Source organism: Duganella sp. CF458, from assembly GCF_900113115.1.
Classification (GTDB): domain Bacteria; phylum Pseudomonadota; class Gammaproteobacteria; order Burkholderiales; family Burkholderiaceae_D; genus Rugamonas.
Map to the genome: position 1 here is coordinate 56,752 of NZ_FOOF01000015.1, position 57,671 is coordinate 114,422.

General features: G+C 63.7%; 47 protein-coding genes and 1 tRNA gene (2 of these 48 only partly in view). 18 read left to right on the forward strand and 30 right to left on the reverse strand.

The genetic code is table 11. The annotated features are described in order from the left end of the window. On the reverse strand, positions 1–400 hold the 5' portion of the coding sequence (locus BM269_RS21965) for an acyl-CoA dehydrogenase family protein (protein WP_090442149.1). 791 nt of this gene lie to the left of the window's left edge; the window shows 400 of its 1,191 coding nt (coding positions 1–400); its start codon is at positions 398–400; its stop codon lies beyond the left edge, outside the window. 278 nt (positions 401–678) lie between these two features. On the opposite strand from BM269_RS21965, the gene pepA reads away from it, so the two are divergent. Together pepA and BM269_RS21975 are read left to right on the forward strand one after the other, a co-directional pair. Continuing rightward, positions 679–1,593, forward strand: coding sequence for a flocculation-associated PEP-CTERM protein PepA (pepA, locus tag BM269_RS21970; protein ID WP_090442152.1), 915 nt, complete (start codon positions 679–681; stop codon positions 1,591–1,593). Positions 1,594–1,901: 308 nt separating this feature from the next. Continuing rightward, a complete protein-coding gene (locus BM269_RS21975) occupies positions 1,902–2,765 on the forward strand; it encodes a head GIN domain-containing protein (protein WP_090442154.1) in 864 nt (287 codons plus the stop codon). Between the two features lie 88 nt (positions 2,766–2,853). On the opposite strand, the gene BM269_RS21980 is transcribed toward BM269_RS21975, so the two are convergent. Both BM269_RS21980 and BM269_RS21985 read right to left on the reverse strand, forming a co-directional pair. Then, positions 2,854–5,013: an NHL repeat-containing protein gene (locus BM269_RS21980; RefSeq protein ID WP_090442158.1), complete on the reverse strand. Its 2,160-nt coding sequence runs from the start codon at positions 5,011–5,013 to the stop codon at positions 2,854–2,856. A 223-nt stretch (positions 5,014–5,236) separates the two neighbouring features. Then, positions 5,237–7,483: a carboxy terminal-processing peptidase gene (locus tag BM269_RS21985; protein WP_090442161.1), complete on the reverse strand. Its 2,247-nt coding sequence runs from the start codon at positions 7,481–7,483 to the stop codon at positions 5,237–5,239. Positions 7,484–7,733: 250 nt separating this feature from the next. On the opposite strand from BM269_RS21985, the gene BM269_RS21990 reads away from it, so the two are divergent. Continuing rightward, positions 7,734–9,731, forward strand: a complete 1,998-nt coding sequence (locus BM269_RS21990) for a methyl-accepting chemotaxis protein (protein WP_090442164.1) — start codon at positions 7,734–7,736, stop codon at positions 9,729–9,731. On the opposite strand, the gene BM269_RS21995 is transcribed toward BM269_RS21990, so the two are convergent. Then, positions 9,658–10,167, reverse strand: a complete 510-nt coding sequence (locus BM269_RS21995; protein WP_090442167.1) for a hypothetical protein — start codon at positions 10,165–10,167, stop codon at positions 9,658–9,660. The genes BM269_RS21990 and BM269_RS21995 overlap by 74 nt on opposite strands. Continuing rightward, the gene (locus tag BM269_RS22000; protein WP_090442170.1) at positions 10,168–10,719 is read right to left on the reverse strand and encodes a thymidine kinase; all 552 of its coding nucleotides are present in this window, start codon (positions 10,717–10,719) and stop codon (positions 10,168–10,170) included. Positions 10,720–10,858: 139 nt separating this feature from the next. On the opposite strand from BM269_RS22000, the gene BM269_RS22005 reads away from it, so the two are divergent. From BM269_RS22005 to BM269_RS22015, 3 genes are read left to right on the forward strand one after another with little or no spacing between them, the layout of a single operon-like run. Further along, the gene (locus tag BM269_RS22005; RefSeq protein ID WP_090442173.1) at positions 10,859–12,235 is read left to right on the forward strand and encodes a pyridoxal-phosphate dependent enzyme; all 1,377 of its coding nucleotides are present in this window, start codon (positions 10,859–10,861) and stop codon (positions 12,233–12,235) included. After that, positions 12,232–13,410: a trans-sulfuration enzyme family protein gene (locus BM269_RS22010; RefSeq protein ID WP_090442176.1), complete on the forward strand. Its 1,179-nt coding sequence runs from the start codon at positions 12,232–12,234 to the stop codon at positions 13,408–13,410. Before BM269_RS22005 ends, BM269_RS22010 begins: the two co-directional genes overlap by 4 nt. 28 nt (positions 13,411–13,438) lie before the next feature. After that, positions 13,439–14,743 (forward strand): peptidylprolyl isomerase, encoded by a 1,305-nt coding sequence (locus tag BM269_RS22015; protein ID WP_090442179.1) that lies wholly within the window; start codon positions 13,439–13,441, stop codon positions 14,741–14,743. On the opposite strand, the gene BM269_RS22020 is transcribed toward BM269_RS22015, so the two are convergent. From BM269_RS22020 to BM269_RS22030, 3 genes are all read right to left on the reverse strand, one after another. Beyond that, positions 14,740–16,050: a hypothetical protein gene (locus BM269_RS22020; RefSeq protein WP_090442182.1), complete on the reverse strand. Its 1,311-nt coding sequence runs from the start codon at positions 16,048–16,050 to the stop codon at positions 14,740–14,742. The two genes, BM269_RS22015 and BM269_RS22020, sit on opposite strands and share 4 nt — an antisense overlap. Before the next feature lie 83 nt (positions 16,051–16,133). Beyond that, on the reverse strand, positions 16,134–18,335 hold the full coding sequence (locus tag BM269_RS22025; protein ID WP_090442185.1) for a penicillin acylase family protein: 2,202 nt from the start codon (positions 18,333–18,335) through the stop codon (positions 16,134–16,136). A gap of 3 nt (positions 18,336–18,338) precedes the next feature. Beyond that, positions 18,339–19,187: a hypothetical protein gene (locus BM269_RS22030; RefSeq protein WP_090442188.1), complete on the reverse strand. Its 849-nt coding sequence runs from the start codon at positions 19,185–19,187 to the stop codon at positions 18,339–18,341. 124 nt (positions 19,188–19,311) lie between these two features. Here BM269_RS22030 and BM269_RS22035 point away from each other — a divergent pair. Continuing rightward, positions 19,312–19,395 (forward strand) — tRNA-Leu (locus BM269_RS22035). Between the two features lie 8 nt (positions 19,396–19,403). Here BM269_RS22035 and BM269_RS22040 read toward each other — a convergent pair. From BM269_RS22040 to BM269_RS22060, 5 genes are read right to left on the reverse strand one after another with little or no spacing between them, the layout of a single operon-like run. Further along, positions 19,404–20,291: an STM4011 family radical SAM protein gene (locus BM269_RS22040; RefSeq protein ID WP_229204742.1), complete on the reverse strand. Its 888-nt coding sequence runs from the start codon at positions 20,289–20,291 to the stop codon at positions 19,404–19,406. Next, on the reverse strand, positions 20,285–21,664 hold the full coding sequence (locus BM269_RS22045; protein WP_229204743.1) for an STM4012 family radical SAM protein: 1,380 nt from the start codon (positions 21,662–21,664) through the stop codon (positions 20,285–20,287). The genes BM269_RS22040 and BM269_RS22045 overlap by 7 nt, the downstream gene beginning before the upstream one ends. Continuing rightward, positions 21,661–22,497 (reverse strand): STM4013/SEN3800 family hydrolase, encoded by an 837-nt coding sequence (locus BM269_RS22050; protein WP_229204744.1) that lies wholly within the window; start codon positions 22,495–22,497, stop codon positions 21,661–21,663. The genes BM269_RS22045 and BM269_RS22050 overlap by 4 nt, the downstream gene beginning before the upstream one ends. Then, positions 22,494–23,624, reverse strand: coding sequence for an STM4014 family protein (locus tag BM269_RS22055; RefSeq protein WP_139232826.1), 1,131 nt, complete (start codon positions 23,622–23,624; stop codon positions 22,494–22,496). The genes BM269_RS22050 and BM269_RS22055 overlap by 4 nt, the downstream gene beginning before the upstream one ends. After that, positions 23,593–24,507: an STM4015 family protein gene (locus tag BM269_RS22060; protein ID WP_090442200.1), complete on the reverse strand. Its 915-nt coding sequence runs from the start codon at positions 24,505–24,507 to the stop codon at positions 23,593–23,595. The genes BM269_RS22055 and BM269_RS22060 overlap by 32 nt, the downstream gene beginning before the upstream one ends. Before the next feature lie 323 nt (positions 24,508–24,830). On the opposite strand from BM269_RS22060, the gene BM269_RS22065 reads away from it, so the two are divergent. The 4 genes from BM269_RS22065 (at position 24,831) to BM269_RS29685 (ending at position 29,343) form a co-directional block, all read left to right on the forward strand. After that, a complete protein-coding gene (locus BM269_RS22065) occupies positions 24,831–26,522 on the forward strand; it encodes an ABC transporter permease (RefSeq protein ID WP_090442203.1) in 1,692 nt (563 codons plus the stop codon). Continuing rightward, positions 26,519–27,796, forward strand: coding sequence for an ABC transporter ATP-binding protein (locus tag BM269_RS22070; RefSeq protein ID WP_090442207.1), 1,278 nt, complete (start codon positions 26,519–26,521; stop codon positions 27,794–27,796). The genes BM269_RS22065 and BM269_RS22070 overlap by 4 nt, the downstream gene beginning before the upstream one ends. A gap of 38 nt (positions 27,797–27,834) precedes the next feature. Further along, the gene (locus tag BM269_RS22075) at positions 27,835–28,368 is read left to right on the forward strand and encodes a hypothetical protein (RefSeq protein WP_090442210.1); all 534 of its coding nucleotides are present in this window, start codon (positions 27,835–27,837) and stop codon (positions 28,366–28,368) included. A 138-nt stretch (positions 28,369–28,506) separates the two neighbouring features. Continuing rightward, positions 28,507–29,343, forward strand: coding sequence for an NF038132 family protein (locus BM269_RS29685; RefSeq protein WP_211482736.1), 837 nt, complete (start codon positions 28,507–28,509; stop codon positions 29,341–29,343). On the opposite strand, the gene BM269_RS22085 is transcribed toward BM269_RS29685, so the two are convergent. From BM269_RS22085 to BM269_RS22105, 5 genes are all read right to left on the reverse strand, one after another. Continuing rightward, a complete protein-coding gene (locus BM269_RS22085) occupies positions 29,335–30,540 on the reverse strand; it encodes a voltage-gated chloride channel family protein (RefSeq protein ID WP_229204745.1) in 1,206 nt (401 codons plus the stop codon). The genes BM269_RS29685 and BM269_RS22085 overlap by 9 nt on opposite strands. A gap of 4 nt (positions 30,541–30,544) precedes the next feature. Next, positions 30,545–31,933, reverse strand: coding sequence for a multicopper oxidase family protein (locus BM269_RS22090; protein WP_090442215.1), 1,389 nt, complete (start codon positions 31,931–31,933; stop codon positions 30,545–30,547). Further along, positions 31,930–33,285, reverse strand: coding sequence for a TolC family protein (locus BM269_RS22095; protein WP_229204746.1), 1,356 nt, complete (start codon positions 33,283–33,285; stop codon positions 31,930–31,932). Before BM269_RS22095 ends, BM269_RS22090 begins: the two co-directional genes overlap by 4 nt. A gap of 72 nt (positions 33,286–33,357) precedes the next feature. Next, positions 33,358–33,741, reverse strand: coding sequence for a hypothetical protein (locus BM269_RS22100; RefSeq protein ID WP_139232827.1), 384 nt, complete (start codon positions 33,739–33,741; stop codon positions 33,358–33,360). Positions 33,742–33,766: 25 nt separating this feature from the next. Beyond that, positions 33,767–35,692: a TOL_0244 family TonB-dependent receptor gene (locus BM269_RS22105; protein WP_170860454.1), complete on the reverse strand. Its 1,926-nt coding sequence runs from the start codon at positions 35,690–35,692 to the stop codon at positions 33,767–33,769. Positions 35,693–35,860: 168 nt separating this feature from the next. Between BM269_RS22105 and BM269_RS22110 the strand changes: the two genes are divergently transcribed. Next, positions 35,861–36,718: an MBL fold metallo-hydrolase gene (locus BM269_RS22110; RefSeq protein ID WP_090442226.1), complete on the forward strand. Its 858-nt coding sequence runs from the start codon at positions 35,861–35,863 to the stop codon at positions 36,716–36,718. Here the strand turns inward: BM269_RS22110 and BM269_RS22115 are convergent, their stop codons facing one another. After that, on the reverse strand, positions 36,719–38,155 hold the full coding sequence (locus BM269_RS22115) for a M28 family peptidase (RefSeq protein WP_090442229.1): 1,437 nt from the start codon (positions 38,153–38,155) through the stop codon (positions 36,719–36,721). 195 nt (positions 38,156–38,350) lie between these two features. Here BM269_RS22115 and BM269_RS22120 point away from each other — a divergent pair, with 195 nt between their 5' ends. Both BM269_RS22120 and BM269_RS22125 read left to right on the forward strand, forming a co-directional pair. Then, complete coding sequence (locus tag BM269_RS22120; protein WP_090442232.1) at positions 38,351–38,779, forward strand: glycine zipper 2TM domain-containing protein; 429 nt, start codon at positions 38,351–38,353, stop codon at positions 38,777–38,779. Between the two features lie 222 nt (positions 38,780–39,001). Next, positions 39,002–40,483 carry an FHA domain-containing protein gene (locus BM269_RS22125; RefSeq protein ID WP_229204747.1) on the forward strand — a complete coding sequence of 494 codons (1,482 nt, stop codon included), beginning with the start codon at positions 39,002–39,004 and terminating at the stop codon, positions 40,481–40,483. On the opposite strand, the gene BM269_RS22130 is transcribed toward BM269_RS22125, so the two are convergent. From BM269_RS22130 to BM269_RS22145, 4 genes are read right to left on the reverse strand one after another with little or no spacing between them, the layout of a single operon-like run. Next, a complete protein-coding gene (locus BM269_RS22130) occupies positions 40,480–41,364 on the reverse strand; it encodes a pirin family protein (protein ID WP_090442236.1) in 885 nt (294 codons plus the stop codon). The two genes, BM269_RS22125 and BM269_RS22130, sit on opposite strands and share 4 nt — an antisense overlap. A gap of 5 nt (positions 41,365–41,369) precedes the next feature. Next, positions 41,370–41,768, reverse strand: coding sequence for an OsmC family protein (locus tag BM269_RS22135; protein WP_090442239.1), 399 nt, complete (start codon positions 41,766–41,768; stop codon positions 41,370–41,372). Positions 41,769–41,801: 33 nt separating this feature from the next. Continuing rightward, positions 41,802–44,114, reverse strand: a complete 2,313-nt coding sequence (locus BM269_RS22140; protein ID WP_090442241.1) for an SUMF1/EgtB/PvdO family nonheme iron enzyme — start codon at positions 44,112–44,114, stop codon at positions 41,802–41,804. A 12-nt stretch (positions 44,115–44,126) separates the two neighbouring features. Then, positions 44,127–46,316, reverse strand: a complete 2,190-nt coding sequence (locus BM269_RS22145) for a zinc ribbon domain-containing protein (RefSeq protein ID WP_090442244.1) — start codon at positions 46,314–46,316, stop codon at positions 44,127–44,129. Between the two features lie 265 nt (positions 46,317–46,581). Here BM269_RS22145 and BM269_RS22150 point away from each other — a divergent pair, with 265 nt between their 5' ends. After that, a complete protein-coding gene (locus BM269_RS22150; RefSeq protein WP_139232828.1) occupies positions 46,582–46,821 on the forward strand; it encodes a hypothetical protein in 240 nt (79 codons plus the stop codon). A gap of 108 nt (positions 46,822–46,929) precedes the next feature. Further along, positions 46,930–47,484, forward strand: a complete 555-nt coding sequence (locus BM269_RS22155) for a YXWGXW repeat-containing protein (RefSeq protein WP_090442250.1) — start codon at positions 46,930–46,932, stop codon at positions 47,482–47,484. 23 nt (positions 47,485–47,507) lie between these two features. On the opposite strand, the gene BM269_RS22160 is transcribed toward BM269_RS22155, so the two are convergent. The 5 genes from BM269_RS22160 to BM269_RS22180 are packed head-to-tail and all read right to left on the reverse strand — an operon-like array spanning position 47,508 to position 54,883. Then, complete coding sequence (locus tag BM269_RS22160) at positions 47,508–48,656, reverse strand: VWA domain-containing protein (protein ID WP_090442252.1); 1,149 nt, start codon at positions 48,654–48,656, stop codon at positions 47,508–47,510. Then, the gene (locus BM269_RS22165; protein ID WP_090442254.1) at positions 48,653–50,881 is read right to left on the reverse strand and encodes a DUF5682 family protein; all 2,229 of its coding nucleotides are present in this window, start codon (positions 50,879–50,881) and stop codon (positions 48,653–48,655) included. Before BM269_RS22165 ends, BM269_RS22160 begins: the two co-directional genes overlap by 4 nt. Continuing rightward, positions 50,881–51,969 (reverse strand): ATP-binding protein, encoded by a 1,089-nt coding sequence (locus BM269_RS22170; protein ID WP_090442257.1) that lies wholly within the window; start codon positions 51,967–51,969, stop codon positions 50,881–50,883. Before BM269_RS22170 ends, BM269_RS22165 begins: the two co-directional genes overlap by 1 nt. A gap of 2 nt (positions 51,970–51,971) precedes the next feature. Further along, a complete protein-coding gene (locus BM269_RS22175; RefSeq protein ID WP_090442260.1) occupies positions 51,972–53,519 on the reverse strand; it encodes a DUF5691 domain-containing protein in 1,548 nt (515 codons plus the stop codon). Continuing rightward, on the reverse strand, positions 53,519–54,883 hold the full coding sequence (locus tag BM269_RS22180) for an SWIM zinc finger family protein (RefSeq protein ID WP_139232829.1): 1,365 nt from the start codon (positions 54,881–54,883) through the stop codon (positions 53,519–53,521). The genes BM269_RS22175 and BM269_RS22180 overlap by 1 nt, the downstream gene beginning before the upstream one ends. Positions 54,884–54,941: 58 nt before the next feature. Between BM269_RS22180 and BM269_RS22185 the strand changes: the two genes are divergently transcribed. Next, positions 54,942–55,409 (forward strand): ribonuclease HI family protein, encoded by a 468-nt coding sequence (locus BM269_RS22185; RefSeq protein WP_090442266.1) that lies wholly within the window; start codon positions 54,942–54,944, stop codon positions 55,407–55,409. Here the strand turns inward: BM269_RS22185 and BM269_RS22190 are convergent. Together BM269_RS22190 and BM269_RS22195 are read right to left on the reverse strand one after the other, a co-directional pair. Then, the gene (locus tag BM269_RS22190; RefSeq protein ID WP_090442269.1) at positions 55,406–56,953 is read right to left on the reverse strand and encodes a methyl-accepting chemotaxis protein; all 1,548 of its coding nucleotides are present in this window, start codon (positions 56,951–56,953) and stop codon (positions 55,406–55,408) included. The two genes, BM269_RS22185 and BM269_RS22190, sit on opposite strands and share 4 nt — an antisense overlap. Further along, positions 56,950–57,420, reverse strand: a complete 471-nt coding sequence (locus BM269_RS22195) for a chemotaxis protein CheW (RefSeq protein WP_057264964.1) — start codon at positions 57,418–57,420, stop codon at positions 56,950–56,952. Before BM269_RS22195 ends, BM269_RS22190 begins: the two co-directional genes overlap by 4 nt. Positions 57,421–57,566: 146 nt before the next feature. Here BM269_RS22195 and BM269_RS22200 point away from each other — a divergent pair, with 146 nt between their 5' ends. Continuing rightward, positions 57,567–57,671 carry the 5' end (the start) of an HD domain-containing protein gene (locus tag BM269_RS22200; RefSeq protein WP_090442272.1) on the forward strand. Its footprint extends 546 nt past the window's final position, so only the first 105 of its 651 coding nucleotides appear in the window; the start codon lies at positions 57,567–57,569; the stop codon falls past the right edge of the window.

Below are 57,671 nucleotides of genomic sequence, written 5' to 3' on the forward strand. Positions count from 1 at the left end.
CGGCACCAGGCTCGGAATAGCCCTGGCACCACCAGTCGGTGCAATCGAGAATGCGCGGCAGGTAATAGGCTTGTTGTTCGGGGCTGCCGAAGGCCATGATGACCGGCGCCACCATATTGACTCCAAACGGCAGGATGGGCGGAGTGCCGGCAATGGCGCACTCCTCCTCCCAGATGTGGCGTTGGGTGGCATCCCAGCCAGGGCCGCCGAATTCGGTCGGCCAGGCCGGCGCCGCCCAGCCCTGCTTGGCGACGATCTGATGCCAGCGCACATAGTCTTCGCGCTTCAGGCGAAGGTGCTTACGGACTTTGTTTTGCAGGTCGGCCGGCAGGTTCGCCGCCAGAAAAGCACGCACGTCGGCGCGGAAGGCCTCATCCCTGGCAGAGTAATTCAGGTCCATGCTGTCTCCTTGAAATGGTCGCGCCAGCAAAATTAGCACGACCGTTTCAAAGAGTCTACTGCGCTCTGCTATTTAGCCCGGCGGTGAGAAGCAAGGCTGTCGAGATTTCTTACACTTCAATTCGTAAATACGAACTTCATAGTCACCTGCTTACATAAACTATTGTTTTCTAAGGGACTAGAAAGAACTGGCACGGCGATTGCACTTAGGAAGGCAGGCCCGCGGCAGGTCAAATCAGCGGCAATCACTGGCACCATTGCTAATTCAGGAGACATACTATGAAGGTCCTCCGCAAACTGCTTCCGTTGGCTTGCGCAGCCAGCTTATTGTTGGGAGTTACAGGCGCACAGGCTGACGTGATAGCGCCGTTCGACATAAAGGATGGCGCGGGCAACACCTTGGCATCGGAAGTCACTCGCCTTGACTGGTCGTCGAACGGCACTGGCCTGGCGCGTGGCGTTGGCCCGTTTGCTACTCCTTTGACGAACGGGCAGACCTTTGAATTCCTGTACCAGGCGACTATGGTTGGCAAGAATGGCGGTTCGGGGACCTCGAGCCTGGATGGCCGCCTTGACGGTGAATCGAACGGCATCGCGACCGGCGACTTTGAATTCACCATCGCCGCCAGGATGGTGGAACAGGTAACCTTTGCTGCAGGCGGAATCGCGACCTTCGGCCTGGCAGGCACCAATGCCACCAACAAGGTCGCGATCTATTTCGATACGCAACGTAACGCCAACACCTTGACAGGCCAAGGCTTCGACGACGGCATCATGGTCGCATTGCTGACCATCGATTCCAACACGTCGTCGTTTTTCGTATTCAACCCTGGCCCAACCAACCCTAACGGCCAAGGTTCGGCCAAGCTGACGGCAAGTATCATTGAGGCGGTTGACTTCATCAATCCTGACTACTTTGAGGGCGTGATGAGCCTGATCTTTGGGATGGATTTCGAGTCGAGCCTGAACTATCCTGCCGGATCGGCGTCGACACAGGGCTTCCACCGTAATATGTCCAGCAATAATGGCGACCCGTTCTCGACGGTATTGCCAGTGCTGAGCGGCCCCGGCAGCGACATCATGTTCAAGGTTGATGGCGACAGCGGCTTCGTGGCCGAAGTGCCGGAGCCAGGCACGATGCTGCTGATGGGCCTCGGGCTGTTCGGGTTGGCTGGAATGCGCCGCCGCCTCTAGGGTGGACAACTGCTTGTGTTAGGAAGAAGCTCAATTTTTCGTGGGGGTTCATTTCGCCCCCACGAAAGTGCTTTTGACTGCGGCAAACCCCACACGCACTATAAAGAAACGCCGCAGATGGCCTATCCGCGGCGTAAAGAAGGGGTATATAACTAGATTGTTCTCAGCAGCAGCGCTGCCGGGCCGGCAGGTGTGCCGACACTTTCATATTATCAATTTCCACAACTCAGCACTCAATTTCTGCATTTCGTCGCATTTCAGCCATAAGTTTGGGCGATAGCCGATAGGATGTTCTCATCCCATTTAGCATGCACAACAAGGACCTGACCATGCGCGCCAAGCTTCCCCTCGCAGCCCTGCTCTCCCTCAGCCTTGCCGGCTGCGTCGTCGTGCTGAACGACAGCAGCGACTACGTCAAGGGCAATGGAACGACCGCCACTGAAACCCGCTCCATCGCCAGCGCCACTGGTTTGCGCGTTGAAAACCGCCATCGCGTTTCCATGGAGGTCGAAGTGAAGGTGGGCGGCGCACCGTCGCTGGTGATCGAGGGCGACAACAACCTGGTGCCGCTGGTGCATACCGAAGTGCGCGGCGATACGCTGCGTGTGTGGACCGAAGAGCGCATGGACAGCAGCAAGCCGATTCACGTGCGCTACACCGTGCCCCGCCTGGAAAACATCGAATCGAGCGGCTCCGTGCGTACCGACGTCCAAGGACTGGCGGGCGGCCCGCTGACGGTTTCCCACGCTGGCGCCGGGTACCTGGAATTGCGTGGCCAGGTGGACCGTCTGGATATGCGTCATAGCGGATCGGGTCAGTTGTACGCGAACGGTCTCGACAGCAAATCCGCGGTGGTCGACATGGTCGGTTCGGGCCGCGTGAATATTGGCTCGGTGCGCGGTGACTCGTTGCGCGTGTCATCCTCCGGCTCCGGCAGTTTCTACGCCCGTGGCATCGTGCACACGCTTGACGTGCAGATGCAAGGCTCGGGCAGCGCCCAACTGAACGACCTGCGCGCAGACGAAGCAAACATCACCAGCAACGGATCCGGCGGCGTGCAAGCCTGGGTACAGCACAAAGTCGAGGCCCGCTCCAACGGTTCCGGCCGCATCGCCGTCACCGGCAACCCATCCCAGCGCAGCATGTACGGCCGCAACACCTCGATTCAATAATAAAAGTCGGGGTCAGCTCTGGCAACCGGACATTTCGCGCAGCGAAATGTCCGGTTGCCAGAGCTGACCCCGACTTTTAATTTGAACGTCAGTTGATCGTCAGGGCGAGGTCGCGGCCGGCTGCGGCGATGTTTCCGGCATAGTCGGCTGCGTAAATGCGCAGCGTGTAGTCGCCCGGGGCGAGTTGGCTTACTTTCCAACGGCCGGGCGTGACTTCGCCCTGCGATAGTTGGCTTAGCAGCGAGTAAGTGAAGCGGGTGGACTTGCTGCCGTAGACGGTGATGCCGCTATCGGCGGAGTACACGACCTTCACTGCTTCGCGCTGTTTGGGAAGCTGGTCGTAAGTCTGCATGATGCGCGGCTGCTCGTAGCCCGGCACTGGAACGCCGTCAGCCTGCAGCAATTGATAGCCCAGCTCATACAGCCCAAGGCGTCGCCGCGCAAGGTTGCCGTCCATCTTGTCGAAAGCGTCGACCACCACGTTCACTTCCCCCAGTTCGCGCGACACTTCAAGGCGCTTGCCCTTTTTTCCAGGCAGGCGCTTGTCGTTGGCGTCGTACAGGGCGATACCCTGGATGACAGGCGCAATGGTATCGCGCAGGCCGGGGAATGGCAGCGCCAGCGGGTTTACCACGCGGCCACGATCGTACAGGTTAAGGTGGACGTGGGCCATCTGGTTCACCACGCCAAGTTGTTCTCCGACGTAGAAACGCGTGCCTCGGCGCACCCGCACGCGTTCCGGCTTGCCCTTATCGTTCAGCAGGAGCTGGAATCGGTCGTCCAGTGCGCGGTTCTTTTTGTCGCGGCCGACCTTCATGTGGATGTAGCTGGTCGTGCCGAGGTTGATGCCTTCGCCGAGCGAGGCAAATGCCCAGTTGGGGAGCGGATCGCTGACCTTGGCCTTTTCCACCACGTGCACCGAGCTGCCGACGTCGGCCTGCACGTCGAGGCCCGCGTGGAAGTGGTGGCGGCTGTCGCCGTCGTAGCTTCCCCTCACCTCGCCCATCAGGCCCACCACTTCGTGTGGCTGGTTTTGCGGCAGGACGGGCCAGGGCATCGGTCCCTGGTTGCGCTGGGTCATGATGTCGCTTGTCGTCGCCTCCGGCACGGCGGCCGCTGCCTGCTCCGCCGCGCGCGCGGTGCCGATCAAGGGCAAGGTGGCTTGCGTTGCCGGTGCGGCAGGTGCCACAGCCTTGGCCGCGGCTGGGGCCTGGCTTGCGCCGGCATGCATCACGCGGTGCAGGCGTTGCGCCGGTCCGTCGGTGAGGAACAGGGTTCCATTCGGGGCCAGCGCCAGGCTGCGCGGGCCGTAGACCTGGATACTGCCATCGAGGCCAGTGGCGGGGTCGGCGGGACGCTCCGCATCGGGCATTCCGGCCAGGCTGCCATCCGGCGCCAGTTGCAGCAGCCGGCCGCGCGAAGAAGCAGCGATATAGACGAAGCCATCATGGGTTACCGCCAGCGCCATCGGGCGCCGCAACAGCGGTTCTTTTTCCAGTTCGGGCGCCACGGCAATGGTCAGTACCGAGCCATCCGGGTTGATGCGGCGCACGGCATCATTGCTGGTGTCGGCAATGTAGATGCCGTCCTTGCCGACCGCGATGCCGCAGGGCGTATCGAATTGCGCCGCCTCGCCGATGCCGTCCATGAAGCCGGGAAGTCCGCTGCCGGCCAACGTAGTCACGCTGCCATCGGGAGCGATCTTGCGAATCCTGTCATTGTAGGTATCGGCGACATAGACCATACCCGCCTCATCGACTGCCACGCCGACCGGCCCGTTGAATTGCGCCTGCGCGCCCTGCCCGTCCGCAAAGCCGGCCACGCCGCTGCCTGCCAGCGTCGACACCGTACCGTCAGCGCTGATCTTGCGGATCGCATGGTTGCCCGTATCGGCGACGTAGACATTGCCCTGCTTGTCCAACGCTATACCGGAAGGCGTGTTGAAGGCAGCGGCGGAACCGACACCTTCACGATAGCCCTCGAGCCCTCCCGCCAGCACGCGTATCCTGCCATCCAGCCCCAGCACCGACACGGTATTCGTCTCGCCGCCATCGGAGAAGTAGACATTGCCCTGCTTGTCGGCCGCGACGCCATACGGATCGGCCAGCCCGGCATCGAGCAAGGTTTCCAGCCGCGCCGCCCAGGCCCTTTCGGTCGGCGCCGGCCCTCGCTTGATCAGCTCCGGCAAGCGGGCCACGACCTTGGCCGCCGGCGCGGGATAGTAGAAATAGCCACCTGCACCGGCCATTGCCAGTACCGCAGCTCCCAAAACAGTCAATTTGATAGATGTACGCACAGGCAGGATTCTACCGTCCCCCAGCCCTGGCTGCAGGCGAAAAAAAAGCCCGCTCTGGGAGCGGGCTGAAGTCTATTTCCTTGGAGGAGAATAGAGGAGACAGGTGCAAGTATGCTGCGGCGCGGTATATCCGTCTACTTTATTGTAGTAATACTAGATATAACCAAACGCAATATCACTTGTCGTTCACGTAAGGCAGCACACGGCTGGCCAGGCGGGTATCGGTGCGCAGCACGCTCACCTCGTCGGCCAGGATATGCACTGCCTCGTTCAGCAATACGTCCTTGGCATTCTTGGCTGCCTTTTCGGCATCCAGTTCCGCGGACAAGGAACGCTCATCCGCCTGCAGGCCATCGTCGGTGCGGATCGCGCCACGAACCTGGCTGGCCTGGCGCTGGGCGGCGCGCGGGTTGGCAGGTTTGGCGGCAATCGCCTTGTTCAACGCGTCTTTCGGGTCCGCCACCAGGATAGGATCGTCCGGCGATGGGCCGGCGGCCATGCGCTGTTCACGCAGTTTGGCACGCGCTTCCTGTTGGTCGCGCTCCTTGCGGCGCACCGTTTCGTTCAACGAGACCACGTTGTCCGCGCGCTGCTTCTTGACGTAGTTGATGTCGTCGAGCAGGTACTGGTAGTCCTTGTCCTTGGCCACGCGTGCGTCGTGCTTCTTGTCCAGGATCGGCACGATCTCCTTCAACTCGCCGGCCGGGATGTACACCGCAGGCTTGATCTGGGTGTATGGCAGCGCGTTGTCGTAGCTCGACTCGCCGAAGTTCTCGGCATCGCTGGTGGAAGCCAGCTTGATGTCCGGCGTCACGCCGCGCAGCTGGGTAGTACCGCCGTTGATGCGGAAGAACTGGGCAATGGTCATCTTCAGTTCACCGAAGCGCGATTTGTCGCTCTGGCCGAAGCGGTCCAGGTTGACCAGGGTCTGCACGGTGCCCTTGCCGAAGCTAGGCTCGCCGATCACCAGGCCGCGGCCGTAATCCTGGATTGCCGCTGCAAAGATCTCGGAAGCCGATGCCGAACCGCGGTTGATCAACACGCCAACCGGGCCGTCCCACGACAGGCCGGGCACGTTGTCCGCTTCCACTTCCACTCGGCCTTCGGCATTACGCTGCTGCACCACAGGACCACGATCGATGAACAGGCCGGTCAGCTCCACCGCCTCGGTCAGCGAACCGCCGCCGTTGTTGCGCAGGTCGATCAGCACGTTGTCGACCTTCTCTTTCTTCAGCTCGCCCAGCAGGCGGGCCACGTCGCGCGTGGCGCTCTTGTAGTCCTTGTCGCCCTTGCGGCGCGCATCCCAATCCTGGTAGAAGGTCGGCAGCGAAATCACGCCGATGCGGCGCTTCACGGCGCCATCCTTGACTTCCAGGATCGAGCGCTTGGCCGACTGCTCTTCCATGCTGATTTTCTTGCGTACCAGGGACAGCACGTACGGTTTGCCGTCCGGACCGGCATCGGCGCCCAGCACCTGCAGCTTGACGGTCGAATCCTTCGGACCGCGGATCAACTGCACCACGTCGTCGATGCGCCAGCCCAGCACGTCGGTGTACTTGTCAGTTTCACCCTGTGCCACGCCAACAATGCGGTCGCCCACTTTCAGCTTGTTGGACAGGCCGGCCGGGCTGCCAGGCACGATTTCGCGGATCACGGTGTATTCGTCGCGGTTCTGCAGCACGGCACCAATGCCTTCCAGCGACAGGCGCATGGAAATGTCGAAGTTCTCGGAGGCGCGCGGGCCCAGGTAGTTGGTATGCGGCTCGATCGACATGGCATACGCGTTCATGAAGATCTGGAACACGTCTTCGCTGTTCAGCTTGCGCGAGCGGCTCACGTAGTTCTCGTAGCGCTTGTCCAGCGTTTCGCGGATCGATTTGTCGTCCTTGCCGGCCAGCTTCAGGCGCAGCCAGTCGTTCTTCACGCGTTTGCGCCACAGGTCTTTCACCTCGGCGTCCGACTTCGGCCAATCGGCCTTTTCACGGTCAAACTGGTAGCTCTCGTCCTGCGAGAAATCGAACTTGGTCTTCAGCAGCTCGCGGGCATACGCCATGCGGTCCGCGAAACGCTGCTGGTACAGGTTGTAAATGGTGAACGGCGTTTGCAGGTTTTCGCTGGTGATCGCGTCGTCCAGGCGCGACTTTTCCTTGTTGAAGGAATCGATATCGGCCTGGGTAAAGAACAGCTTCTCGCCGTCGAGCGATTTGAAGTAGCGGTCGAAGATCTTCTCCGACATCGCGTCGTCCAGCGGCATGGCCTTGTAATGGTAGCGCGACAGCACGCGGGACGCCCACAAGGCGGCCTGGGTTTGCTGTGCTGCAGGCTTGACAGGTACATCTGTCGCCTTGTCTGCCTGGGCCGCGCTTGCATAAGCGGTCATCAGTGCCAGGGACATGGTGGCCAACAGGGTGTGCTTCTTCATCGGCTTGCTCCGAACGTAGGTGATTCTATAAGAATAGTGCTAATCCCATTCTACAGGATAGGACACTCTCGAGGAGAGAGCGATGACGGCCAGTGTGCTGCGCTTCACTTAAGCCAGGCTGAAGGCTGAGCTTCCTGCCAAGATTTACGCTAAGTCATTGAATATACTGAGAAACATTTTGTAACAGGCGATATTTCCGCACGACAACGAGATATCATATCGGCCCTTCCCCAAAAATAATCAAGAATCCATGTCCACTCTTACGCCCCCTGCGCGTAGCTGGAGCGTCGGCAGCAAGATCGCCGCCTTCACCTTCGTGCTTGTCAGCGCACTGTTAGCGCTACTTATTACCTTCATCAACTGGAACAGCACCGCCATGCTGGAGCAGCGTGCGCATGACCAGGTCGCAGCCGACCTGAATGGCGTGGCAAACATGCTGGACGTGTTCAATGCGGCCATGGTGAACGATGCCGGCAGCTACGCCCGCCAGTTTGCGGCGTACGTGCCAGGCCCATTCGAGCTCGATGGCGGCCAATTGTCCGCCAACGGCAAGGCCGTCAACAACGACTTCGGCATTCCCGACAGCTTCACCGCCCAAACCGGCGCCATTGCCACTATCTTCGCCGCCGACGGCACCGATTTCGTAAGGGTGACCACCTCGGTCAAAAAGGAAGACGGCCAACGCGCAGTCGGCACCAGGCTTGATCACAACAACCCAAGCTATGCCATGCTGCGCGAAGGTCGCTCCTATACCGGCCTGGCGCAGTTGTTCGGCAAGCCGTACATCACACAGTACGACCCGGTCAAGGATGCCTCCGGCAAAGTGGTTGGCGTGCTGTTCATCGGCCTGGACATCAGCAAGAACATTGCGGCCCTGAAGGACAAGATCAAGGGCATCCGCATCGGCGAAACCGGCTATGTTTATGTGCTGAGCGGTGCCGCCGGCAAGGACTACGGCACGCTGCTGGTCCATCCGGCCAAGGAAGGCGCATCGATGCTCGACACGAAGGACAGCAACGGCAAGGCCTTCATCCAGGAGATGCTGGAGAAGAAGACCGGCGAGATCCGCTACATGTGGGCGGATGCCGACAGCAAAGCATCCCCTCAGGAAAAGCTGCTGGTGTACCGCTATTTCGACGACTGGAAGTGGATTGTCGCCGGCGGCACCTACGTCCATGAGATCACCAAGGACGCCGTCACTGCGCGCAACCGTTATGCGGTATGCGGCATCGTCGCCCTGCTCGCCTTCGCCGCCAGCCTGTTGCTGCTGGTGCGCGCCATCGTGACCCGCCCGCTGGTACAAGTGCAGGATGCGGCCGGCCGTATCGCAGGCGGCGACCTCACCGTGCGCCTCGACGTCACCACCGGCGACGAAATCGGCAAGGTGCTGGGCGCCATGAACGGCATCAGCGAGCGCCTGGCCAATGTGGTTGGCGGCGTGCGTGAAGGGGCCGACCAGATCGCCACCGCGTCGTCTGAGATCGCAGCCGGCAACCAGGACCTGTCGGCCCGCACCGAACAGCAAGCTTCCAGCCTCGAAGAAACGGCAGCATCGATGGAAGAACTGACCTCCACCGTGCGCCAGAACGCCGACAACGCGCGCCAGGCCAATGCGCTGGCACGCGAAGCGTCGGACGTAGCCTCGCGCGGCGGCCAGCAGGTCGCGCTGGTGGTCGAGAAGATGGGCGCCATCAACGAAGCGTCGCGCAAGATCGAAGACATTATCTCGGTGATCGACAGTATCGCTTTCCAGACCAATATCCTGGCCCTGAATGCGGCAGTGGAAGCGGCACGCGCCGGTGAACAGGGCCGCGGCTTCGCCGTGGTGGCCACCGAAGTGCGCAACCTGGCCCAGCGCAGCGCCGCCGCGGCGCAGGAGATCAAGGGACTGATCGCCAACTCCACGGGCGAAGTCGAAGCCGGCGCCAAACTGGTCGAACTGGCCGGCGCAACGATGGATGAAGTGGTCAACAGCGTGGGCCGCGTGACCGACATCATGGGCGAAATCAGCGCCGCCAGCGAAGAACAGCGCGCGGGCATCGACCAGGTCAACCAGGCCATCGGCCAGATGGACCAGGTCACGCAGCAGAATGCCGCCCTGGTCGAGGAAGCCGCCGCGGCGGCAGCAGCCATGCAGGATCAGGCCGAAGCGCTGGCACGCGAAGTGCGCGCCTTCAAGCTGCCGGCCAAGTCCATGAATGCAGCCAAGGGTAATGCGTCCAAACGTAGCCTCCTGCGCCTGCAATAATCAGCAATGGCCATGAACGCATGGCCAGCTTCCAGTCCGCCGCAGAGGGCCAGCAGGCCAGGAACTGCGGCGCAATCAAAAAGGCCAGGCCGGCGTCCAGGGGCGTGAAATGCCAGGCGCCGCGCGTGCGCAGCACGGCAATCCACCAGGGAATCAGCACCAGCAGCACCGGTGCCAAAGCGGTCGGCGCGGAGTTGTACCAACTCGCGTTGGCGAGCTTGACTTCGCCCAATCGGTAGCCATTTCCCTCGCGGCGCGGAATGATCGACAGTGAAACCGGCCGCGCAAACGTGAGCAGCCCGGCCAGGAAATGCGCCAGCTCATGGCACAGGGTGCCGGGAAGCTGCAGCAGCGTGAACACCACATAGCGCCGCGACAGCACCCAGATTGCCAGCGCCAGGCATAGCGACGGCGTGAGGTAAAGCAGCCTATCCAATCAGGCCGTGTAGAAACAGCGGCCGCAAGCCTGGCGATAGGCCTCGTTGCCGCCAATGCTGATCTGCTCGCCTTCGCGAATGCGCTCGCCCTTCTCGTCCACGCGGATATTCATCGTGGCTTTTTTGCCGCAGGTGCAGATATTCTTGATTTCTTCGATATCGTCGGCCAGTGCGAGCAGGTAGGACGAACCCGGGAACGGTTCGCCGCGAAAATCGCTGCGCAACCCGTAGCAGATCACCGGCACGCCCTTGGCTTGGGCCAGTTGGTGCAGCTGCTTGACCTGTTCCGGCGCCAAGAACTGCGCCTCGTCGACCAGCACGCAGGCCACCTTCTGCATATCCTGCAGGAAGTTGGTCTCGGACGAGAACAGCTCGACTTCGCGCTGCGGTCCCAGGCGGGAGGTCACCTTGCCCACGCCGTAGCGGTTGTCGATGGCGGCGGTGAAAAGGCGCACGATCAGGCCCTGCTCTTCGTAGTTATGGGCGACCTGCAGCATGGAGGTCGATTTACCTGCGTTCATCGCAGAATAGCGGAAATAGAGTTTTGCCACGGTAGAAATTATTTTAAAAGTCGCTGCGGGATTATACGCGAGCCGCCAACCATCAAAAAAGGTATAAGCTAGCGCAAAGATATTCCTTCTTGGTTCAATCGGATCGCCACACAATGCGCGTTTTTCGCAAGGAGAGAAAATGCAGAATACCCGTCCTGCAGCTTTGTTCAGCCTGATCGGCAATACACCGCTTGCCGAAGTAACCCGTCTTGACACCGGCCCATGCCGGCTGTTCCTCAAGCTCGAATCCCAGAACCCCGGCGGCTCCATCAAGGACCGCATCGGCCTGTCCATTATCGAAGCGGCCGAGCGCGATGGCCGGCTCAAGCCAGGCGGCACCATCGTCGAAGCCACGGCCGGCAATACCGGCCTGGGGCTGGCCCTGGTCGGCGCCATCAAGGGCTACAAGGTGCTGCTGGTGGTACCGGACAAGATGGCGACCGAGAAGATCCTGCACCTGAAGGCGCTCGGCGCCGACGTGCGCATCACCCGTTCGGACGTCGGCAAAGGCCATCCCGAGTACTACCAGGATTACGCGGCACGCCTGGCCAGCGAGCTTCCGGGGGCCTTCTTCGCCGACCAGTTCAACAACCAGGCCAATCCGCTGGCCCACGAAACCACCACCGGTCCCGAAATCTGGGAGCAGATGGCACGCGAAATCGACGCCATCGTGGTGGGCGTCGGCTCCTCCGGCACCCTGACCGGCCTGGCACGCTACTTCCGCAAGGTGGCGCCGCACGTCAAGTTCATCCTGGCCGACCCCAAGGGCTCGATCCTGAAGGAATACGTGGACACCGGCAAAGTGGCCGACACCAGCGGTTCCTGGGCGGTGGAAGGCATCGGCGAAGACTTCATCCCCGCCATTGCGAACATGGACGCGATCGCGCAGGCCTACACCATCACCGACCAGGAAAGCTTCGACAGCGCGCGCGCCCTGCTGCGGGCCGAAGGCATCCTGGCCGGCTCCTCCACCGGCACCCTGCTTGCCGCCGCCCTGAAATACTGCCGCGAACAGACCAAGCCGCAACGCGTGGTGACCTTTGTCTGCGACACCGGCACCCGCTACCTGTCCAAGGTCTACAACGACAGCTGGATGTTCGACCAAGGCCTGCTGCAACGCCAGAAGCTGGGCGACCTGCGCGACCTGATCGGCCGCCTGTTCGAAAACGGCGACGTGGTCAGCGTGGCCCCAAGCGACACCCTGCTGATCGCCTTCAATCGCATGCGTGCAGCCGACCTGGCACAGTTGCCTGTGATCGAGAACGGCAAGCTGGCAGGCATCATCGACGAGTCGGACATCCTGCTCAAGGTCGAAAATGACGCTGCCCAGTTCAAGAGCGAGGTCGGCGCCACCATGACCAGCCGCGTCGAGACATTGGCGCCATCCGCCGGCACGCCCGCCCTCCGTGATACCCTGGACCGTGGCTTGACCGCCGTGATCGCAGAAGGCGGCAAGTTCTATGGCCTGATCACCCGCTACGACCTACTTAACCATTTGCGCAGGACCTTATCTTGACCGATAAAAAAACCAAAGCCCACCTGGCCACGCGCGTCATCCACGCCGGCCAGCACCCGGATCCATCGACCGGCGCCATCATGCCGCCGATCTATGCTACTTCCACCTTCGTCCAGCAAAGCCCGGGCGTGCACAAAGGCCTGGATTACGGCCGCTCGCACAATCCCACTCGCTGGGCGCTGGAGCGCTGCGTGGCCGACCTGGAAGGCGGCGCGCAAGCGTTCGCCTTCGCCTCCGGCCTGGCCGCCATTTCGACCGTGCTGGAACTGCTTGACGCGGGCTCGCACATCGTGGCCGGCGACGATATGTACGGCGGCACCTTCCGCCTGTTCGAACGCGTGCGCCGCCGCAGCGCCGGGCACGAGTTCACCTATGCCGACCTGACCAACCCGGAAAACCTGCTGGCCGCCCTGCGCCCGGAAACCAGGATGGTGTGGGTCGAGACCCCGACCAACCCGATGCTCAAGCTGGCCGACCTGGCCGCCATTGCCCGCATCTGCCGCGAGCGCGGCATCCTGGCGGTGGCCGACAACACCTTTGCCAGCCCGATCGTGCAGCGGCCTTTGGAGCTGGGCTTCGACATCGTGGTGCACTCCGCAACCAAGTACCTGAACGGCCACTCGGACATCATCGGCGGCATCGCGGTTGTCGGCGACGAGGAGCGCCAGTCGGCCTGGCGCGAACAACTGGCTTTCCTGCAGAATTCTGTCGGCGCCATTGCCGGCCCGTTCGACGCCTTCCTGGCGCTGCGCGGCGTCAAAACACTGGCAATCCGCATGGAGCGTCATTGCAAGAGCGCCCTGGAACTGGCGCGCTGGCTGGAACGCGAGCCCAAGGTCAGGAAGGTGTTCTACCCGGGCCTGGAATCGCATCCCCAGCACACGCTGGCCAAGGCGCAGATGGATGGTTTCGGCGGCATCATCTCGATCGACCTCGATACCGACCTGGCCGGTGCCCGCCGCTTCCTCGAACGCTGCGAAGTGTTCGCGCTGGCCGAAAGCCTGGGCGGCGTGGAGTCGCTGATCGAGCACCCTGCCCTGATGACCCATGCATCGATTCCCGCGGTGCAGCGTGCCGTGCTGGGCATCGGCGACGGCCTGATCCGGCTCTCCGTCGGCATCGAAGATATCGAGGACTTGCGCCAAGACCTGCGCAATGCACTCGACGCCATCTGAACGTCCCTGCAGCAACTGCAAGCGCCCGATGCGGGTGCTTGACTTGTCCGGCCACTACCAGCGGCGGGTGGAGATCGACACCTGTCCCCACTGCTGCCTGGTGTGGTTCGACGATACCGAATCGGTGCGGCTGGCGGGTGCCGGCATCACCGGATTCTTGCGCCAAATCCATGCCGCCATGCAGGCCGGCGGCGATCATGCCCACGCAGTTTCCCTGGCAAGGGTGCAGTCCTGTCCCGTTTGCGGCGCCGCGCTGAAACCCGTCTTCAACATGACGCGCTTCGGGCGTACCAGCCAGCTGGATTGTCCGCACGGGCATGGCTATTACCAGACCTATATCCTGTACCTGGCCGAAAAGGGCTTCGTGCGCCCATTGGCGTGGGCGGACATCCGCTCGTTGCTTGCCGCCGGCAAGGAGCTGTTTTGCGCCGATTGCGGCTTCCCCTTGCCCAACCGGCCGGTCGAGGCGTGCCCTGCCTGCCAGTCGGCGGTGGGCGTGATCGATCCGGCGCGGCTGGCCATCGCAACCTACGCGGCAGACGGCGGTGCGATCGTCAGGAATGTCGCGACCGGGCTCAATCAGCACAAGTGCCATGCCTGCGGCGGCGCCGTCGACCTGACGCACGACATCAAGTGTCCGCACTGCCATGCGCCTGCGCTAAGTCATGACGTCCCTGAAACGGCTGCTGCAGCCGTGACCGAAGCGCCCGTCGTGCCGACTGCCGACCAACGCCGTCAAGCGGCGGCCGGGCGATCGGCATTGTCGGCGGCGCAGCTGGCGATGGTCGACTTCAGCGGGGAGCGGTCAACACAACGGCAAATAAACCGTGCCTTCCGTATCGCCATTGGCATGCTGGTGGCGGCGATCGCGTTTGGGGTCATCGCCTGGAACTGGCACATGGGCCAGCCCGTCAACGGCGTTCTGCAGGTCGCTCCCGTCATTTCATACAGCCCTCGCTTCAGGGACGATCGAATCGAGTGCGACCTGCATTCAGCGGTACGCCGTGAAGTGCGGGTGCGCCAGTTGATCGTGACGCCCGGCACACCCGGACCCGGCCAGGCCATCGCGACTTATGGCGCCACGCGCATGGCCTACCAGCGTGCCATCACCGTGCGCAACGATTGGAAGAACGGCATCGACTTCGAACTGCTGGAGCCACAGTTCAGCAATCCGTATGCAACCCCGCGCAGCATGCCGCCGGGCTTCTTCCGTCGGGGTGAAGCGCTGGCCGCAGTGGAGCGCGTGGCGTTCTGCCTGCCGGTTCGTGAAATCAGTCCGCCCGTGCTGGCGGAAGACGGCTTTCACCTTATCGAGGTGCTGGAAGTGCGCTAATCGTCGGGCCGCCGCACCGGGTCATCGATTCTGAATATTCGCCGCACCAGGCCTTCCAGGGCCACGAATACCCCCTCCACACCGAAGCCGGCGATGAAGGAAATCGCCGACATTCCGAGCGCCTGATTGCCCAGGAGTCCGCTCTCGCAGCCCGTCGACTGGGAGGAAGGATTGACGAACAAGGCGATGCAGGCGCCGATGGTGGCGCCAAGCGCCAGTTGCATCAGGGCCAGCGTAAATTCGCGTGGCGACAACAGGCTATCGCGCATCTTGGCCCATAAGCTACGCACCACGGCGGCGCCGGCGCCCAACACGCCGTAGCACAAGGGCAGCACGGCAGTTCCCACCACCAGCGTAACCACGCGCGCCTGCTCCTCCAGCGCACGTTGCAGGCGGCCTTCTTTTTCGGTGGGCGCGGCAATCGCCTGCAACGCGCCGCCAGGCGGCATGCGTCCAAACGGGCGCGCCAGAGTGTCATAGCAGGCCTGCCAGGGCAGCAGCCAATCGCGCAGGTTCATGCCGATCGCGGCCGCCTGTTGCGCCAAATGCTGGCGCCGGGTGCAGAGCTGGTACTCGACCATGCTGCGATCGTGGGGCAAACCTGCCATATCGGATTCGGTACAGAACTGCATAGGCGGCGCGGTGCCGCTGGCGGCATGCTTGAGCTCGGCTTCCCCGATTTCCTTGGACAAGGCCGCTTGTGCGGCTTGCACCGCGTCCAGGTGTTGCAGGATCGCGTTGCCGCCGGCGACGTGCCAGGACATAAGGCAGGTCAACACTAGTCCCACCAGCAGCAGGTAGACCACCAGCTTCATGCGCAGGTTGAACCTTGACGCCACCCTGACCAGGCCGGGAAACGCATTGCGGGCCAGGGTCAGGCGCGTCGGTTTGTCCCATTGCGCACTGTTTTCCGAGCCGGTCCCGCTGGAGCCTTTGCCGAACATCCTGTCGCGCAACCAGTTACGCCAATCCCGCCGGTTGTCCTCACCCACCACCAGCAAGGTGAAGGCGATGGTCAGGCCCGTCGCCGGGCGTGCTGCGGCATTCAGCCTATCCTTGGCGCATAGCACTTTGACCGCCTGCGCCACACGCTGCTGGTCGTTTTCGGGCGGCGTCAGGCCGATTGCGCACAGCTCATCGATGTGCGGTTCGCCGTCGTCCTTGTTATCGAGTTTGTGGAGGCTCTTGTCCCAGCGCCCGGAGATGTGGTCAAGCAGCAGGAAGACTTCATTCAGTTCGCGAATGAAGATGAATTGCTCGATCCGCTGGCGGGCAGTGCCGCCATTCTCGTCAGAGTCGGAAGACATCGGCGCCTCCCCGTTGGCAGTTTGTCACTTCATTGTGCGCCTGCCAGTCAGGGGAGGACTTTGCGCTATCTCAAACGTGAACCTTATTCACCCGGGCGGTACTTGCGTTCCAGGTTCTTTTCGATGTCTTCCTTGTAGAACAACACGTCCTTGAACTCGCCACGCGCATACATCTCGGCCTGGTCGCTGAAGTGCGGCGATGCCGGATCGCCGCTCTGGCCGCCGGCCAGGATGCTCTTCGCCTTGACCTTGGGGCCGAATTCCACGGCCGCCACAAAGCTATTGCCGCGCTCGCCATACATGCGTTTGGTGCGCAGTTGCGACGTCATGCCGTAGGCGGCCAGCGCGCCGTAATTGCCGGACGCGTAAGGCACCGGGATGCTTGGCTTGTTGTCGTCAAACGGTTGCACGATGTCGCCGGTCAGGCGCTGGAAGCGGTTGATCTCGCCCCAGGGGGTCTTCCAGCTGCCAAAGTCCGCCGCCAGCTTGTTCGACGCGCGCACCAGTGCTTCCAGGCGCTGCTTCGACGTGAGCTGGGTTTCCAGGTAATCGAGCATCGGGATGCCCTTCTCTTTCGCGGCCCGGCCGTACTGTTTTACCTGGTCCTGCAACCAATAGATGGCCACGGAAGTCGGCACCGATGTCAGCGAATAGCGCAGATCCCAATCGCGCAGCAGCGTAACCTGTTCGATCACCGCAGCCTTGGACAGGTCGCTGGCCGGTGCTTCGTCATAAGCGCGCACCAGTAACGGCAGCAGCGGTTCGAAGGCCGTCAACTGGCTGTCGTAAGCTGCCGCGATCAGGCTGTCGATGGTGAAGTCCGTCTTCCCTTGCAGCACGCGCACCGCATGAATGCCGCGCGCGTTCTCGGGGTTGACCGACATATAAGCCGGATAGTTTTCAGGGCGCGGGCTGAAGGCGCCGGCCGCCGAGAATGGCCAGTTGTTGGTGTTCTGGATCCAGCCGTTCCGTGGATTGAAAAGCTGGATGGTTTCGCGCACCTGGTGCAAGCCTTTCCAATCGGTCGCCGGTTCGGCGCCGTCGACCGGTTTGGTGTAGTCGAAACGCGGGTCGCGCACCGGCATGAAATTGCCGTGGAAGTAGGCGATATTGCCATCCGCGTCGGCGTACACGGTGTTGTTGGAGGAATTGGTGCGCAGCTCCATAGACTTGTAAAAGGCCGGATAGTTGCGCGCCTTGGTACGGATGAACGATTGCGTCAGCGCCTTCAGCGGCTCATTCATCATGGCCACGGACACCCATTTGCCGTTCTGCTCCCGCACCACCGGACCGCGGTGCGTGAAATACGCTGTCACGGTCTTCTCCGCCTTGCTGCCGTCGGCGGACTTGTAAGGCAGGCGCACATGCTCGACGAGGAATGGACGCAGCTCCTTGCCGTACTGGTAGAAGAACTTGCCGTTCTTCTCGACTACCGTTTCCAGGTATTCGTCGATCACGTCCCCACCGCCGGAGGTGTGCATCCAGCCGATGCGGTCGTTGAATCCCTGATAGACGAAGAACTGGCCCCAGGTCACCGCGCCATAGGCATTCAGGCCTTCCTGGCTGTTCACATGAATCTCGGGCCGGAAGTAGAACGAAGTGTGCGGATTGATCATCAACAGCGCATGCCCGGATCTGCTCAGTGCCGGGGCTATGGCAAAGCCGTTCGAACCGCGCGGTTCGTTATCGAGGTCGCTGCCGGCCGCCGCCAGCGCAGGCGCCGGATGCTTGCTGTAGAACGCCTTCAACTGTTCGATGTTGACGGTTTCGATGTCGCCGCCGATGCTGCCTTCGCTGAAACTGAGTGCCATCCAGGGCTCGAAGCGCGCCAGCAGGCGCGGCTGCACCTTCGGGTGGGTGTGCAGGTAGAAGTTCAAGCCGTCGGCCCAGGCCACCATCAGTTTCTTCAGCCAATCCGGGCTCGCCTTGTACTGCGCCTTCAACTGCTCGGGCGTGATGAAGAGCTTCATGCGCAGGTCCTGGTACAGGGCCTTCTCGCCTTCCACTTCGGCCAGGCGGCCCATGGCGTTGATGAAATTCAGTTCAATGCGCTTGAAATCATCTTCCGACTGCGCATACATCATGCCGAATACCGCGTCGGCGTCGGTCTTGCCATAAACATGCGGAATGCCCCATTTGTCGCGCAGGATGGTGACACGCTTGGCAATCGCTTGCAGGCGCAGCACTTCGGCGGGACTCAATGCACCCGCCGCCTGAGGGGCGGCCGGCGCGGCAATCGCAGGAATGGCACAGAACGCGACCAGCGCGGTACTCAGCTTAAGCATGCTTTATTGCTCCACCAGTTGTGCAATGCGTTCGCGCAGTTCGGCGTTTTCCGCCCGCAGCGCGGCATTCTTCTCCTTCAGTTGCGAGATTTCGAGGCGCAGTACTTCCACCTCGGTCAGCGGCGCCGGACGTTCCGACGCTTCGTAATGCCCTTCACCTGCATCCTCTTTCGGCGCTTTCGCGGGGCGGTTGGCGGCGCGCTGTTCGCGGATCTCGCGGGCAGCCTGCTGCAGGAACTTCCGGCCACCGGCGACAGCCGACTTCTGGTCATCTTCCGACAGCGAGGCCACGGTGGCGGCGGCATTGATCGAGATCGTACCGGAACGCACGGCTTCCACCAGCTCCGGCGTAGCGCTGCGGGTGATTTTTTCGATCTGGCCCAGGGTATTGGCGCTCAAGCGCGCGGCACGGGCAATATCTTCGCGTTTGGCTTTCGGCTTTGGCGGTGGCGCCGCTTCTTCGGCTTCCGGGTCGGGCGGCGCAATGGCGGCATCTTCCGCCTTGGCCTGCTCTTTCACAAGCTGTTCACGCTTGGCGATGATTTCCTGCTGGCGCAGCGCCAGCACACCACGCTGGAAGTCCGACACGCTGCGGCGGCCCAGGTGGTTGTCGATCATCCACAGCATCACGTCTTCAATATCCTTGAAGCTCGTGTTCTGGGTGACTTTGTAGGGAATGCCATGCTGCTGGCAGATCGAGTAGCGGTTGTGGCCATCGACCAGAACATCGTTCCACAGCACCAGCGCATCGCGGCAACCTTCGGCCAGCAGGCTGCGTTCCAGCGCGGTCCGCTCGGCCTCGGTCAACGGTTCGATATAGTCCCGCAGGACGTCGTTAATCTTGATTTGCATGTGGTCTTTCCAGGGATTCTGCGACCAGCATGCTACAACATTCCGTGACGATTTCAAGCGTTGTCGGAATTGCCACTACTGGAAGTTAACCAACAGACATGTCATAATAGCGGGCTTCAAGCATGCCCCGGTGGTGAAATTGGTAGACACACCGGACTTAAAATCCGTTGGCCGCAAGGCCGTGCCGGTTCGATTCCGGCCCGGGGCACTCTCCTGTCAGGCTTCCAGTACCTGAAAACGCAAGGGAATACGCGCCAGCGTTCCGGTGCCGAAATCCCGCCCGAATGGCAAATCCCGCCGATGCGCATATCCAATGAAGCAATCGCATTTCAAGCGGCTGCATGGACGTTCGCCCACCATCGAGTCCAGCGAATCGCGGTACAAATTTCCCAGCCGCTGGGGGATGAAATGGCAACGTTGCACCTCCCCATCGCCATCGACGGCAATCACTTCCTGGCCTGCGGCGCAGGGGCTGCCGCGTGACGGTGCCGGGCGCCGGTTATAAACGAACCAGGGATCGATCGCATCCAGCCATGCCAGGTCGTCCGCCGTGTAGTAGCCTGGCCCGCGCCGGTCGTAGGCGTTCAGCCAGAGATACTGGCCCGGCGGCAGCGCCGACCGCAGTTCGCGGATGGCGCTGAAATGCTCGCGCATTGCGACCACGCCAACGGAAAAGCGTATCCCCATCTTGTCGAGACGCGCGCAACGCTCGATGAACCGTTGTTGCGAAGTCTGTCCAGGGTGATAGGTGCACCACAGCATCACCTTGGCCAGATCGACGTGCTCCAGCCAGGACAGCGGTGCTGCCAGATTGGTCTGCACGGATACTTGCTGGACATGCGGCATCGCCGCCAGCGCCTGCACCGCCTCGCGGTAATGGCGCCGCACCAGTGCCTCGCCCCACGGGGTGAACTGGATGCGCAGATGGCGCTCCTGCTGCCCCGCCCACGCTACGAAGCGCGCGACTTCCGCGGCATCCTTTGCCAGCCTGGCGCGGCTATCCTTGCGCTTGGCGAAGGGGCAGTAGCCGCAATCGTAGTTGCAGCTCTCCAGGGTACCGCGGTACAGCAGCGAAAGCGTCGCCTGGGCTCCGGCGTTCAGCACGACGCGCCGCCATTGGACATCAGCTCCTGTACGCGCCCGGATGCCAGCCATGGGCCAATGGTGTCGGCATAGGCGTAGCCCAGGTCGTTCAGGCGAAGGATGGCGCCGGATCGCTCGGCCAGGCCGAGTGCGTCCAGCTCCCTCAGATCCGGCAAATCCTCCAGGCATGTGCTGCCGAAACGCGCCGCATAGGCCTGCAAATCGAGGCCGGGATCCGTCAGCAGCGACTGGATCACATAGCGACGCCGCTGTTCGTCCAATCCAAGCTGGAAGCCATGGCGCGCTTCCATGAAATCCCCCTCTTCGTAAGCGAGATAGCCCTTGATAATGTCCATCGTGCCAGCGCGCCCCACTGCGTAATCGGTTGAATAATGCAGCCCGCGCGTATAGGAACGGGCGCCGGTGCCAAAACCCACCATGCCGTCGTTCTGGCAGCAGTAGGAAGGACCCGCCTGGTCGGGAGCATGGGGCGCACGGAACATGCGCATCGAAACCTGCACATACCCCCGCGCGCGGAGGTGGTCGCGCGCCGCGATATACAGTTGCAGGCGGCTGTCGCCATCGGGAGCCAGCGGGATCGTGTCGAAGCTTCCCGCCGCCCGCCGCTGCGCCAGTTTGCCCAATCCGGTGTGCTGGCGCACGTAGAGCGGATACAGGTACAGTTCTTCCGGCATGAACTCCAGCGCACTGTCGATCGAGGCCAGCAGGCTGGCAATCGATTGCCCGGCGATACCGTAGATCAGGTCCAGGTTGAGGGTCGGGAAACCGGCTTCGCGAATGCGCGCAATGGCGCTGCGCACCGCGTCATTTTGCTGCGGCCTCGCCAATGCGCGCATTTCAGGGGCAGAGAAGCTCTGGATGCCGAGGCTGACGCGGTCGATGCCCATCGAGCGGCACACCGCCAGTTTGTCCGCGGTCGCGGTTTCCGGCGAAGCCTCGATGCCGGCGGGAGTGTCCTGCAAACGAATACCAAGAATGTCCTCGGCGGTCCGCAGCAAGGTCTCAAGCTGGCGTGGCTGCAGGAAGGTTGGCGTGCCGCCGCCCAGTGCGAAGCGGGCAAACCGCCGCTCTCCCAGCACATCGGTCAGCACCCGCATCTGGCGTACTACCTGGGATACGTAGCGTTCCACCAGCTCGTCGCCGGGATTGGCCATCGCGAACAGGTTGCAAAAGCCGCAGCGCATCTCACAGAACGGGACGTGGATGTAGCCGAACAAGGCCGAGCGGTCTTCGCCCGCCCACAATGGTTGCAGCGGCATGGGCTGCTCCAGGGTCCGGTACGCGGACTTGTGCGGATAGGAGTAGGAATACGCCTGGTACGGCGTTTGCCGCATGCGTTGCGCCAGTGTGCTGGCGGGGACGGGGTGGTTCAAGATCGCGTCGCTCCGGGCGAGTTAAGGAAAAAATGCGCGTAAGGGACGTTCCACACGGTTTCATGCGCCAGGCGATGCCCCTGGAAGCCGGCTTCCCCATATGCGCTGCCGTGATCGGAACAGATGATGACAAAGGTCGGTGCGCGCGCCGCACAGGCGGCCAGCAGCGGTTCCAGCTCGCGGTCGACATAGCGCAGCGCGGCGGCATGGCTGTCCAGGCTGTCGGCTTTGCAGCCACGCAGGTAGACCCGGTTTGGCTTGTGGATCGCCGCCACGTTCAGGAACAGCAGCACGCGCCGCTCACCTGCAGCCTGCAGGCGTTGCTGCGCCAGCGCCGCCTGGTTCGCGGTGGAAGCGGGGGCGTCAACTCCCATCGAGTGCGACCAGTGGCTTTCGGCGAACATCGACGGCAGGACGCATCCCAACGCGGTCTGTTTGTTGAAAAAACCAACGCCGCCGATGCAGACGGTATGGTAGCCCGCCGCTGCCAGGCCGGAGGGAATACTCTCCTGTTCGAACACGCAGGTATGCGCGGAAGTCGTCTCGCTGCCGCGAAATGCCGTGGCAAACAGGCGTGGATGCGGGCCGGGACTGTCCGGCGTCGGCAGGAATCCGGCAAAGAAGGCATGGTGCGCGGCATAGGTGAAACTGGCCGGCGTATGGCGTCGCTCCCAGCCGCCCGGCGGGAGATGGCGCCCGAGCACGGGCAGTTCACCTGCCTCGTACAATTGCTGCGCGACGTCGTAGCGCAGCGTATCGAGCGTGATGAACAGGATGTCGTGGCTGCCCACCACCTGGTTCATATCGGGAATGCTGTGTGCCGGCAGAGTCATTGCGTGAAGCTTTTCCATTGTGCCGTGTAGGTATCCTGCCCCTGCCAGAGCAAGCCGGGAAGGAGGTCGCCGAAAGCATTCGCTTCCAGCACATGCGCCTGGCCGCGCTGCGCCACCAGGTCCAGCCCGATGATGTGGCTGGCGGGGAAGGCCTGCGCCGCCTGTCGTGCGACGTTCTCCAGCGCCAGCAACGACGCGGGGTCGAGCAGGCTTTCGGTTTCGGCACGGCGGCTATCCAGGTGCAGGTTGGTCATCATGCGCGTGCCGATGCGGGCCACCCGGTGCGCCGGCTGGCCCGCCAGCGTGAGTACGCGGATGTCGTAGTGGCCATTGCCTGCGCGCGGCTTGGGCAGCCACCCTTCCGCGTAGGCCTGCTGTTTCGCGAGAAGGTCGAGCAAGGTTCGAATGTCGGCGGCCTGGTGATAGCGGCTCATGCGCTTCGCGTTGTACAGCCGCGCGCCGCCGGTGCCGTCCACCAGTTGCGCCGAAGTGGTGGCCTGTTCGTCGCCACGCCGGTTGCGGCGGTAGGCAACCACGCCGGATGCACTGGAGCCGTAGCGGGTCTTGATGAAGGCCCGGTCCAGGCCGTGCTGATCGAGCAAGGAGCGGAAATGATCGTAGCCTTGCACCGTGCCCAGCAACGGCGCAATGGGCACATGATGCCCTGCGAGATGCTGCTGGCAAGCCAGCTTGTCCGTCATCAGCAAGGCTTCGCCCGGGGAGTTCATGACACGCACATGTGGCATGCCTGCCAGTTGCTGCTCCAGGCGCTGCAAGGCACCCTCCAGGCCTTTGAACCAGGCGCCGCAGACCGCGATCTCGCCGTGCTCCAGCGGGCCTGGCATAGCGACGCCATCGACCATGCAGCCGTCGGCCAACAACCGTGCCTGGGCGGCCGGATCGTCGCCGGGAGGTTCCATCTTGAATACACAGGGCCGCTCCAGCATGCCGCTCAACTTCCCTGGCGCTGCCAGCCAATCGCGCCATTCAAGCACTTCGGCCGGCGGCAAGCCGGCCGAAGTGCGGGCCTGTTGCGTCAGCCGGATGCGTTTTCCACCGGCTGCGCCCAATAGAACCAGGCGGCTTGGCAATGTCTTACTCTCCAACGGCGACGTAGCGGTCGCCATCGTCGTCTTCCTGTGCGTCATCGAGTACCACTTCCAGCGGCAAGGCCTTCAAATTCTCCTGCACCTCCGGGGAGATGTAGTGATGCGACAGGTCGAGGCGGCGCAGTGCACGCACGTGAGGGCTGTCCAGCAAAGCGCGCGCCCCTTCATCGCCCAGCGTGCCCAGCGACAGGTCCAGCGTGTGCAGTCGGCCGACAATTTCTTCGCCAGCCAGCCACTCGGCCAACTCGTCGGAGATCTCGGAGTCGCGCAGGCCAAGGTAGCGCAGCGACGGGCCGGCCAGTGCACCCAGCAAGCGGCGGTACAATTCAACGTCGCCGTCGAAGCCATAATCCTCGGAGCCCAGCCACACTTCAAGATGCTCCAGGGCCGGCAGCGAAGAGCCGATCAGCGCTTCCACCACTTCAGACGGCAGGCCACCCGATTCGATGGTCAGCTTGCGCAGAGCCGTATGCGTCACCGGCTCCAGCGCCAGGTCCTGTGCACCGCGAATGCGCAATTCTTCCAGCTTTGGAAACGCCTTCAGCAAAGGCGTGTAGTCGCCCTGCACGATCCACGAAATCTCGCATTCTTCAAACGTCATGTCGCCAATGAACAATGCGCGCAGCGCAGGCAGTTCCGGCGCGTGGGCAACCAGGGCCGCGATGACGTCGTCGGCGCTTTCCTCGTAAGGTTCGCCCCACATGCCGAACACCAGCGCGTCAAGCTTCGACTTGTCGGCGCTTTGCAGGAATTGATCGAGCAGGTCCGGCATCTTGCGTTCGTCGTCATATTCGAGCGCCAGACGGTAGACTTTGTCGCCGGACAGGTCGACCGGCAACGCCGGGTCAAAAGCGGTGACGGTTTTATTGAAGAAGGTTTCAGTGCTTTCGGAGATGGTCACAGTGCGCTTCCTGAAAAAGACCCTGGCGCCTTTCGCCTGGGAAATGTTGAAATTTTAACAGGCGCGCGGCTTAACGTCCGCTTAAATTAGGTGATTCCCTAAGTTGACTCTGGCGATCCCATCCGCCTACACTGCGCCCCGTTATCATATTTTGGAGCCCCCTTTCATGGGCACTTGTTCGAGTCATAGTTGGCACCGAATTCACTTCGGCATCGCATAACGGCACGATCACGTCCTGGGCTCCTGTCCCTCCGTCATCTGCCATCAGCGGATGATGATTCAAGCGCGCACGATCGCGGGCCCGCATCCTTGCGGAGAGCCTGATGTTCGCATCTATCACTACACGTCCCAATCGCTGGGACTGGGCATTGCTGCCGCTCGTGCTGGCGGTGCTGCTCGCTGTTGCCTATGGCGCCATGCAGATGGCGCGCCCCTTCGTGCTGGGACAACCGATGGCCGTCAGCCTCGATCCGGCCGCGCTGCCGTATTACCTGTTGCGCACCATCCTGCGCATGTTTGCCGCGTTGGGCGTCTCGCTGCTGTTCGCCTTCGTGTTCGCGGCGGTGGCGGCCAAATACCGGCTGGCTGAAAAAGTCCTGGTGCCGCTGCTGGACGTGCTGCAGTCGGTGCCGGTGCTGGGGTTCCAGGCGATCGCCATCGCGCCGTTCATCGCCCTGTTCCCTGGCAGGCAGCTGGGGGTCGAGTGCGCGGCCATTTTCGCGATCTTCACCTCGCAAGCCTGGAACATGGCATTCAGCCTGTACCAGTCGATGCGCGCCGTGCCGGCCGAATTGCGCGAGGCGAGCCGCATGTTCCGCCTCTCCGCCTGGCAGCGCTTCTGGCGCCTGGAACTGCCGTTCGCCATGCCCGGCCTGCTGTGGAACATGATGATGTCGATGTCGGGCGGCTGGTTCTTCCTGGTGGCTGCGGAGGCGATCTCCGTCGCCGGGCAGGACGTCAAGCTGCCGGGCATCGGCGCCTACATCGCGGTGGCGATCGAGGCGGAAAATGGCCGCGCCATCGCCTGGGCCATCGGCGCCATGTTTGTCGGCATCGTCATGTACGACCAGCTTTTCTTCCGTCCGCTGCTGGTGTGGGCGGACAAGTTCCGCTTCGAAGAACTGGATGGCGAAGCGGGCCGGCGTTCCTGGCTGCTGGACTGGGTGCGCCGCAGCCGCATCACCAGCGGCCTGGCCGACCGGGCCTGGAAGCTGATGCGCGCCACCCTGCGCTGGTTCCCTGCCCGTCCGGTCGACGCGGCCGGCGCAGGCAAGGCCGCGCGCCGCTGGCGCCTGCCGTCGCGTGCCGCCGATGCGCTGCTGCTGGTGCTCGCGGTGTGGGCCAGCTATCGCGTGGCTGCCTTCATCCACACCGAAGTCGGATGGCGCGAAGCGGCCAACGTGTTCGGGCTCGGCCTGGCGACACTGGCCCGCGTGGCGGTGCTGATTACGCTGGCTTCCCTGTTCTGGGTGCCGGTGGCGGTGTGGATCGGCTTGCGCCCGCGTTATGCGCAGAAAATCCAGGCAGTGGCGCAGTTCCTGGCCGCGTTCCCGGTCAACCTGCTGTTCCCGGTGGTGGTGTACGCGGTGCTGCACCTGGGCCTCAATCCGGACATCTGGCTCAGCCCCCTGATGGTGTTCGGCACCCAGTGGTACATCCTGTTCAATGTTGTCGCGGGGGCGTCCACCCTGTCCACCGACCTGCGGCTGGCAACGGCGAACCTGGGCCTGAAAGGCTGGCTGAAATGGCGGCGCGTCTACCTGTCGGGGGTATTCCCCAGCTATGTCACCGGCGCCGTCACCGCCAGCGGCGGCTCGTGGAACGCCAGCATCGTAGCCGAATACGTCACCTGGGGCAAAACCACGCTGGTGGCCCATGGCCTGGGCAGCTATGTGAAGCAGATGACCGATGCCGGCGACTTCCCCCGCATTGTGCTTGGCATCGGCGTGATGTGTGTATTTGTAATGGCAATCAACCGCTTCGTTTGGAGCCGTTTGTATCAGGAGCAGGCATGAAAAAAGAAACCCTGGTCGACCTGCAAGGCGTCGGCAAATCCTTCCGCACTGGCGATGGCGCCAGCCGCACCGTACTCGATGGCGTCGACTTTGCACTGGAGTCGGGCGAGATCGTCGCTCTGCTTGGCAAATCGGGCTCCGGCAAATCGACCCTGCTGCGCATTATCGCCGGCCTGGTGCAGGCCGATGCCGGCGCGGCCAGGTATCGCGGCGCGCCGCTGGCCGAGCCGGTGCCGGGCATCGCCATGGTGTTCCAGTCGTTCGCCCTCTTCCCCTGGCTGACCGTGCAGCAGAATGTGGAACTGGGCCTGGAGGCGCAAGGCCTCGCGCCTGCCGAGCGGGCAGCCCGCAGCGGGGCCATGCTGGACTTGATGGGCCTGTCGGGCTTCGAAGGCGCCTTGCCGCGCGAGCTGTCCGGCGGCATGCGCCAGCGCGTGGGCATCGCGCGCGCCCTGGTGACGAATCCGGACGTGCTCTTGATGGACGAAGCGTTTTCCGCGCTCGACGTGCTGACCGGCGAAACCCTGCGCAACGACATCCTCGAGCTGTGGGACCACGGCCGCATTCCCACGCGCGGCATCCTGGTGGTTTCGCACAATATCGAGGAGGCGGTGATGATGTCGGACCGGATCATCATGCTCTCCAGCGATCCAGGCCGCATCCGCACCGAGATCCGCATCGACCTGCCGCGCCCGCGCAATCCGGACAGCCCGGCCGTGCGCCAACTGGTGGACGAAGTGTATGGCCTGATGACCATGCGCGCACCCGCCGCCAGCCCGGTACGCGAAGCAGGCCCCGATTACCGTCTGCCCGATGCCGACATCGAGCTGATCGAAGCGGTATTGTCCCTGCTGGCATCCGAACCCTTCGAAGGCCGCGCCGACCTGCCGCGCCTGTCCGACGAAAGCGAACTGCCGGACGAAGCCCTGTTCCCGGCCTGCGAAGCGCTGTCCCAGCTCGGACTGGCGACGGTGGAAGGCGGCGACATCACCATGACGGCGCTTGGCCGCCGCTACGAGGCGGCCGACCATGCGGGGCGCCAGGCTATTTTCGGCCGCCAATTGCTGGCGCACGTCGCACTGCCGCAACGCATATACAGCATGCTGCGTGCTGCCGCAGACGGCGCGCTGCCGGAAGAACAGGTGCTGGCGCAACTACTCGAATCCAACGACCCCGAACAAGCGCGCCGCATCATGCGCACCGCTGTCGAATGGGGCCGTTATGGAGAGATTTATGAGTTCGATTTCCACACCCGCCGCCTGGGTCTGGCCTGAAATCGTTGAGGCACTGGCGGGATTGCTATACTAAAGGGATGAAAACCCTGCTTCCCGTCGCGGCACTGGCTGCGCTCCTCACTGGCTGCGCCGGCATTGGCGCACAGAGCTTTTACGCCAACCCATCGGCGGCTAGCGCGTTCGAGATGTGCAAGACACTTGCCACGGGCTCGCCCGACATGCATTTTTCCAATGCCCTGCGCATGGAGCTGGGCCGTCGCGGCGTGGCCGAGGCATCTTGTCCGGAAGTTATCAAAGAGCGCGAAACCTGGGTGACGGTTGGGGTAGCGGCCGGTGTGGTCGCGCTGGCCGTCGCTGCCAGCAAGCATAACGACGTCAGCATCGGCGTCGGCGGCACGATCGGCCTGTACGGCGACGACTGGTATTCCGAACCGAGCTACGCGCCGCATACCGACCGTGAATGGGCCTGGGACCGTTACACCGGCGAGAACGGCAGCCAGATCTGGGCCTGCCGCGGCGTCCAGACCGGCGCCATGGTCGACCCATCGCAGTGCCAGGGCCGCCCATTGGCCGACACGGTCTGGCCCGGCCCAGCTGCGCCGTTCAGGTAGACCGTTTACCGCGGCGCACTTCAAGCCCAAGTCCTATACTGCCTGGCTATTGTCCCCTTCCGCACGATAGCGACAGTCTTTCGGCAGATCCACCCTACACGAGGAGAATGATGGCGTTCTCTTCGATGGGGCTGCGAAATGAAGACAAGAAACTTTTTGATGCTCGCCACCTGCGCGGCATTCTCGGCACTGGCCGCGCCTGCCCTCGCCGGCACCTTCGACGACGGCCTTCCAGCACCATGGCGCTGCACCGGCCAATGCGGCACTTTGGGGGGCAATGGAGTTGTCGGTCGCGCACCGGGCGGCGGAAGCGCCTATGGCTGGATCTCCAGCTACAACTCCAACAGCGAAGTCGCGCTGCCCGGCGTCGGTGGCCTGGGCGAGGCAACGAACGGCTCGATCCTGCGTTCGGTCTCGTTCATGGCCGACGCGAATGCGACGCTCGATTTCCGCTTCAACTACGTGACGACCGATGGCGCAGGTTATGCGGACTACGCCTGGGCGCGCCTGCTCGACGCCGACAACCAGCAAGTTGCGTTGCTGTTCACCGCCCGCACCAACGAGAATGGCAATGCCATCCCCGGCTTCGACATGCCGGCGCCCGTGGCGACGCTGACGCCCTTCCCGGTCGCCATCGCTCCGGGCCAGACCAATTGGGCGCCCCTGGGGCCCGATTCGGACGAGTGCTATGACGTCGGATGTGGCGCCACCGGCTGGGTGCGGGCGCAATATGCCATCGCCAGCGCAGGCAAATACCGCATCGAATTCGGCGTGACAAACTGGGACGACCAGGACTTCGATTCCGGACTGGCCTTCGATGCCATCGCCGTTGGCGGCGCGCCCTTGCCCATCCCCGAGCCCGGGCAGTACGTCATGCTGCTGGCGGGCCTGGCCATGCTCGGTACGTGGAGGCTGCGGGTCAAGGCACATGCGCCTTTTGGCGCGCGGAGCCTGGAGCAGCGCTTATCAGGCTGATGGTCGCCGCTGGGCGCGGTAAATCCCCGATTGGCCGGAAAACATGAAGGCAACCGCACAGGCCAGCGCTGCATACGGGCCGATTGCAGGCCCGAACAACTCCATCGCCATCACCGTGCAGGCCAGCGGCGTATTGGCCGCACCGGCAAACACCGCAACGAAGCCTATTGCCGCCAATAGCGGGAACGGCAGGTGCAGGACCGGCGCGAGCACGTTGCCAAGCGTAGCGCCGATGTTGAATAGCGGCGTCACCTCGCCGCCTTTGAACCCGGAGCCCAACGACGTCACGGTGAAAACAAGCTTGCCGAGCCAATCCCACCACTCGAGCGGCACGCGGAAGGCCTCAACCATCGGCCCGATGCCCAGGCCAAGATAACGGTGCAAGTCGACTCCCGCCGCAGTGCCGGCGCCGACCACCAGTGCAATCACCGCTCCGCCAATCAACGGCCGCAGCGGGGCATAAGCAAAACGCGCCTTGAACCACGCCGACAAGCCATGCGTGGCTGCCGCAAAGGCTCGCCCAACCAGGCCGAACACCACGCCCGCTGCAACGATGCCGGCAAGCGCCAGCAGCAGCGGGCCATCGGGCGCGCCCAGCGTACCGGCCGGGTAATGCGTGTGCCCCACGCCCCAGGCGCGCGTGACCTGGTCGGCCAGCACCGCCGCCAGCATGCAGGGGTATATCGCGGTAAAGCGCATGCGTCCCACCACCAGCACTTCCAGTCCGAAGATCGCACCGGCCAGTGGCGTGCCGAACACCGAAGCGAAACCGGCACTGATGCCGGCCATCAGCACCGCGCTGCGATCCTCGCGCGGCAGGCGGAATACATGGGTGAGCTGGTCGGCCAGGGCCCCGCCCATCTGCACCGCCGTGCCTTCACGCCCGACGGAAGCGCCGAACAGATGCGACACCACGGTGCTGCACAGGATCAGCGGCGCAAGCCGCAGCGGCACCACATTCTTCGGATCGTGGATCTCGTCGATCAGTAGGTTATTGCCCGCTTCGACGCGGCTACCCACGTGCAGGTAGATCCAGCCGACGGCAAAACCGGCCAGCGGCAGCAGCCACACCACCCAGCGATAGGCTTCACGCCAGGCGGTGGCTACGTCCAGCGCCACCAGGAAGAATGCGGAAGCGCTGCCCGCCAGCACCGCGACGATGCCGGCCAGCAGGCTCCACTTCCCCAGGTAGCGCAATTGCTTAGTGATGGTCGTGCCCCTTCTTGTCGCGGGTCACTTCCATCGGCTTGACACCGGCGGGCGGCGCCGAGTTGGGGGCGGAAACCGGTGGCGGCAGTTCGCCGGTCCACTCGTAAGCCGTGGTGCCTTTCGGCGCCCTGTACCAGCCAGGATCGGTGTAATCGCCCTTCTTCTGGTCCGGACGGACTTTCATCAGCGTGAACATGCCGCCCATCTCGATGTCGCCATACGGGCCGGTACCGGTCATCATCGGCAACGTGTTCTCGGGAATTTCCATCTCCATGCCACCCATCGAACCGCCTTTGTCGCCCATCACCATATAGCCGGGCACCAGCTTGTTGATCTTCTCGGCCACGCCCTTGTGGTCCACCCCGATCAGGGTTGGCACGTTGTGGCCCATGGCGTTCATGGTGTGGTGCGATTTATGGCAGTGAAAGGCCCAGTCGCCAGGGTTGTCGGCGATGAACTCGATGGCGCGCATTTGCCCTACCGCGACATCGGTGGTGACCTCCGGCCAGCGCGCGGTCGGCGGCACCCAGCCGCCGTCGGTGCCGGTCACTTCGAAGCGGTGGCCGTGGATGTGGACCGGGTGGTTGGTCATGGTCAGGTTGCCGGCGCGGATGCGCACGCGATCGCCCTGCCGCACGACCAGCGGGTCGATGGCGGGGAAGACGCGGCTATTGAATGTCCAGATATTAAAGTCCGTCATCGTATTGACCTTGGGGACCATGCTCCCGGGTTCGATATCGTAGGCGCTGAGCAGGAATACGAAATCGCGGTCCACCGCATGCTGGCGCGGATCTTTCGGGTGGGTCACCCAGAAGCCCATCATGCCCATCGCCATCTGCACCATCTCGTCAGCATGAGGATGGTACATGAAAGTACCGGCATGCCTGGCGACGAACTCATAGACGAAGGTCTTGCCCGGCTGGATCGCCGGCTGGCTGACGCCTGACACGCCATCCATTCCGCTTGGCAGGATCTGGCCGTGCCAGTGCACGCTGGTATGCTCCGGCAGCTTGTTGGTGACGAAGATGCGCACCCGGTCGCCCTCCACCACTTCGATGGTCGGCCCAGGGCTCTGGCCGTTGTAGCCCCACATCTTGGCATACATGCCGGGCGCAATCTCACGCACCACCGGCTCGGCGACCAGGTGGAATTCCTTCACGCCATCCTTCATGCGCCACGGCAGGCTCCAGCCGTTCAAGGTCACCACCGGATTGTATGGACGGCCGTTGGGCGGCATCAGCGGCGGCGCTGTCGAAGCATTCGATTGAACCGCTGCCTCCGGCAAGCCGGCAGCGCCGGCACGGCTCACCAGGCCCGCTCCAATCAGGGCGGTGGCGCCGTTGACGAGGAAAGAGCGGCGCTTGTTGACAGGACTATTCATTGCTGCACTCCTTTACCGCCAATCGCGGCATCCAGATTGGCGTCCGCGATCCAGTATTCCTTCAGCGCGGTGATGGTGTTATTGACGGCGCTAGCCTGTTCGCGGGCGTCTGCCAGCAGTTCGAACACGGACAGCAGCATGCCGTTGTAGCGCAACAGGGTCTCTTCGGATATCTTCTGCCGTAAAGGAATCACCACGTCGCGGTAATGCTTGGCCAGCGCGTAGGAAGCCTGGTAGTCCTGATAGCTTTCGCGCGCCTCGCTACGGGCATTGGTCGCCGCCGCGGCCAACAGGTTGATCGACTGCATATAGGTCGCCTCGGCATGCGCCACGCGGGCGCCGCCCCAGTCGAACAGCGGCACCTCCAATGAAATTTCGTAGCCATGCGAACGGCGCTCGCCATCGCGCTCGCTGATGCCGCCCAATTCCAGCACGTTGATGAAGCGCGTGGTCCTGGTCAGGCCCAGCGAACTGGCCGTGTGCCCTGCGGACAGTCGGGCGGCCTGTAAGTCCAGGCGGTCGCGCATGGCGGCAGCTTCGGCATCGTCTACCTTGCGCGGACTTGCCGGGAGCTCAGGCAAGCGCTCCGGCAAGCGGTATGCCGTGGCTTCGGCACCGGACAAGCCGAGGATGCGGGTCAGTTTCTCGCGGCTGGCGCTGGCGGCTTTGCGGGCACGCGCCACGTCCGCCATGGCATCGGCGTGGAAGGCCTCCTCCTTGGCCGCATCGTATTTGCTCCAGTTGCCGGCTGCCTGCATGCGGCGCGCCAGTTCACCGCCGGCATCTGCCGCATCGCTGATCTGCTGGGCATACGCAACACCCTGCTGCGCCGCGACGGCTTCGATCCAGGCCAGGCGGGCCTGGTGCGCCATCGCGACAGCTTCGCCGGCCAGTTCCAGCTTTACCTGCTCGAAACGTTGCGATTCGATGCGGCTGGCCAGCGGCAGCGTGAGCAACTGGATGAAGTTCATGCTGAGGGTGCGTTCGATGCCGACTTCGCCACCGCCATGCGTGCGCTTGAAACTGAAACCTGGGTTGGCCAGTCGGCCCGCCTGCACCAGTTCCGCTTCGGCGATGCCGAGGTCCCAGTAGCGCGCCTGCAGGCCGCGGTTGTTCAAAAGTGCGATCCGGACTGCCGTGTCGGCGCCGAGCGGCTCGACCAGCAGCTTTGTCAGCTGATCGTCCAGCGCGCGCCGGTCGTTGTCGTTGCGCAGCAGGCGCGTCTCGGCGCCGCTGCGGCTCTTGGTGGCTTGCGCCACTGCGCCGAAGCCGCCATCGTTCGAGAACGTGGCGCAACCGGAGAGCAGCGCAGCCACGACGGCCATCGCCGCCGGCTTGAATGCTTGGTTCATGTTTGTCTTTCCAATGCTTGGTCGTCCTGTGCGGGGGCGCAGGATGGGGCCAGCCGCCACGGCTGGCATGGATCAGGCAAGGATCGCCCGCGGCGGGCGTTTGGGAAGGGCAAGGTCGACCGGCAGCGGTGGCACGGGTTCGGGCGGCAGCAGGCGTTCGGCAAGCTGCGGGTGGGAGACGGGTTGCGGCAGGCCGTAGGCCAGCGCTGCGCCGACGCAGCAATCGCCCATGGCGCTGCCGTGCGCGCTGCCGGCGCAATCGGCGCCGCTGTCGCCGGCCTGCTGGGCAGAGGCCAGCATGGCCGCATGATCGTGCTCGCCGCCCGGCACCGCCTGGGCGACCGGCTTGGCAGGACTGTCCGCCGCGCACAGCAGCATGCTGGCCGAGGCGAAGCCCTGGAAGGGCAAAGCCACCAGCATCAGCCACAGCGCAATGACACTGATCATGGATTTCATGGGCAGCGATATTACCATGCCCACATTAGAAGCGGCTTATGACCCTGACATAGGCGCCGCGCCCCAGGGCCAGCCGCGTGGCGCCGCTGAATTCCTCGTGTTCCCGGCCCAGGGCATTGCTGGCGCCCAGCGCCAGTTCCAGGCCCGGCTTGAGCTGCCAGTTGAAGTTCACGTCCAGCGCGGTGTAGCCGTCGACAGCCGTAAAGCGCAGCGGACCGACGTAGCGCAAGGTCAGGTCCAGGTCGCGCCCTTCGCCCAGCGTGTAGGACGAGCGCAGCTTCGCCACGCGGCGCGGGTCCCAGTTCCCTGTTACCGAGCGGTTGCCGAAATCGCGCTCGCCCGGCTTGAGCGAAAATTCTTCATGCATCAGGGTCAGGCCCGCACTGAGACGCCAATCCTGCGTGGCCTGGTAGCTGCCCCATCCCTCCAGGCCGCGCGTTTCGCCCTCCATGCCGTTGCCGATCTCAAACACCAGCGGCGCCACGGGCTTGATGGTGCGCAGCTTGTCATACAAGGCACGATAGACGGTGAGCGAATAGCTGGCGCGGTTGCCGAACTGTTGGCGCAAGCCGATCTCAATCACCCGCGCCGTCTCGGACTGGAAAGCAGGACCGCCGGTCAACGTGCCCAGCGGACCGGCATTGATATAGATTTCGCGGTCAACGCGCGATGGCGCCCGCACAGTGCGCGACACGGCGGCCCACCAGGAAGTCGACGGCGTGGCCCTCCACGCCAGGCGCAGGTTGGGAAGGAACTCGGTGCCGGTGTACATATTGCGCTCGATGCGCAGGCCGGCCGTCAGGTTCAACTGCTCGCCGAGGGCGATGGTGTCCTGCCCGAACAGGCTGGCCCAATGCATGGAGGCGCGCTCAGGACGGAAGGCAGTACCACTGGTGACCGCCACCCGGTCGTGTGCGAACCGGTATTCGGCGCCCGCTGCCAGCGTGTGCCGGCCGAGCGGTGCGAAGTTATAAAGCGCCTGCAGGTCGGCGACGTCCAGGTTCTCCTTATAGGCGCCGGTCTGGTCGCGCTCCGTTCGATCGTAGTAAGCCAGCAGGGACAAGCTGGCGCCGCCATCAAGCTGGCGGGTCCAATGCCCCATCAGGTTGGCGCCGCGCATCGATGCAGCGGGCAAAGGAACGGCAGGCGGCGTCGCGACCTGCCCGGCGCCGATGCGGTACACGTCGCCCTGCACCGTCAGCGCATCGCTGCCGCGCAGCCAATCGGCGCGAAATCCCGCCTGCGCATTGTGCCAGGCATCGCCCAGCGTCTTGCCGGCCAGCGTTGCACCGTGCGGCATGGCGTAATCCAAGCCATAAGCGCGCCAGGCCCCGTCCTCCATCGCAGCGCCGTAACGGAAAGCGGCGCCGGATTGATCCTGCCCCCAGCGCAGGTCGGCCATCGCGCCGATCGTCGACGCGGCAGGCTTGGTGATCACGTTGATCACGCCGTTGACGGCGTTGGTGCCCCATAGTGTGCCGCCCGGCCCGCTGACCACTTCGATGCGCTCGATGGCGTCCATCGGAACCTGCTGTACGTCCCACGACACGCCGGAAAGAAGCGGCGTATAGACCGAGCGGCCGTCGATCATCACCAGCTGCTTGTTGGCGCTATTGCCGGCGAAGCCGCGTGCGGTGATGGTGTAATTGCCGGCAGGTGTCTGCGCCACATGCAGGTTGGGTGCCATGCGCAGCGCTTCGGCCAGGCTGCGCGCGCCGCTGCGCCGGATGTCGTCCGAAGCGATCACAAAGACCGAAGCCGGGGCATCGCCCAGCCGCTCTTCGCGTTTTGAAACGGACACCACGCGCACGTCGCTCAATTCTTCGAGCGACAGGTTGGCAAAGTTTTCCGGCGCAGCCGCGCCGCCGGCGGCAGCGACTGCCGATAGCGACTGGCTGCAGATACAGCCAGCGAGCAGTCCCCACTTCAGTGAATCGCCTGCTTTGGGCATGTCGGCCTCTCTTTCAGGAAGCACTGTCGAAAATCTTATCACGGAGATAGTTTTTGCCGCCACACCGATGGCTTGCATCGTAAAACGAATAAGCCTCGCCCGCTATATCAGGATTCTTTATAATAGTCGGGCTTGAATCATCCTACTATCCTGATACGAAGCCTGAGAATGAAGCCTGAAATTCAGGGGTTCTTCGACCCCGCCACATCCACCGTCAGCTATGTCATTTACGAGGCAGACGGCGGCGAATGCGCCATCGTCGATTCAGTCCTTGATTACGATCCAAAGGCCGGCCGCACCGCGACGACAGCCGCCGACAAGATCATCGCCTTCGTACGCGAACATCGCCTGAAGGTGAGCTGGCTGCTGGAGACCCATGCCCACGCCGACCACCTGTCGGCCGCCCCGTACCTGCAGGAGAAGCTGGGCGGGCGCATCGGCATTGGCGCCGGCATCTGCAAGGTGCAGCATGCCTTCTCGGCAATCTTCAACCGCAAGGGCGAAAAGGAAGACGGTTCACAGTTCGGCCACCTGTTCGAGGCCGACGAAGAATTCATGATCGGCAAGCTGAAGGCGCGCGCAATGCACGTACCGGGCCATACGCCGGCCGACATGGCGTACCAGGTGGGCGATGCGGTATTTGTCGGCGACACGATGTTCATGCCGGACGTGGGCAGTGCGCGCTGCGACTTCCCGGGTGGCTGCGCCGGCGATCTGTACAAATCGGTGCACCGCCTGCTGTCGCTGCCGCCGGAAACCCGCCTGTTCATGTGCCACGACTATCCGCCTGCCGGCCGCGAACCGCGCTGGGAAGTCACGGTGGCCGAGCAGCGCGCCGCGAACATCCATATCCGCGACGGCGTCAGTGAAGAAGAATTCGTGGCCATGCGCACCAAGCGCGATGCCACGCTGCAGATGCCGGTACTGATCCTGCCTGCCATCCAGGTCAATCTCAGTGCCGGCCACCTGCCGGAGGCGGAGGATAACGGCGTGCGTTACCTCAAGATCCCCCTCAACGCCCTGTAATTACTTCAGCGGCTCAGGCGCGCGGCCGATCGGATCGTCGGTGTTGGCCAGGTACCAGGCCAGCGCGGACATCACGGCGACGTGCTTCTTCATATTCACCGGATCCACCTTGTCGAAAGTATCGGCCGGCGTGTGGTGGTAGTGGAAGTAGGCACTGGTGTCGACGTAAGGCATGAAGGAAGGCACACCGCCCGCCTCCAGCTGGTGCACGTCCGAACCGGATGCAGAGTCGCGGCGGTTGAACACGCCGGCGCCGATCGGCAGCAGCGCATTGCTCACCGGTGCGAAATACTTCTCCGCTTCGCGGCGCACGCTGCCCATGATGCCGAAGGTACGGCCCACGCCGCCGTCGGTCTCGATCGCGGCGAACTGCTTTTCCAGCTTGCCCTTGTTCGCTTCGTAGTAGGTATTGCCGCCCTTCAGGCCATTCTCTTCATTCGCCCAGGCCACCATGCGGATGGTGCGGCGCGGCTGAAGGCCCAGCTTCCTGATGGTTTCCAGCACACCCATCGAGGTGGTCACGCCGGTAGCGTCGTCATGCGCGCCGGTCGCCAGGTCCCAGGAATCCAGGTGGCCGGAAACGATGACGACTTCGTCGGCCTTATCCGTTCCCGGCAGGTCGGCGATCACGTTGAAGGTGTCGGCATCGGGCAGGACTTGCGGGGTCAGGGTCAGCTTCATCTTGACCGGGCCGCGCTTCATCAGGCGGCCGATCAGCATCGCATCTTCCGCCGTGACGGCAGCGGCGGGGATGCGCTGGTCGTCTTTCAGGTTGGTGGCGCCGGTATGCGGCAGGCGATAATCGGCGCCGCCGACGGAACGCACCAGGGCAGCAGCTGCACCCAGTTCGGCCGCCATGCGCGGACCGTTGCCGCGGTAGCGCGCAGCCTGGCCATAGGCGTTGCCGGCCAGGCCGCGGTCCGCCATGCCCTGGTCGAACACCACGTCGAACAGCACGATGGCGCCCTTCACTTCCGCCGCACGGGCTTTCAGTTCATCGAAATCGTGCACCACCACGATTGGCGCGGTCAGGCCGGTGGCCGGAGTGGCGCCGGAGCCGCCGAGCGCCGTCAGCACCACGCGCTGGGTGACGTTGGCCGGACGGCCCTTGTAATCCACCAGTTCGGCCTTTTCCTCACCGCGCACCCAATGCGGTACCTTGACCGGTTGCAGGGTGACTTTGGCGCCCAGTGCGCGCATGGCCGCGGCCACTTGCTCCACCGCCGCCGCGCCGCCCACCGAACCGGACAGGCGCGGGCCCACCAGGTCGGTCAGGTCTTCCAGGCGCTGGTAGGAGTAATCGCTCTGCATCGCGGCATCGCGGATCTTGCCGAGGGTAGCGGCGTCGTTCGGGTTGGCGGCACTGGCGATGCCGGAGAAACCTGCGCCCAGCAGGCAGACAAACAGGGCGGAAAGGGCGGGCTTGCGGAGGTTCATGCGTTTCCTGTGAGAAGGTTCAGTTTCGCTCGGAACTTCATACAATAGCGTATTTGCCAAGATTGTGCTGGGAGGGCAACTTAAGGATACAAATCTCTCTCCACTGTGGAGTTTGTAAGAATGTGTATATGCACTGGCGCAAGTTTTCGCGGCTCGCTAATCTACACTCCAACAGAGAATGAAAGGGGACTTACCATGTTCAACAAACGATTTGCCGGGCTGATGCTGATGGGCGCAGCCCTGACCGTTTCCTCCGCCGCATTTGCCGCGGGCGACCGTGACTTCAACACCGCCGCGGGTGCCGTGATCGGCGCCGCCATCGGCAACCACAACGGTGGTACCGGCGGTGCGGTAGTGGGCGGCCTGGTAGGCGCCGCGGTTGGTAACTCCCTGTCCGGCGGCGGCCGCCACAACCGCGGCTACGTCGAGACCCGCGTCTACTCGCAGCCGGCCCCGGTCTACTACGAGCCGGCCCCGGTGTACTACAACCCGCCGCCACGCGTGTACTACCAACCAGCACCGCGCGTGTACTACCAGCCAGCGCCGGTCTACGTTGAGCCGCGCCCGGTGTACTACTACCGCGGCCACGGACATGGCCACGGCCACCGCCACGGCCGCTGGTAATCAAGCACTTATAAATTGGGGACGTACCCCATTTTCTGCCGCGGCGGAAAATGGGGTACGTCCCCATTTTTTTTGCAAGTAGATGTCATGGCGACAATAAACTGTTGCGCTTTTGGCGCGCGGGGAATACAGGGGTAAAAAGGCCCTTTATCGAAGGAAAGGCGTGTTGCCAAGCAATGGGGTAAACGCGTAAAGTTGCGGTATCCCTACGAACGTCTTTCCATGAACAAGTGCTGTCACCCAGACCATCCGCATTGCACCTACTGGGTCATGCCAGGGGAAGGCACTTGCGCCGGCGGCCACGCGCAGCCGGCAATAGTAGCGGAAGGCGGCAGCTTTGACTTGCTGAACACCATGCGCAACGTCCGCGGCGGGCCGCCGGCCGCCCCGCTGGCAGGCTATTCGGCGCCGGCACGCGTCTACCCGCAATTGCATATCAGCGGCTTTGACCCGCGCGCTGCCGGCGGCCGCCAGTCGCTCAAGATGGAATTGCGCGGCATGCCCCTGGATTGCGCACCGCACTTGTCGATCTGTCTACGCTCGGAGCTGATTCCGCACGGCTCCTTGCAGCAGCAATTCATCCGCTCGGTGCACGGCGACTGGCGTCCGGTGTTCGTGGAATTCTCCTCGCGCGGCAAAGAGCATGGCCAGTACCAGATCCACGCCGAAATCGTCAGCAAGGACGAGCAGGCGCAGCGCCAATGGGAATGCACCTTTGTCATCCTGGTGCCGCGCGTCGATGCCAGCCTGGGCGAAATCCACCGCACCTTCCTCAGCACCCACAAGAACGTGCGTGTGATGGCCGACGATGCCGCGATTGCGCGCGTTTCCGCCCAGGGCGGCAATACGATGGACATCGACGTCACCGCGCGCAACGCCGGTATCGCCCACCTCGACCTTGGCGCGCCGGCGGGCAAGGTGGATGTCGGCTATTCGACCATCGCCTGGGATGAGGACCTGATCGAGATCGAGCAGCCGCGCAGTGGTCCTTCGCATCCCCACCCTACCCTGGCCGCAAGCTTCATCAACGCCGCTCCGGAAAATGGCGCCTGCCGCCACATCCGCCTGTTCGCGATGGAGGAAGTATCGTTCGGCCGCTTCGAGCTGGCCGATCCTGAAGCGGACGTGCTGTTGCACCACTTCAGCGCCGAAGGTCCTGATTCGGCCGGCCTGACGCGCCGCCTGTCCGGCCGCCACGCCGTCATCCGGCGCACCCGCAACGGTTTCGAAATCGAGGATGTATCGCGTTACGGCCTGCTGCTGGACGGCGTCTGGCCGGGCAAGAACAAACCGGTGCCGCTGCGCACCGGGATGAAGATTGAAATGTGCGCCAGCATCAAAGGCATCGTGCTGCTGGAAGTGAGCGCGGTGATGCCGCATGGCGTGATCCTGCATCGCATCGACGAAGGTGCGCGGGCCGAGTGCTTCGTGCTGCTGGCGGCGAACACCCATCCTGGCTATCCGCTGCCACGCCATCACGCTCTGCCGAAAGCATCGAGCCTGCCGCTGCTGATGCACCACCAGGGCGGCTTCTGGCACATCGACCAGCTCACCGGCAAGGAAACCGCGCTGGCACCTACACCGAAGCAGGAAAAATTGAGCCGCGTCCCGGCCCATACACGCTTCGCCAGCGATCCTTATCCGGAACACTGGATCGTGCGCAGCGCTGCCGCGCACTTGCCGCCAGCCGAAGCGACCACCTAAGTCGCGGCTGAAGGCCGTTTGGGCAGCGGGATGAATTCGGTCTCCCCGGGAACCTTGTCGAAACGCTGCGCTTCCCAATCGTCGGCCGCCTTGAGCAGGCGCTCCTTGCTCGACGAAACGAAATTCCAGAACAGGAAACGCTGGCCATCGAGCGGCTCGCCGCCGATGATGACGAACTGCGCATCCGTATTGGCCGATACGCGCCGCGAACTCGATGTATCGAGCAAGGCCATGCTGTTCTGCGGCACCGGCGCGCCGTCAATATCGAGCGAGCCGCTGACGGGATAGATGGCAGCTTCCGGCGGCAAGCCGTTCAGGGCCAGCTGCTGGCCTGCCTTCAGGCTTACGTCCAGATACAGCGTTTGACTGAAGGTCTTTACCGGCGAGGTGTGGCCGAAAGCCGAACCAATCAGGACGCGAACCTTGGCACCGTCGATCTCCATTTCAGGAATCGCCGCCGCCGGGGTATGGGCGAATGACGGCTCCACTTCCTCATGCGCCTTCGGCAAGGCAGCCCACAGCTGCAGGCCGTGGGTACGGTGCGGTACGCCGACCAGGTCTTTCGGAGTGCGCTCCGAATGCACGATGCCGCGGCCGGCCGTCATCCAGTTGATGGCGCCCGGTTCGATGCGCTGCAGCGTGCCCAGGCTGTCGCGGTGTTCCATCGCTCCTTCGAACAGGTAGGTGACGGTAGCCAGGCCGATATGCGGGTGCGGCCGCACGTCATGGTCGGCATCGGCCGGCACGTCGACCGGACCGAAATGATCGAAGAAAATGAATGGGCCTACCGCCTGCTTGACTGCCGCCGGCAAATACCGGCGCACGACGAAACCGCCGCCCAGGTCCTTCTCATGGCCTTTCAGGAGGTGCGCGATATTCATGGCATTTACCCCAGTTTGGTGGAGATTTCGGTGGTCACGGCCGTCATCAGCTTGTGCACCGGGCACTTCTGCGAGATGGCCAGCAACTCTTCCCGCTGTTCTTCGGTCAGCTCGCCGCCCAGGTGCAAGGTGGCTGCCAGGCGGTACACGCCCTTGCGCTCTTCGCTCGCATCGCGCTCGGTGGTGACCTGCACGTCGTCGACGGGAATGCCCTTGCGGCGGGCGTACCAGATCACAGTCAGGGCCTTGCAGGCGCTGACGGCGGCGTCGTACAGGTCGTGCGGCGAAGGACCGGCGTCGTTGCCGCCTTCCTCGATCGTGCCGTCGACGGAGACGATATGGTTGCGCACGTGCAGGATGCTGCGCATTGGGAGCGATGGGTCGCGGGCTACTTTAACGGTCATGGTGGTTTCCTGCTTGTTGGTTTATCCGGCAATTTACACCAACTTGCGTGCTACGCGGAAGCCCACCACGTCATTCGCCAGCAGCGCCGAATAACCATTGCGCAGGGCCGAGCGCAGATAGCGCGGCTGATACAGCCAGGCGCCACCGCGCAGGATGCGGCGCGCCTTGTCGCCGCCCTGCTCCCATGCGCTGCCGTCGATGGGCGCGCCGAGGTAATTGTCATGCACCGTATCCTGGGTCCACTCCCAGACGTTGCCATGCATGTCGAACAGGCCCCAGGGGTTGGGCTGGTAGCTGCCGACGCGCGTGGTGCCGCCATGGCTGCTGCCTTTCGGGCTGTCGTTGTAAGTGAAATGGCCGTCGTAGTTGGCGTGTTCCGGCGTGATCTCGTCGCCGAAGCTGAATGCCGTGTGGCTGCCGGCGCGGCAGGCGTATTCCCATTCCGCCTCGCTCGGCAGGCGGTACTCCTGGCCGGTCTTCTCGCCCAGCCATTGCAGGTAAAGCTGGGCGTCATGCCAACTGACACACACCACCGGGTGCCGGTCATCCTGCGCGAAACCGGGCTGCTGCCAGTCCACGTCCATCTTCGATTGCCACCCAGTCGCCTTCACGAAAGCGCGCCACTCGCCCACGGTCACCGGGTAGCGCCCCAGCGCGAACGACTGCTCGATGCCGACCCAGTGCGCCGGCAACTCCTTGTCCAGCCAGGTTTTCTGGGCGCCGGCCTTGATGGCGATCTTGTGCTCATATTCGGATGAACCCATCTGGAAGCGGCCGGTCGGGATCAGCACCAGATCCGGCCCCGCGCCGCTGCCGTCGGTGAAGCGGTCGCGCAGCACGCCTTCCGCATCGGCTACCGGGCTGCTGGCGCTGGGCAGCAGCGCCGCCAGTTCGGCCGCCTTGCGCGCGGCCTGCTCCTTGCGATGGCGCTCCTGCTCGGCGCGATAGGCCGCTTCCGCCTTCAGTTGCGCCATCTTGCGCTGGTATTCTTCCTCGGCCTGGCGCGCCTTCAAGGCATCGGCATCGCGCCGCGCAATCAATTGCTGGCGCAGGCTTTCCTTGCGTTCTTTCGCTTCCTTCTCGGCCTGCGCCTTGCGCTGCTTTTCCTGTTCGCGGCGCAGCTGCTCCTGGCGCGCTTTTTCCTGCGCCGCGGCCAACGCCTCGGCCTTGCGTCGCGCGGCCAGCTCCACTTCCTTCTGGCGCCGTTCTTCCTCCTCCTCGGCGCGGGCGATGGCATCGGCACGGGCCCGTTGTTCGCGCGCGGCACGTGCCGCGCGCTCGTGCTGCTCCGCCGTGGCCATGTCGGCCTTGCGCGCGGCTTCACGCCGGGAAGCTTCTTCGGCACTCGGTTCGGCGGCCTGCTTCAGTGCGTCCAGCAATCCGGCGACCGATTCCGGCCGCTCGCCGGCCCGGTTGGCGAAGCCGCGCTTCAGCACCTCCCATTGCTGCGCGTTGAGCGCCGCCGGCCTGGCCGGCTCGAGCAAAGCGGTGTGCTGGTCGAACGGCAGCCGTCCCTCCAAGAGCTGGTAGATCATGACCGCCACGGCATAGACATCCAGCTGCGGACGGGGTGCGCCCTGGCCGGTGCCCGCCTCGGGAGCACGGTAGCCTGCGGTGCCGGCATTCGGGATCGCCAAGCCAAGGTCGGTACCGGTCGAACGCGCGCGCGAGGCGATGCCGAAATCGAGCAGCTTGATTTCGCCGGCCTTGGTCAGGAACACGTTGCCCGGCTTGAGGTCGCGGTGCACCAGGCGATGCTTGTTCCAGGCATATTGCAGCGCAGCGGCCACCGGCCGCAGCATCTGCTCGACTTGTCCCGGAGTCGCCTTGCCATGTTCCTCCAGCCAGGCCTCCAGGTCCTGGCCTTCCAGGCATTCCATGATGATGAAATAGCTGGAAGTGGCCGGGTCCTGTGCCCATTCATAGACGCGCACGATATTGTCATGCGCCAGGCGGCGCGCCTGGGTCGCTTCCTCGATCAGCAACTTGGCGTGGGCCGGGCTTTGCGTCAGTTGCGGCGGCAGGATCTTCAGCGCGACCACGGCGCTGTGGCCCAATTCAGCGTGGGTGGCCAGGTCGGTGGCTTGCCATACCTGGCCCATGCCGCCCATGCCGATCAGGCGCTCCAGCCGGTAGCGCCGGTTGTGCGGGCCGATCTCCTGGCCTGCCATCAGGCCAAGCTCGGTCCCATGGCGCAGGATGGTGATGGGCGCCGCCGCCCCTCCCGGAGGCGCGTATTCGGCGTCCAGGATGGCATTCTTGCGTCGGTCGAACTCTTGCAGGCTTAACAGGCCATCGTCGTGCAGGGCACGCAGTTCGCGAATCTTGTCTCGGGCTGTCTGCATTTCTCTCGTGCTTTACCTCGCTAGCGGCGCCCCGCATTCTGGACAGAATTTCGCATCTACGCAATCGGTCGGCACCATATGGCCGTTGCGGCAGCGGCGCGCGGCAACGGCACCCACGCTGGCTTGCGCCCGCAGCAGGTCCAGCTGGTGCTGGCGTTCCTTGTCGCCCGCCGTATCGCGATACGAACGTTCATCGCGGACGTCTTCGCGCGCCAGCCGCAGCGCTTCGGCGGGGGTGATGCTGTTCTCTGCCGCCACCACGCCCGCCAGCGCCTGCAACTGCTCGGGCGACATCGCGGCCTGCGCCTGCTGGCGCATCAGGCGCGACAACGCTTCGGCATTCGGTGTCGCCGCCAGCGCGATCTTGGCCGTATCGCTCATGCGCCCGATGGCTTCCAGCCGGTCGATGTCGATACGGGCCAGGTCGGCGGCATGCTGCTGCTGCGCCACCATGCTGTCATAGTCGACTTTCCAGCGGTTGAAGCGCTCGTCGCGCTCCACTTCCATCTTCTTCAGCGACTGCTGCCACTGCGCCTCCTGGTCGCGCAGCTTCAGTTCCAGGCGCTGTTCTTCCACCGCCACCTGGTCAAGCATGGCCTGGCGCGCCAGGTTTTGTCCCTGGCGTTGCTGCACGCCGTCGGCCTCGATGGTGCGCAGCAGCTTTTCATACTGGGCCAGCGATTCGGCGGCGGCGCCGCTGCGCTTCAGTTCTTCCAGCTTGGCGCTGATTTCCGCCACCTGGACGTTCGCACCGGCATCCTTGGCCTCCTCGCCGCGCGCCAGTTCCCGCTTGCGGGCCAGGTGCTGTTCTTCTTCCCACTCGGCGATGCGTTCGGCCTCGCGATGACGGGCCGCGTTGGCCAGGGCCAGGCCCTGGAATTTCGCCCGGTGATGTTCCGCTTCGATTTCCTGCTCGCGCTGCTGGGCATCGATCTCGGCCTTGCGCAAGAGCTGCAGCTGGTTGCGGCGGTGTTCCTCGTCCTCGATGGCCAGCGCCTGCTGGATGCGGTGTTGCAGCTGTTGCTGGTACAACTGGTGCGAGAAGCGCTGCCTGGCCAATGCCCTTTCTTCCAGGCCGGCCTGCTGCGCCAGTTCCATCTCGGTGCGCATCTTGATTTGCGCCAGGCGGCGCACCTGGTCCCACTGGGCCGCCTCGCCGGCATGCAGGGTTTTGTGGCGCGCCAGTTCATGTTCCAGGTCGGCCAGCGCGACGCCGGCGCCGTGCTCGAAGGCTTGCTTGCGGGTCTTGGCTTCGACAATGCGGCCGTACAGGTCGATCTCGCGGGCGCGGATGGCCTGCATCTGCTCTTCGGCATCCGCTTTCAACTCGGCCCGGCGGAAATCGCTGCGCATTTTCTGCTCCTGGCGGCTGATCGCCTGCCATTCTTCCTCGTTGTAGAGCTGGTCGAGCTGCTTGACGTGCTCCAGTTGGCGCTGGCGTTCGTCGGCCACCAGGAACAGGCTGCCTTCGCGCTCACGGTTGTCGTCATATTTATCATGACGAAGTGACAAAGTTTCCACCTGCACAGCAGCCAGGCCGAATTCGGCCAGGCGCTGGCCCAGCGCACTGTGCAAGCGTTCGTTGAGCTGCTCGCGCAGCACGTTGGAGTTCGCCATGTCGCGCACCGAGCGGCTGCCCAGGAACTCCGCCGCCAGCTGACGCATGGATGGCGCCAGCAGGTCATGCAAGTGGAGCGTGGTGACGGTACCGGGCGCGGTCATGAAATGCCGGGCAAAGGCTGGCACATCGTTCATCAGCAGGCCAACGGTGAAGCGGGCCGCCAGCTTCAGGAATTCCGCGCTGTGCAAATCGGTGAAATTGAATTCGACCGCCAGCGGCGCAGTGCGGGTGATCAGGATTTCACCCTGCTCGTCGCGCAGCAGCTTGCCCATCCGGGCAAAAAAGCCTTCCAGTTCATATTCGCCCTGCGGCACGTCGGACACCTGTTCGCCCTGCAAGATGAAAGCGCGGGTCGCTGCGGGCACGTGCAGGGTCTTGGTAAAGATGCCGGCAAGCTGGCGCACGCCGAAGAACACCGCCAGCTCATCGTTGGCCGGGATCCAGCGGTTATCGCGCAACACGGGTTCATTGCGCGGCGCGCCCAGCGACAGGCCGCAATGGCTGCAGTAGTCGGAGCTGTCGCCGTTGCGGTGCTCGCATCGCGGGCACTTCACGCCGCCAAAACCAAACATCTTGAACATGTCCCACTCCTTGTCTGACCCTGCGCCTGTCGATTGTAACAGGGGCATCATGCGCCCAATACACACCTCCCTATCTTGGCACAGGGGCAGCCCGTCCATTCGTTCCGTATGAAGGGGGATTTCCCTTCTGTTTGCAATTCAGCCGCAAAAGCCACGTTTTTTTGCGTTTCGCACCACGTTCTGGACAGCTTGTCGCATGGCGATGGCAAGCGCCTGGCTGCGCGGATACAGTGTGCACATGGATAGTCCTCAACCGGAGAACATCATGAAAGCCCTGCGTAATTTCGAAGCCCTGTTCGTCGCCATTATCGGCCTGGCCTGCGCCGCCAACTTCATGTACGAAAACCATGCCGTGGACAGCAAGGCGCCCGCCAACTACGCCAGCGCAGCCCTGGCGGCGCCTGCGGTGCCGGTGGTGGTGGTGGCCGCCAAGCGCATGAGCGAAGCGGAAAAACAGGCCTCGCTGGCGGAGGAACGCAAGGCGGCCCAGGGCGGCAATATCTGAGCAATTGTTACTTGTCTGCTGGATTTGTAAAAAACTGAATCAGGCTTTTCTCCCCGGCGATGCGCTTGGTATATTGAACTCAGCGCATCACCAAACAGGAGAAAAGCCATGTTCAAATCCAAACTCATCGCTGCAGCCGCCCTGGCACTTGGCACGGTTGCATTAGCACCGACCGCCGCGCTGGCGCAGGTTGATTTCAGCGTTGTGATCGGCAACGCTCCTCCACCACTGCGGTTTGAAAGCGTGCCGCCGGCGCGTTACGGCTACGTCTGGGCGCCTGGCGTATGGCGCTGGGACGGACGCCGCCACGTCTGGATGGCGGGCCACTGGCTGCAGGAACGCCCGGGCTACCGCTACGCCCCGTCGCAATGGGTACGCGTCGATAACGGTTGGGGTTGGCGTGAAGGCGGCTGGGCCGTCTACGATAGCCGCCCGAACTACGTCCAGGGTCCGGGCTACGGTTACCGCGATTCCCACCGCGACAACTACTACCGCGACCACCATCGCGACCGCCGCCACGACCGCGATCACGACGGGATTCCGGACCGCCACGACCGCGACCGCGACAACGACGGCGTGCCAAACCGCTATGACCGCGACCGCGATGGCGACGGCGTGCCTAACCGCTACGACCACCGCCCCGACAACCCTCGCCGCCGCTGACGGCAGGCCGGTGTAATGGCCGCCTAGCCCGCAACCGCAATATCGTGTTGCGCGGCCCAGGCGGCCATATCCTGCTTGCGGATGGCAGCAGCCATCAAGTCCGGGAACTTGTCCGGCGTGCAGGCAAAGCAAGGAATCCCCATCGCAGCAAATTGCGCCGCATGGTGCCGGTCGAAGCTTGGCGCACCGTTATCGTCCAGTGCAAGCAGGCAGATCATCTGCATGCCGCTGGCCGCCATGGCGCGTGCGCGCGCCAGCATTTGCGCCGCATGCCCGCCCTCGTACAAATCGCTGATCAGGACGAAAATCGTCTCCTGCGGACGGTGCACCAGGGTCTCGCAATACGCCAAGGCGCGGTTGATGTCCGTGCCGCCGCCAAGCTGGGTACCGAACAGCACTTCGACCGGATCGCTGAGCAGGTCCGTCAAGTCCACGATGGCGGTATCGAATACCACCACCTGCGTGCTGACCGCCTTGATGGTCGCCAGCACGGCGGCAAAGATGCTTGCATAGACGACGGACGGCGCCATCGATCCGCTCTGGTCGACGCACAGCACGATGTCGCGCAAGGCTTGCGTCTTGCGGGCGAAGCCGACCCGCTGTTCCGGTACGATGGTCTGGTACTCGGCCTGGTAATGGCGCAGGTTGGCCTTGATGGTACGCAGCCAGTCGATTTCGTTGTGGCGCGGCCGGTGGTTGCGCGCGGCGCGATTCAGGCTGGCGCTGACCGCCTGGCGCATCGGATTGGAGAGCTTGCGTTCAAGTTCCTGCACCACTTGCCTGACCACCTGGCGCGCCGTTTCCTTGGTCTTGCTCGGCATCAAACGATTCAGCGACAGCATGGTGGCAACCAGGTGCACGTCCGGCTGCACGCTGCGCAGCATTTCCGGCTCCAGCAACATCTGGTGCAGGCCAAGGCGTTCCATGGCGTCTTTCTGCATCAACTGCACCACGCTGCTCGGGAAGTATTCGCGGATATCGCCCAGCCAGCGCGCCACGCCCGGTGCCGAGCCTTGCAGGCCGCCGCGCCGCTCGCCCGGCTCGTACAGGACGGCCAGGGTGCGGTCCAGCGCCGAATCGTGCGGCTGCAACGGCAGGTTGTCCGCCTCGCTGCCCAGCATCAGGCGCCAGCGCCGTTCCAGTTCTTCTTGTGAACACTGCTTCGCGCTCATGCTGTCACCTCGCTAGTTTCGATCGGGCCGAGCAAGGCCGCCAGTACCGGCAGCACCAGGCTGGCCCGCGCTGCATCCGTGCCGGCACTGCTCACTGGCTGCGCCAACGCCACCGTGCCGGTGGCAACGCGCTGCCCCAGCTGGCGCCGTTCCGCCGCCTCGAAAGTGGCGAAAGTGCGGCGCAGCAGCGGCAGCAATTCCATGAACGTTTCGCCGGGCAGGCCGGCAATCCAGGACTGCAGGATCTGCCACAGCTGCTCGTTCATCACCAGCAGCAGGCCGCTGCCCTGCAGGAAGCCTTCCAGCCATTCGGCGCTGGACAAAGGCTGGATCGGATTGGTACAAGCCAGCGACAACGCTTGCGCAACCTGCTCCACCTGCCAGTGCTGCCGCTCCAGCAGGATGCGCACGGCGCGGCCGGCGATCAGCGGGTGCGCCTGGACGCGCGTGCATTGCTCGAGCGCTTCCAGCCAGGCTTCGCGATGCCCGGCCTGTTGCAGCAGGCCGATTGCATTGTCGGCCTGGAGCAGTTGCCGCAGCAGCACCTGTGCCGCCTCTTCATTGATGCCGCGCGCCGCCAGCGGCAAGGCGATGCAGGCGCGCTGCACCAGGCCATCCATGACTTGCGCGACGCTGGCGGTATCGGTATTGCGCGTGCTACCGTAGCGCAGCACATTGGCCAACGGCGCCAGCGCTTCCAGCAACGCACCCGCTTCGTGGGTCGTGGCAGCCAGCGCCTGCATGCGCGCCATCACTTCGGGCACGGCGTGGCGCGCATCGGCCAGCAACATCTGTTCGGCCAGTCCGGTTACGTCGGCCAGGCGGCTCGCGCTGCGCGCCAGGTGGATCAGGCGCGCATTGCAGGCCGCTTCCACGGTGGCGCCCCAGACGTTGGCCTCGATCAGGCGCACTTCAAAATCGGGCTCCCACGCCAGCACCCATTTTTCATGGAAGCTGCCGCTCTTGCCGCTGACCGCCCGGGTGCGGCCCCAGTCGATGCCAAGCAGCGACAGGCGGTGCAGGAACACGCTTTTTTCCATGTGCTTCGGCTGGCGCAGGTCCAGCTCGAGCTCCTGCTGGTCGGCGCGCGGCGCCATGCGCAAGCTCTTTTGAAGCTGGCGCACATCCGCCGGCAGCGGCAGGGTCGGCGTTTCGGCCGGCACCGCACCGAGGCGGTCGTTGACCAGCAATTCGCGCTCGATCAGGCGCAGCGGCGCATCGCTTTCGCCAAACAGCACGCTTTGCAGCGCATCCAGCAACTCGCCGAGGCCGGCCCGGGAACGCTCGCGCAAGGCGGCCAGGCTTTCGGCCAGGCGCAGCGCTTCGATCACGTGCGCCGACGAGGCATCCAGGCCGTTCTTGCGCAACAGGCGCACGGCATCGGTCAGCCAGTAAGTCGGCGCACGCTGCGGCGTATGCCACAGGTGGTGATACCAGCCGGGGGCCTGCACCCCGGCGCCATAGCCGCTGTCGAAACTCAGGCGGCCATAGCTCCATGGTGTCCAGGTGGCGGCAACTTTCGCTTTCGGCAGCTCGCTCAGCAGGTCCTTGTCATGTTTCGCAGTCGGCATGTCGCGCAGGGCCGGCACGTGCCAGGCGCCGCACACCACGGCAATCCGCTGGTAGCCCTGCTTCTGGGCGGCGCGGATCACCTGGCGCATATGCGCTTCGCGCTGGGCTTCGCGCGGCGCCAGCGGCTCGTCCAGCGACTTGCGGGCCACCGACATCATTTCTTCAATGGCGGCGAACAGCTCCAGGCTGTCGTGGCGCTGTTCAACCAGGTGGTCCCACCAGGTTTCGAAGTCGGAAAATCCGGCCGCCTGCGCGAGCTGGGCCATCGCATCGCCGCTGCGCTGCACCGGACGTGGCTCGTCATCGCCCTCTTCCCCGCCCGCCACCGACATGTGCGCGGCCAGCGTGTGCGCCATCGGCAAGTCGATGAAGCGGGTCGGCACGCCGTGCGCCTGGCCATACTGGATGGCCTGCCATTCCGGCGAAAACTCCGCAAACGGGAAATGCGAGGCGTGCTGCGGCATGGCCGGCGCGTACACCAGCAGCGCCACCGGCGGGCGCATCCCCGCATGCGCGGCCAGCGGCAGCAGCTCATCAGCCTCCGGCGGGCCTTCGATCAGGATTGCATCCGGCTGCAGTTGCTGCAATGCCTGCGCCAGGCTGCGCGCGCAGCCCGGACCGTGGTGGCGGATGCCGAAGAAATGCAGTGCCATCAGAGCACGGCGTGGCAGGCGCGGTACAGGTCTTTCCAGCCTTCGCGTTCCTTGACCACGGTTTCCAGGTACTCGAGCATGACCACACGGTCCTGCACCGGATCCTTGACGATGGCGCCAACCACCGACGAAGCCATGTCGGCCCCGCGCAGCATGCCGTCGCCGAAGTGCGCCGCCAGCGACATGCCGTTGGTGACGACGGAAATCGCTTCGGCGGTACTCATGCTGGCGCTCGGCGATTTGAGCTTGATCTTGCCGTCGTCGGTCTGGCCGGAGCGCAGTTCGCGGAAGATCGTGACGATGCGGCGGATTTCCTCCAGCGCCGGTTTCTCGATCGGCAGTTCCAGCGCGCGCCCCAGGCTGGCGACGCGGCTCTCGACGATGCTGACTTCCTCGTCGGCGCTGTCCGGCAGCGGCAGCACCACGGTGTTGAAGCGGCGCTTCAGGGCGCTGGACAAGTCGTTCACACCGCGGTCGCGGTCATTCGCGGTGGCGATCACGTTGAAGCCCTTGGCCGCCTGCACGTATTCGTCCAGTTCAGGAATCGGCAGGATCTTCTCGGACAACAGGCTGATGAAACTGTCCTGCACTTCGGATGGAATGCGTGTCAATTCCTCGATACGGGCCAGCTTGCCGGTGCGCATGGCGCGCATCACCGGGCTTGGTACAACGGCGTCCTGGCTCGGGCCCTTCGCCAGCAGTTGCGCGTAATTCCAGCCGTAGCGGATGGTTTCCTCGGCGGTACCGGCAGTACCCTGCACCACCAGGTTCGAATTGCCGCTGATCGCGGCAGCCAGGTGTTCCGAGACCCAGGACTTGGCCGTGCCCGGCACGCCCAGCAACAGCAAGGCGCGGTCGGTCGCCAGCGTGGCCACCGCGATCTCGATGATGCGGCGCTTGCCGATGTACTTTGGCGTGATCTCGACACCGTTGTCCAGCGTGCCGCCGAGCAGGTAGGTGGCGACCGCCCACGGCGACAATTCCCAGTTCGGCGGGCGCTGGCGCTGGTCGGCCTCCTTCAACGCCGCCAGTTCATGTGCGAACTGCTGTTCGGCGCTTTGGCGCAGTACTTTGATTTCGTTAGCCATGCTTACTCCTTATTGTCCGTAAAGCTGCGGTGCAGCGTGTATTTGAAGCGCTGGGCCTCCTTCAATTCATCGACCAGTTGCCGCCAGTTGTCCCAATGCGCCCATTCCGGCGCCGGCCAACCTTGTTCCAGGTATTCCATATCGCCGACATCCAGCAGGCTGGCCATCGTTTCGAACTCGTACTTCATGCCGTAGTCCGGCGCATCCTTCTCGCGCATCATCTGCTGCAGCCGGTCCAGCAGCAGGCGCGAGACCGCCAGGGAAACCTGGGCACCGCCTTCGCCGGCCATCTGCCGGGCCAGCGACAAGGCGTCGGGCACGCCGCTGCCATTGCCGCACTCCAGCCAAGCGTGCAGCACGCGCTCGCGTGCGGATGCCGGCAAAGCCATCGCCATATCGGCAAACCTGGCGGACAGCACACGGGCATTGGGTACCTTCGATGCATGGATTGCGATGAACCAGTCAGCCGCCTGCCCCGACCCGGCACGGGCGGACAGGCCGATGGCGTGCACCAGGCCTTCCTGCAGCACGCGTCCGAATTCGTTGGCCTGCATCACCTGCAGCACGCCGGCCGGGCTCACACTCCAGCGTGCGGCCCAATGGGATGGCGGCACGCACTGCATCATATTGAAGATCCAGGACTGCTTTTCACCCATGCGGTATGGGTTCTCGACGCCGACACCATCGCGCTTCATCGACTTGTCGCAAGCCTCAGGCAGGACCAGCTCCAACACCGGCAAATGGCCCTCGCCTTGGGGCTGCAGCGTGAACAACGCTTCCATGCGCGCCGCGCATCGTGCGCCAAGCTGTGAGCCGGCCATGACTGCCAGCAGCTCACGCGCTATGCCCCGCACTTCCTTGCGTTTGTCATCCAGCGCGGATTCCAGGAAAGGCTCATCGGCAAGCGACAGCCCTGTTTCCAGGCATGGCAACAGGGCGGCGCGCAGGTCGGCCGGCTCCTGCGCCCAGCCGGCTTGCAAGCTGGTCAGCGCTGCAGCAGCATCGGCGGCACGCATGGCGCGCAATGCCGCGGCACGCTGCGCCGGAGCGCCGGTATTCCAGGCCCGCTCCACGGCGACCGCATCATCGGTGCCGGCAACGTATTTCGCGCCCCACTCCGGGTTCTGCGCCACCAGCCAGCGGCCACGCTCCCCCAGTACCGGTAACAGAGTGTCGCGCAATCCAGGTCTGCCCATGCCCTGCTCAAGCAAAGGCACCAGGCAGGCATGCGGCACGCTCACGCCTTTTGCATGCGCCAGCGTCAACCAGGTTGGCAGGAGGTCCGCATGCATGCCGCGCATCAGCAGCAGCAAAATGTCTTCGGCGGCGCGAGGGCATGCGGCTGCTTCGGGGGCCGCGGCCGCCGAAGCAGCCAATCCCGCGGCGGGCTGGTAGCCGGCACGCTGCCACAGGTCTTGCGCGGCCAATGCCTGCCACAAGCTTTGCCCGGCCTCCAGCTGCAATGCAGGCGCCACGCCGCTTGCCGGATCGAACGGCACACGGCTGGTGCCAGCCAGCACGGCTTTATGCAAATTAACAGGCAGTTGCATCAGCCGTTACCTCCGTCGAGATTGAAAGTGCGGCCGCCGACATGGGCCGCCAGCGGAAGGAAGGAATAGCCCTGCCACAGCCCGAATACCCGCAATGGGTGGCCGCCCGCCAGCGCGTGCAGCTGCCAGCCCTGGCGAAACGCCGCATCCACCGCCAGCGCTTCGCCATTGGCGGCGCGCAGCGACCAAGGCATGGCCTTGCTCGCGTCATGAACCGGCGTGACCTGCTCCAGCGCCATCGGCCAGGTTTCAAGGAAGGGATTGGCCGCCAGCGCCTGCGCGTAGCGCTCAAATTCCGCCGCCAGCTCCGTTGGCGCAACGACCTGCTGCACGCCAGGCGCAGCATCGAGCAGCTTCACATCACCGGCAAACACCACGCGCATCGGCACGGCCGCCGGATAGTAATGTACGCTGCCCTGGTAAATCGCACCAGTCGGCGGCGCGGGCGGCAGCGCCATGCTACCGGCGGAGAACTGCAGCAGCATCGCCCAGCGCCCGCTGTTTTCGCCATGCAGGAAAGTCGCGCAACTGCCCACCCGCCCGTCCTCCAGCGTGCGTGCGCCCATGACCAGCCAGCGATCGTGGACGCCGGGCTGCGCCAGCACGTCTTCCTGGCTGGTCGCCCAGCCGATGGCGGAACGCACCTCATGTTGAAGGCCGTCCGGCAGCGATGGCAGGCGCGCATAGGCCTGCCGCAACAGCGCCAGTTGCGCCAGTTCGCGCGCGGCGGCCAGTTCCCAGCCCTCGCTGCCGCCGCCATAGATCGAAAGCCCGAGCCGGCGTACGCGCGACGCCAGCCCCGATGCCTGTGTATCGACCAGGCGGGACGCCATGGCTTCCCAATCCTTGGAAGGCTTGCTGCGCAGCGTAGCCAGTCCTTCACGGCCCAGGTCTTCCAGCCATGCGTCCAGCACGGCCAGGCCGGCTTCCACATTGCCCTGGCGCTTTTCCTGCCGCTTTTGCTGGCTTGCTTCGCGGGCGGCGAGCGCTTCCGGCGTTGCCGCTTCCGCTTCCTTGGCCGCCTTCTTCTCGCTGCGCTCTTCGCGGCTTTGCAGCCAGTCGCTCACCCACTGCGGTGCCTCGCTCTCCTTGAAGGCGGCACTATCGCGCGCATACAGCAGGTACAGGCCGATGCCATGCTTGCAGGGGAACTTGCGGCTTGGGCAATTGCATTTGAACGCGGGGCCGGCCAGGTCGATCTGGGCACGGTAAGGTTCCTTGCCGCTGCCTTGGCACAAGCCCCATAGAGCTTGCGCATGTCCACCAAGGCCGGACCATTTGGAAAGGCTGGCCTGCCCGGTGCCAGCTTTGGCGGATGCAGCGTCCGGCGCGAGCGCCAGGATTTGTTCGGCAGTGAGGCTCACAATCACCTGTTAAAGTGGAGGGAAAAACGAGCCGCAAGTGTTGCAAATATAATTACCTATGTCAACGAAACAAGAACGTGCGCGCGCTGAAAAACTCGCGCGCCAGCCTGTCCCAACCTCTCCCGCCGCATGGCAGGCATGGTTCGATGGCTCCGCCCATCCCAACCCGGGCCGCATCGGCGTCGGCGTGCTGCTTTCCGGCCCTGCTGGAGAACGTGTGGAAATCAGCCGCCGCGCGGGCCACGGCAGCAGCGGCGATGCCGAATACCTGGCCCTGATCGCGGCGCTGGAAAAGGCAGTGGAGCTGGGCGTGCCGGAGTTGCTGGTGTACGGCGACAGCCAGGTGGTGGTACAGGATGTGCTGGTATCGCCCCAGGCGGGGGCAAAAGCGCTGGAAGAACATCGCGCCCGCGCGGGGCAGTTGATGGCGGCATTAACGCAAGTGAATGTGCGCTGGGTGCCGCGTCACAGGAATGGGGACGCGGACCGCCTGTCGCAGCAGGCGATCCGCGAAAGTGCAGCTTAGCGAACCTTGAATACGCTGACCACTTCAGCCAGGTTGCTGGCCTGGTTCTGCATGGATTCGGCTGCAGCAGCCGCTTCTTCCACCAGTGCGGCATTCTGCTGCGTGACCTGGTCCATCTGGCCGACAGCCTTGTAGACTTCATCGATGCCGGAGCTCTGCTCGGCGCTGGCAGCCGTGATTTCGCTGATGATGTCCGACACGCGCTGCACGCTGGAGACGATTTCCTCCATCGTGTTACCCGCGTCCGACACGAGGCGGGTGCCGGCATTGACCTTCTCGACAGAGTCGCCGATCAATTCCTTGATCTCTTTAGCCGCCGCAGCCGAACGCTGCGCCAGGTTGCGCACTTCCGACGCCACCACCGCAAAGCCGCGGCCCTGCTCGCCCGCACGGGCCGCTTCCACGGCCGCATTCAGCGCCAGGATATTGGTCTGGAAGGCAATGCTGTCGATCACGGTAATGATGTCCACGATCTTGCGAGAAGAAGCATCGATCGACTCCATGGTGCCCACTACTTCCGACACCACGCTGCCGCCCTTGCGCGCCACCGAAGCGGCAGCACCGGCCAATTGGTTGGCCTGGCGCGCGTTATCGGCATTCTGCTTGACGGTTGAAGTCAGTTCTTCCATCGACGACGCGGTTTCTTCCAGCGACGCCGCCTGCTGCTCGGTACGCGCCGACAGGTCCTGGTTGCCCGCCGCGATCTCGCTGGAAGCGATGGTGATCGAATGGGTACCGTTGCGCACTTCGCTGACGATGTTCAGCAAGGATTGGTTCATGTCGCGCAAAGCGCCCAGCAACTGGCCGGTTTCATCGTTGCCATGCACGCGGATATCGCCGGTCAGGTCGCCGGCCGCCACGCGGCGTGCGGCATCGACCGCGCGCGACAGCGGCGTGGTAATGCCCTTGGTGAGCACATAGGCGCACGCTGCGCCGAACGCCACCGCCAGCACGGCCAGTACCGTCAGCAGGCTGCGGCTGTTGGCCGAAACACTGTCAATCTCTTTGCCGATGGCGTCGATCTTCCCGCGCTGCATGGACAGCAGATCCTGCACCAGCACCTGGTATTGCGCGGCAGCCGGGCGATAGGTCTTTTCGAATACTTCGTTCGCCTGTTCCAGCTCGCCGTCGGTCTTCAGCTTGGCCACCTGGTCGCGCGAGGCGATATATACCTTGCGCTGGGCCATGATGCGGTCGAACAGCTCCTTTTCATCGGCGTCGCTGATCAGCGGCTCGATACGCTTCTGCAGGTCGGAAGACGCTGAGGTCGATGCCTTGGATTCCTCGGCGAAGAAGGCGCCCAGCGTTGCATCGCTGCTGCGGGCAATCGCCGTGGTGCGGCGAATAGCGCTATCGATCTTCGAATACCAGTCGGAGATCATGCGTTCTTTCGCCAGCGGCGTCTCCATCATATGGCGCGTAGCGCCGGCAACTTGCTGCAATCGCCACACGCCGATGGCGGCAATCACGATGGACAGTGCAAGCGTAACGGCAAAGCCGAATGCCAGGCGTTTGCCGATACTCAGGTTATTCAGGAAGTTCATGCCGCCATCTTCTCGATCAGGCCCATGTCGGCAGACGACATCAAGCGTTCAATATCGACCAGGATCAGCATGCGGTCATCGATGGTACCCAGGCCGGTGATGTATTCGGTATCCATCGAACCGCTGATGTCCGGGGCGGCCTTGATCTGCTCCGGTTGCAGTGTCGTCACATCGGACACGGCATCGACCACGATACCCACGGTGCGGGTCCCGATGTGCAGGATGATGACCACCGTGAACGGGCCGTAGGTCGGCTCGCCAAGCTGGAAGCGCACGCGCATGTCGATGATCGGCACGATCAGGCCGCGCAAGTTGATCACGCCTTTCACGTAGTCCGGCGCGCTGGCAATGCGGGTCGGGCTTTCGTAGCTGCGAATCTCGCTGACCTTCTGGATATCGATGCCGTATTCTTCCTGCCCCAGGGTAAAGGCCAGGAACTCGGCAGCTTGGTTGGTGGTTGTAGTCATGATAATTTTTCACTTATGAACGATGACACCGTAATGTTACCGTAGACCAATAAAATAATCACCAACAATTTTGCTCTAGAGAAACATACAAGCTTGCGATAAATACATGGCACAATTGCGCAGCTAAAAAACGGAATCAAGGCTTTATGGATATCACTCTGAGCAGTTGGCAGCCGCGCCTGGTCGCGCTCGCCATCGCAGCAGCGGGCGACGACGGCGCCCACGACATCAATCACCTGCATCGGGTATGG

Coding starts and splice junctions, on each gene's coding strand:
- pepA (WP_090442152.1), top strand. CDS start 679: ATGAAGGTCCTCCGCAAACTGCTTCCGTTGGCTTGCGCAGCCAGCTTA.
- BM269_RS21975 (WP_090442154.1), top strand. CDS start 1,902: ATGCACAACAAGGACCTGACCATGCGCGCCAAGCTTCCCCTCGCAGCC.
- BM269_RS21980 (WP_090442158.1), bottom strand. CDS start 5,013: ATGGCCGGTGCAGGTGGCTATTTCTACTATCCCGCGCCGGCGGCCAAG.
- BM269_RS21985 (WP_090442161.1), bottom strand. CDS start 7,483: ATGAAGAAGCACACCCTGTTGGCCACCATGTCCCTGGCACTGATGACC.
- BM269_RS21990 (WP_090442164.1), top strand. CDS start 7,734: ATGTCCACTCTTACGCCCCCTGCGCGTAGCTGGAGCGTCGGCAGCAAG.
- BM269_RS22005 (WP_090442173.1), top strand. CDS start 10,859: ATGCAGAATACCCGTCCTGCAGCTTTGTTCAGCCTGATCGGCAATACA.
- BM269_RS22015 (WP_090442179.1), top strand. CDS start 13,439: ATGCGGGTGCTTGACTTGTCCGGCCACTACCAGCGGCGGGTGGAGATC.
- BM269_RS22020 (WP_090442182.1), bottom strand. CDS start 16,050: ATGTCTTCCGACTCTGACGAGAATGGCGGCACTGCCCGCCAGCGGATC.
- BM269_RS22025 (WP_090442185.1), bottom strand. CDS start 18,335: ATGCTTAAGCTGAGTACCGCGCTGGTCGCGTTCTGTGCCATTCCTGCG.
- BM269_RS22030 (WP_090442188.1), bottom strand. CDS start 19,187: ATGCAAATCAAGATTAACGACGTCCTGCGGGACTATATCGAACCGTTG.
- BM269_RS22050 (WP_229204744.1), bottom strand. CDS start 22,497: ATGACTCTGCCGGCACACAGCATTCCCGATATGAACCAGGTGGTGGGC.
- BM269_RS22055 (WP_139232826.1), bottom strand. CDS start 23,624: ATGGCGACCGCTACGTCGCCGTTGGAGAGTAAGACATTGCCAAGCCGC.
- BM269_RS22065 (WP_090442203.1), top strand. CDS start 24,831: ATGTTCGCATCTATCACTACACGTCCCAATCGCTGGGACTGGGCATTG.
- BM269_RS22070 (WP_090442207.1), top strand. CDS start 26,519: ATGAAAAAAGAAACCCTGGTCGACCTGCAAGGCGTCGGCAAATCCTTC.
- BM269_RS22075 (WP_090442210.1), top strand. CDS start 27,835: ATGAAAACCCTGCTTCCCGTCGCGGCACTGGCTGCGCTCCTCACTGGC.
- BM269_RS29685 (WP_211482736.1), top strand. CDS start 28,507: ATGAAGACAAGAAACTTTTTGATGCTCGCCACCTGCGCGGCATTCTCG.
- BM269_RS22090 (WP_090442215.1), bottom strand. CDS start 31,933: ATGAATAGTCCTGTCAACAAGCGCCGCTCTTTCCTCGTCAACGGCGCC.
- BM269_RS22095 (WP_229204746.1), bottom strand. CDS start 33,285: ATGAACCAAGCATTCAAGCCGGCGGCGATGGCCGTCGTGGCTGCGCTG.
- BM269_RS22100 (WP_139232827.1), bottom strand. CDS start 33,741: ATGAAATCCATGATCAGTGTCATTGCGCTGTGGCTGATGCTGGTGGCT.
- BM269_RS22105 (WP_170860454.1), bottom strand. CDS start 35,692: ATGCCCAAAGCAGGCGATTCACTGAAGTGGGGACTGCTCGCTGGCTGT.
- BM269_RS22110 (WP_090442226.1), top strand. CDS start 35,861: ATGAAGCCTGAAATTCAGGGGTTCTTCGACCCCGCCACATCCACCGTC.
- BM269_RS22115 (WP_090442229.1), bottom strand. CDS start 38,155: ATGAACCTCCGCAAGCCCGCCCTTTCCGCCCTGTTTGTCTGCCTGCTG.
- BM269_RS22120 (WP_090442232.1), top strand. CDS start 38,351: ATGTTCAACAAACGATTTGCCGGGCTGATGCTGATGGGCGCAGCCCTG.
- BM269_RS22125 (WP_229204747.1), top strand. CDS start 39,002: ATGAACAAGTGCTGTCACCCAGACCATCCGCATTGCACCTACTGGGTC.
- BM269_RS22130 (WP_090442236.1), bottom strand. CDS start 41,364: ATGAATATCGCGCACCTCCTGAAAGGCCATGAGAAGGACCTGGGCGGC.
- BM269_RS22135 (WP_090442239.1), bottom strand. CDS start 41,768: ATGACCGTTAAAGTAGCCCGCGACCCATCGCTCCCAATGCGCAGCATC.
- BM269_RS22140 (WP_090442241.1), bottom strand. CDS start 44,114: ATGCAGACAGCCCGAGACAAGATTCGCGAACTGCGTGCCCTGCACGAC.
- BM269_RS22145 (WP_090442244.1), bottom strand. CDS start 46,316: ATGTTCAAGATGTTTGGTTTTGGCGGCGTGAAGTGCCCGCGATGCGAG.
- BM269_RS22150 (WP_139232828.1), top strand. CDS start 46,582: ATGAAAGCCCTGCGTAATTTCGAAGCCCTGTTCGTCGCCATTATCGGC.
- BM269_RS22155 (WP_090442250.1), top strand. CDS start 46,930: ATGTTCAAATCCAAACTCATCGCTGCAGCCGCCCTGGCACTTGGCACG.
- BM269_RS22160 (WP_090442252.1), bottom strand. CDS start 48,656: ATGAGCGCGAAGCAGTGTTCACAAGAAGAACTGGAACGGCGCTGGCGC.
- BM269_RS22165 (WP_090442254.1), bottom strand. CDS start 50,881: ATGGCACTGCATTTCTTCGGCATCCGCCACCACGGTCCGGGCTGCGCG.
- BM269_RS22170 (WP_090442257.1), bottom strand. CDS start 51,969: ATGGCTAACGAAATCAAAGTACTGCGCCAAAGCGCCGAACAGCAGTTC.
- BM269_RS22175 (WP_090442260.1), bottom strand. CDS start 53,519: ATGCAACTGCCTGTTAATTTGCATAAAGCCGTGCTGGCTGGCACCAGC.
- BM269_RS22185 (WP_090442266.1), top strand. CDS start 54,942: ATGTCAACGAAACAAGAACGTGCGCGCGCTGAAAAACTCGCGCGCCAG.
- BM269_RS22190 (WP_090442269.1), bottom strand. CDS start 56,953: ATGAACTTCCTGAATAACCTGAGTATCGGCAAACGCCTGGCATTCGGC.
- BM269_RS22195 (WP_057264964.1), bottom strand. CDS start 57,420: ATGACTACAACCACCAACCAAGCTGCCGAGTTCCTGGCCTTTACCCTG.